This window comes from Lacinutrix sp. C3R15, assembly GCF_018860825.1.
GTDB lineage: Bacteria > Bacteroidota > Bacteroidia > Flavobacteriales > Flavobacteriaceae > Oceanihabitans.
This window is the reverse complement of the sequence record NZ_JAHKPZ010000004.1, coordinates 1-57,671: the sequence shown is the minus strand read 5'-3', so window position 1 is coordinate 57,671 and position 57,671 is coordinate 1. Positions and strand designations below refer to the sequence as shown.

Annotated in this window: 49 protein-coding genes (1 of these 49 running past the window's edge); 27 read left to right on the top strand and 22 right to left on the bottom strand. The window is 32.4% G+C overall.

The window, feature by feature from the left end:
- Nucleotides 1-218, bottom strand: partial view of a thymidine kinase gene (locus tag KO494_RS00285; protein WP_215965584.1) — the 5' portion only. The gene continues 430 nt to the left of window position 1, outside the view; the window shows 218 of its 648 coding nt (coding positions 1-218); the start codon lies at nt 216-218; its stop codon lies off the left edge, out of view.
- A 263-nt stretch (nt 219-481) separates the two neighbouring features.
- On the opposite strand from KO494_RS00285, the gene KO494_RS00280 reads away from it, so the two are divergent.
- Nucleotides 482-1,210, top strand: a complete 729-nt coding sequence (locus tag KO494_RS00280) for a hypothetical protein (RefSeq protein ID WP_215965583.1) — start codon at nt 482-484, stop codon at nt 1,208-1,210.
- A 4-nt stretch (nt 1,211-1,214) separates the two neighbouring features.
- Here KO494_RS00280 and KO494_RS00275 read toward each other — a convergent pair whose 3' ends face one another.
- The gene (locus KO494_RS00275) at nt 1,215-4,265 is read right to left on the bottom strand and encodes a gliding motility-associated C-terminal domain-containing protein (protein WP_215965582.1); all 3,051 of its coding nucleotides are present in this window, start codon (nt 4,263-4,265) and stop codon (nt 1,215-1,217) included.
- Between the two features lie 89 nt (nt 4,266-4,354).
- Here KO494_RS00275 and rsmI point away from each other — a divergent pair, with 89 nt between their 5' ends.
- The 3 genes from rsmI to KO494_RS00260 are packed head-to-tail and all read left to right on the top strand — an operon-like array spanning nt 4,355 to nt 6,000.
- The gene (rsmI, locus tag KO494_RS00270; RefSeq protein WP_215965581.1) at nt 4,355-5,029 is read left to right on the top strand and encodes a 16S rRNA (cytidine(1402)-2'-O)-methyltransferase; all 675 of its coding nucleotides are present in this window, start codon (nt 4,355-4,357) and stop codon (nt 5,027-5,029) included.
- 38 nt (nt 5,030-5,067) lie between these two features.
- Entirely contained in the window at nt 5,068-5,412 is a 345-nt protein-coding gene (locus tag KO494_RS00265; protein ID WP_215965580.1) for a HopJ type III effector protein, read from the top strand.
- Between the two features lie 18 nt (nt 5,413-5,430).
- Entirely contained in the window at nt 5,431-6,000 is a 570-nt protein-coding gene (locus KO494_RS00260; protein WP_215965579.1) for a uracil-DNA glycosylase family protein, read from the top strand.
- 97 nt (nt 6,001-6,097) lie between these two features.
- Here the strand turns inward: KO494_RS00260 and KO494_RS00255 are convergent, their stop codons facing one another.
- Nucleotides 6,098-6,688 (bottom strand): carboxymuconolactone decarboxylase family protein, encoded by a 591-nt coding sequence (locus KO494_RS00255; protein WP_215965578.1) that lies wholly within the window; start codon nt 6,686-6,688, stop codon nt 6,098-6,100.
- Between the two features lie 141 nt (nt 6,689-6,829).
- Here KO494_RS00255 and KO494_RS00250 point away from each other — a divergent pair, with 141 nt between their 5' ends.
- The 4 genes from KO494_RS00250 to nrtS all read left to right on the top strand — a co-directional run bounded on the left by KO494_RS00250 (nt 6,830) and on the right by nrtS (nt 10,596).
- Nucleotides 6,830-7,252, top strand: coding sequence for an OsmC family protein (locus KO494_RS00250; RefSeq protein ID WP_215965577.1), 423 nt, complete (start codon nt 6,830-6,832; stop codon nt 7,250-7,252).
- Between the two features lie 88 nt (nt 7,253-7,340).
- A complete protein-coding gene (gene recJ / locus KO494_RS00245; protein ID WP_215965576.1) occupies nt 7,341-9,032 on the top strand; it encodes a single-stranded-DNA-specific exonuclease RecJ in 1,692 nt (563 codons plus the stop codon).
- Nucleotides 9,033-9,036: 4 nt separating this feature from the next.
- Entirely contained in the window at nt 9,037-10,305 is a 1,269-nt protein-coding gene (locus tag KO494_RS00240) for an MFS transporter (RefSeq protein ID WP_215965575.1), read from the top strand.
- Nucleotides 10,306-10,356: 51 nt separating this feature from the next.
- Nucleotides 10,357-10,596, top strand: coding sequence for a nitrate/nitrite transporter NrtS (nrtS, locus tag KO494_RS00235; RefSeq protein ID WP_252730237.1), 240 nt, complete (start codon nt 10,357-10,359; stop codon nt 10,594-10,596).
- A 35-nt stretch (nt 10,597-10,631) separates the two neighbouring features.
- Here the strand turns inward: nrtS and KO494_RS00230 are convergent, their stop codons facing one another.
- From KO494_RS00230 to KO494_RS00220, 3 genes are all read right to left on the bottom strand, one after another.
- On the bottom strand, nt 10,632-10,934 hold the full coding sequence (locus KO494_RS00230; RefSeq protein ID WP_215965573.1) for a DUF3784 domain-containing protein: 303 nt from the start codon (nt 10,932-10,934) through the stop codon (nt 10,632-10,634).
- A 3-nt stretch (nt 10,935-10,937) separates the two neighbouring features.
- Entirely contained in the window at nt 10,938-11,699 is a 762-nt protein-coding gene (locus KO494_RS00225; protein ID WP_215965572.1) for a UDP-2,3-diacylglucosamine diphosphatase, read from the bottom strand.
- A gap of 126 nt (nt 11,700-11,825) precedes the next feature.
- Entirely contained in the window at nt 11,826-12,278 is a 453-nt protein-coding gene (locus KO494_RS00220) for a 6-carboxytetrahydropterin synthase (RefSeq protein ID WP_215965571.1), read from the bottom strand.
- Between the two features lie 105 nt (nt 12,279-12,383).
- On the opposite strand from KO494_RS00220, the gene KO494_RS00215 reads away from it, so the two are divergent.
- Nucleotides 12,384-13,025 (top strand): 2OG-Fe(II) oxygenase, encoded by a 642-nt coding sequence (locus KO494_RS00215; RefSeq protein ID WP_215965570.1) that lies wholly within the window; start codon nt 12,384-12,386, stop codon nt 13,023-13,025.
- Between the two features lie 100 nt (nt 13,026-13,125).
- Here KO494_RS00215 and KO494_RS00210 read toward each other — a convergent pair whose 3' ends face one another.
- Both KO494_RS00210 and KO494_RS00205 read right to left on the bottom strand, forming a co-directional pair.
- Complete coding sequence (locus tag KO494_RS00210) at nt 13,126-13,290, bottom strand: hypothetical protein (RefSeq protein ID WP_215965569.1); 165 nt, start codon at nt 13,288-13,290, stop codon at nt 13,126-13,128.
- A 28-nt stretch (nt 13,291-13,318) separates the two neighbouring features.
- Nucleotides 13,319-14,653: an MATE family efflux transporter gene (locus KO494_RS00205; protein WP_215965568.1), complete on the bottom strand. Its 1,335-nt coding sequence runs from the start codon at nt 14,651-14,653 to the stop codon at nt 13,319-13,321.
- 83 nt (nt 14,654-14,736) lie between these two features.
- On the opposite strand from KO494_RS00205, the gene KO494_RS00200 reads away from it, so the two are divergent.
- Nucleotides 14,737-15,531: a universal stress protein gene (locus KO494_RS00200; RefSeq protein WP_215965567.1), complete on the top strand. Its 795-nt coding sequence runs from the start codon at nt 14,737-14,739 to the stop codon at nt 15,529-15,531.
- On the opposite strand, the gene KO494_RS00195 is transcribed toward KO494_RS00200, so the two are convergent.
- From KO494_RS00195 to KO494_RS00175, 5 genes are all read right to left on the bottom strand, one after another.
- Nucleotides 15,532-16,368: a S9 family peptidase gene (locus KO494_RS00195; RefSeq protein WP_215965566.1), complete on the bottom strand. Its 837-nt coding sequence runs from the start codon at nt 16,366-16,368 to the stop codon at nt 15,532-15,534.
- The gene (locus KO494_RS00190; RefSeq protein WP_215965565.1) at nt 16,365-19,112 is read right to left on the bottom strand and encodes a PD-(D/E)XK nuclease family protein; all 2,748 of its coding nucleotides are present in this window, start codon (nt 19,110-19,112) and stop codon (nt 16,365-16,367) included. The genes KO494_RS00195 and KO494_RS00190 overlap by 4 nt, the downstream gene beginning before the upstream one ends.
- 70 nt (nt 19,113-19,182) lie before the next feature.
- Nucleotides 19,183-20,568, bottom strand: a complete 1,386-nt coding sequence (locus KO494_RS00185) for an OmpA family protein (RefSeq protein WP_215965564.1) — start codon at nt 20,566-20,568, stop codon at nt 19,183-19,185.
- Nucleotides 20,569-20,690: 122 nt separating this feature from the next.
- Nucleotides 20,691-21,884: a glycine C-acetyltransferase gene (kbl, locus tag KO494_RS00180; RefSeq protein WP_215965563.1), complete on the bottom strand. Its 1,194-nt coding sequence runs from the start codon at nt 21,882-21,884 to the stop codon at nt 20,691-20,693.
- Nucleotides 21,885-22,092: 208 nt separating this feature from the next.
- Nucleotides 22,093-25,242, bottom strand: coding sequence for an exodeoxyribonuclease V subunit beta (locus tag KO494_RS00175; RefSeq protein WP_215965562.1), 3,150 nt, complete (start codon nt 25,240-25,242; stop codon nt 22,093-22,095).
- Nucleotides 25,243-25,364: 122 nt separating this feature from the next.
- Here KO494_RS00175 and KO494_RS00170 point away from each other — a divergent pair, with 122 nt between their 5' ends.
- Entirely contained in the window at nt 25,365-25,973 is a 609-nt protein-coding gene (locus KO494_RS00170) for a superoxide dismutase (RefSeq protein WP_215965561.1), read from the top strand.
- 566 nt (nt 25,974-26,539) lie between these two features.
- Here KO494_RS00170 and KO494_RS00165 read toward each other — a convergent pair.
- The 4 genes from KO494_RS00165 to KO494_RS00150 all read right to left on the bottom strand — a co-directional run bounded on the left by KO494_RS00165 (nt 26,540) and on the right by KO494_RS00150 (nt 31,006).
- The gene (locus KO494_RS00165; RefSeq protein WP_215965560.1) at nt 26,540-28,438 is read right to left on the bottom strand and encodes an amidophosphoribosyltransferase; all 1,899 of its coding nucleotides are present in this window, start codon (nt 28,436-28,438) and stop codon (nt 26,540-26,542) included.
- A 134-nt stretch (nt 28,439-28,572) separates the two neighbouring features.
- Nucleotides 28,573-29,502 (bottom strand): PfkB family carbohydrate kinase, encoded by a 930-nt coding sequence (locus KO494_RS00160; RefSeq protein ID WP_215965559.1) that lies wholly within the window; start codon nt 29,500-29,502, stop codon nt 28,573-28,575.
- A 261-nt stretch (nt 29,503-29,763) separates the two neighbouring features.
- A complete protein-coding gene (locus tag KO494_RS00155) occupies nt 29,764-30,405 on the bottom strand; it encodes a viroplasmin family protein (protein ID WP_215965558.1) in 642 nt (213 codons plus the stop codon).
- Between the two features lie 37 nt (nt 30,406-30,442).
- Entirely contained in the window at nt 30,443-31,006 is a 564-nt protein-coding gene (locus tag KO494_RS00150; protein ID WP_215965557.1) for a phosphoribosylglycinamide formyltransferase, read from the bottom strand.
- Nucleotides 31,007-31,188: 182 nt separating this feature from the next.
- Here KO494_RS00150 and KO494_RS00145 point away from each other — a divergent pair, with 182 nt between their 5' ends.
- From KO494_RS00145 to KO494_RS00120, 6 genes are all read left to right on the top strand, one after another.
- Nucleotides 31,189-31,422 carry an acyl carrier protein gene (locus KO494_RS00145; RefSeq protein ID WP_007647141.1) on the top strand — a complete coding sequence of 78 codons (234 nt, stop codon included), beginning with the start codon at nt 31,189-31,191 and terminating at the stop codon, nt 31,420-31,422.
- 10 nt (nt 31,423-31,432) lie between these two features.
- Nucleotides 31,433-32,683: a beta-ketoacyl-ACP synthase II gene (gene fabF, locus KO494_RS00140; RefSeq protein WP_215965556.1), complete on the top strand. Its 1,251-nt coding sequence runs from the start codon at nt 31,433-31,435 to the stop codon at nt 32,681-32,683.
- A gap of 5 nt (nt 32,684-32,688) precedes the next feature.
- On the top strand, nt 32,689-33,435 hold the full coding sequence (gene rnc, locus KO494_RS00135; RefSeq protein WP_215965555.1) for a ribonuclease III: 747 nt from the start codon (nt 32,689-32,691) through the stop codon (nt 33,433-33,435).
- 119 nt (nt 33,436-33,554) lie between these two features.
- Entirely contained in the window at nt 33,555-34,031 is a 477-nt protein-coding gene (locus KO494_RS00130) for an IPExxxVDY family protein (RefSeq protein WP_252730202.1), read from the top strand.
- Entirely contained in the window at nt 34,031-35,473 is a 1,443-nt protein-coding gene (pyk, locus tag KO494_RS00125; RefSeq protein ID WP_215965554.1) for a pyruvate kinase, read from the top strand. The genes KO494_RS00130 and pyk overlap by 1 nt, the downstream gene beginning before the upstream one ends.
- 232 nt (nt 35,474-35,705) lie before the next feature.
- The gene (locus tag KO494_RS00120; protein WP_215965553.1) at nt 35,706-36,095 is read left to right on the top strand and encodes a hypothetical protein; all 390 of its coding nucleotides are present in this window, start codon (nt 35,706-35,708) and stop codon (nt 36,093-36,095) included.
- Nucleotides 36,096-36,112: 17 nt separating this feature from the next.
- On the opposite strand, the gene dinB is transcribed toward KO494_RS00120, so the two are convergent.
- The gene (dinB, locus tag KO494_RS00115; RefSeq protein ID WP_215965552.1) at nt 36,113-37,216 is read right to left on the bottom strand and encodes a DNA polymerase IV; all 1,104 of its coding nucleotides are present in this window, start codon (nt 37,214-37,216) and stop codon (nt 36,113-36,115) included.
- A gap of 36 nt (nt 37,217-37,252) precedes the next feature.
- Here dinB and KO494_RS00110 point away from each other — a divergent pair, with 36 nt between their 5' ends.
- The 3 genes from KO494_RS00110 to KO494_RS00100 are packed head-to-tail and all read left to right on the top strand — an operon-like array spanning nt 37,253 to nt 38,934.
- Nucleotides 37,253-37,915 carry a lysoplasmalogenase gene (locus KO494_RS00110; RefSeq protein WP_215965551.1) on the top strand — a complete coding sequence of 221 codons (663 nt, stop codon included), beginning with the start codon at nt 37,253-37,255 and terminating at the stop codon, nt 37,913-37,915.
- A complete protein-coding gene (locus KO494_RS00105) occupies nt 37,890-38,393 on the top strand; it encodes a CYTH domain-containing protein (RefSeq protein ID WP_215965550.1) in 504 nt (167 codons plus the stop codon). Before KO494_RS00110 ends, KO494_RS00105 begins: the two co-directional genes overlap by 26 nt.
- Before the next feature lie 7 nt (nt 38,394-38,400).
- A complete protein-coding gene (locus KO494_RS00100; protein ID WP_215965549.1) occupies nt 38,401-38,934 on the top strand; it encodes a YciI family protein in 534 nt (177 codons plus the stop codon).
- Here KO494_RS00100 and pbpC read toward each other — a convergent pair whose 3' ends face one another.
- From pbpC to KO494_RS00085, 3 genes are all read right to left on the bottom strand, one after another.
- On the bottom strand, nt 38,935-41,286 hold the full coding sequence (pbpC, locus tag KO494_RS00095; protein ID WP_215965548.1) for a penicillin-binding protein 1C: 2,352 nt from the start codon (nt 41,284-41,286) through the stop codon (nt 38,935-38,937).
- Between the two features lie 233 nt (nt 41,287-41,519).
- Nucleotides 41,520-41,837 carry an antibiotic biosynthesis monooxygenase gene (locus tag KO494_RS00090; protein ID WP_215965547.1) on the bottom strand — a complete coding sequence of 106 codons (318 nt, stop codon included), beginning with the start codon at nt 41,835-41,837 and terminating at the stop codon, nt 41,520-41,522.
- A gap of 174 nt (nt 41,838-42,011) precedes the next feature.
- A complete protein-coding gene (locus KO494_RS00085) occupies nt 42,012-47,567 on the bottom strand; it encodes an alpha-2-macroglobulin (RefSeq protein WP_215965546.1) in 5,556 nt (1,851 codons plus the stop codon).
- Between the two features lie 234 nt (nt 47,568-47,801).
- On the opposite strand from KO494_RS00085, the gene KO494_RS00080 reads away from it, so the two are divergent.
- From KO494_RS00080 to KO494_RS00060, 5 genes are all read left to right on the top strand, one after another.
- Nucleotides 47,802-49,355, top strand: a complete 1,554-nt coding sequence (locus tag KO494_RS00080; protein WP_215965545.1) for an aldehyde dehydrogenase family protein — start codon at nt 47,802-47,804, stop codon at nt 49,353-49,355.
- Nucleotides 49,356-49,545: 190 nt separating this feature from the next.
- Nucleotides 49,546-50,481 (top strand): OmpA family protein, encoded by a 936-nt coding sequence (locus KO494_RS00075; protein WP_215965544.1) that lies wholly within the window; start codon nt 49,546-49,548, stop codon nt 50,479-50,481.
- A gap of 3 nt (nt 50,482-50,484) precedes the next feature.
- A complete protein-coding gene (locus KO494_RS00070; RefSeq protein WP_215965543.1) occupies nt 50,485-50,667 on the top strand; it encodes a hypothetical protein in 183 nt (60 codons plus the stop codon).
- A gap of 195 nt (nt 50,668-50,862) precedes the next feature.
- Nucleotides 50,863-52,236, top strand: a complete 1,374-nt coding sequence (locus KO494_RS00065) for a DUF1800 family protein (protein ID WP_215965542.1) — start codon at nt 50,863-50,865, stop codon at nt 52,234-52,236.
- Between the two features lie 2 nt (nt 52,237-52,238).
- A complete protein-coding gene (locus KO494_RS00060) occupies nt 52,239-53,432 on the top strand; it encodes a DUF1501 domain-containing protein (protein WP_215965541.1) in 1,194 nt (397 codons plus the stop codon).
- Nucleotides 53,433-53,473: 41 nt separating this feature from the next.
- Here the strand turns inward: KO494_RS00060 and KO494_RS00055 are convergent, their stop codons facing one another.
- Nucleotides 53,474-54,625 (bottom strand): cadherin repeat domain-containing protein, encoded by a 1,152-nt coding sequence (locus tag KO494_RS00055; protein WP_215965540.1) that lies wholly within the window; start codon nt 54,623-54,625, stop codon nt 53,474-53,476.
- A 776-nt stretch (nt 54,626-55,401) separates the two neighbouring features.
- Here KO494_RS00055 and KO494_RS00050 point away from each other — a divergent pair.
- Nucleotides 55,402-55,866: a hypothetical protein gene (locus KO494_RS00050; protein WP_215965539.1), complete on the top strand. Its 465-nt coding sequence runs from the start codon at nt 55,402-55,404 to the stop codon at nt 55,864-55,866.
- A partial coding sequence (locus KO494_RS00045) for a PKD domain-containing protein (RefSeq protein ID WP_215965538.1) occupies nt 55,863-57,671 on the top strand: 1,809 nt, incomplete at its 3' end. The genes KO494_RS00050 and KO494_RS00045, both read left to right, overlap by 4 nt.

The following is a 57,671-nucleotide window of genomic DNA, read 5'->3' as shown; positions in this document are numbered from 1 at the left end:
GGTGTTGAGCGAATTTCATTAGCATCATGAGATACTACCATTTCTTCATCATAACGTACATCTATTGCAGGTTTAAATATTTCTACTTTTTGCCTTGCAAATTGTGCTCGTTTGAGTCTGCGAATTAATTCTTCTGTTTTACCAGAGAACATAGATCCGCAAATTACCTCAATCCACCCAAATTGTTCTTTATGATTTACTGTATTTTCAAGAAACATTTCGTAATTTTAACATGGAACTTTTTTAAACTTTTTTATTGTGTTAAAAATCAGGTGTTTTGTAGCAAATTAAGGGCTTTTTAGGGTTACAAAGCAAAGCTGTGTAAAGAGAAAAAGACAAAAAACAGATGCAAAAAGGCAATTTTTATCCAATAATATTAGTTTTATTTAGTTCATTAAACAAAACCTTTTTTCGTAATGTATAAAGGTGACGCAAATTTATTAAAAATCAAAAGTATAAATTAGATTAAATTTTAAAAGTTATGAAGAGGAAGCTAGAATCTGAATTAATGAGTATTGCTCATAAAATTTTAAAGCTAAAAGGGAAAGAAGATGTTAATAAAATGCATGCTGAGGTTGCAGCACTTTATGAAAAATTAACGGTTTTAAAATTTGCACAAGAAAACTTTGAAGAAAGCTTCCCTACTATAGGAAATGACTCTTCTTTTTTTGGAATGCTTGATACTGCTTTTAATAATAAAGTGAGTGATAACATAGAGATTGAAGACAAGATTTATGTTGATATGGATGAAAATGAAAACGAAGCAATCATGGAGCATGCTACTGAAAAAATTAAAGATATAGTTGCACAAATGCCAGAAGAAACGCAGCATGTAGATGATTTTTTAGAAACCATAATACCAAAAACCCAATACCATAAAAACGACCTAGAAGAAATTACCGCAGACTTTACAGAAATGCCAGTTTTTGAAAAAGTAACGAATACAAACGAAAAAAAATCGTTAAATGAAAAGCTTAAAAATGGCGCTTTAAATATTGGCTTAAATGATAAAATAGCTTTTATAAAAAAGTTGTTTGATGGTAAAAATGAAGATTATGAACGTGTAATATCACAAATAAATACGTTGGAGTCTTTTACTGAGGCACAAAATTTTATTCAAAATATTGTAAAACCAGATTATAACAATTGGGCAGATAATGAAGAAATAGAAGTGCGTTTTATGGAAATTATTGAAAGTAAATACCAATAATTATTTAATAATTTAAGTATACCCAACCAATTTTTTGTTTGGGTAAATCTTTATGTTCTAAAACATAAAAGTATGTACCAACAGGTAAGCGTTTTGCGTCATTATGCAAAACACCATGGTTTGGTCTGCCATCCCAAGAGTTTAGGTAATTATTATTTTTATATACAAGGGCACCATGCCTGTTGTAAATTTGTAGTTTGGCATTAGGGTATTCTTCTATACAAGTAATGCTAAAAACATCATTAGTACCATCGTTATTAGGCGAAAATCCTTGCGGAATTTCTAAACAATTTTCTGTTGTATTTGTACTAGATCCTGCTAAAACCGTAAGCATTGCATTGGTGTTTGAGGTGTCAATATTATTTTGGTTACTAACGTTACTGTTGTTATTGGTATAGTTGCCAGCAGTGTTAGAAGTTACAGGAATAGAAAAAGTACAACTTGCTACACCTTCAGGAAAAGTAAGGTTGGTTACTTGAAAAGCAGTGTCTCCTATTTCTCCAACAAAAGTTGCTGTACAACCATTATCTGTACTCCAATAGGCATCACCAGCAATACTAATAGTTGTTGGTAAATTATCTGTAAAGTTTATATTAGTTTGTGCTGTATTAGATGGTAAATTAAAAACAGTAAAGGATAATATGCTTTCTTCTCCTTCAAAAATTTCTTCTGGATTAAATATTTTTTCAAGCGTTGGTGCCAATACTTGAACACTACTTATAGAAATATTGGTTTCGGGTGTTAGTTCTTCATTATTTATAGCACTTGGTATGGCTTCAGAAGTATTAATAAAGGCACCACCAAAAGCTGGTGCTTCAACAGGAATAAAAATACGGACTGTAGCACCAGCTTCCATACTTGGTATAATTGCAGAAATATGATTTCCTGTAATAGAGAAAGATGTTATACAGCCAGCAGTACCAGAAGTTACTACACATGTTGGTGTACCAACTATATTAAATATGGCATCTAATTCATTTTCAAAAGCAACTTCTACAGCACTAGAACTCATGGTGCTGTTAGTGATATCTACTATCCAATGAAAAGGTTGGTTTACGGTTACTACAGGAAATTCTGGAAAAGTTTGAACTATTAAATCTATACATGGTGCAAAATAAGTTGTAGTACTAGCGTTATTGTTTGTTTGATTAAAATCTGCATAAGGAGCTAAAGCATCTACTTGCACTAAATTAGTAGCAGGAATACTCATTGCAGAACAAACAGGAAACCAGTTTACAATAACATGAAAAGTTATAGAGCTTAAAGCAGGTAGCTGTCTGTTTTCTTCAGGTAAAATTTGCCAAAATAGGTCTGGATTATTTTCATCATCATCATAAATACCATCTAATTCTAAGCCAATATTGGCGTTTTCAATAGGAAAGCAACTTGCGGTTCCTGTAGTAGCAACACAGGTTACAGATTCTAAAGAGGCAGAAATAGTAGAAGAATATCCTGTAGGTATATAGTCTATTAGCTCAAAAATAGTAGCATTTTCACTTAAATTAGAAACCGTAACTTCATAAGTAATACTTCCCCAACTTGTGGTGTTATCGCTAGTTTCTCCTTCTGGTAAAACAGGATTTATTTGTGTTTTTGTTACTTCAATATCTGAAGAATCGCATTCCTCTGCAGTTGGTAGGTTTATATAGTCAAAATCTGTATTGTTAGAAAAATCACTATCTGTAACTTCATCAGATTCAATATTTATAGCAGTTCTTATAATACCATCTAGACTACCAATAATACATTCAGGTTCTAAAAAAACAATAACTGTTTTAATGGTTACTATTTCTCCTACAGGCATATTAAATAGGTTGCTAACCCAATATTGATCTGCATCTGCAAAAGATAGACTGCTACAAGGTATTGTAGTGCTGTTTTGCTCACAAGTTATAGAAATAATATTCCAAAATGCATTATTAGATTGGTTTCTAAAACTCACTAAAACATCTGCATCTAATGGTCCGTTATTGCAAATAGTAGTTTCAAAAGTAATGGGTTCATTCCATGCAATTTCTGTATTAACAGGTAAAGGGTTTATTTGTACTGTTTCTATGCAAACATCTGTTTCTTGACATAATTGTGCTTCTACTAAATTAGTAGTTATGGTGTTAGAACTATTAGCAGATAGATTGCTGTGCATTAGAGAAATTTCACCAGAACTAGTAACATTTATTGTATCTATTATTTCTGCACATTCAGGCTCTAAATATTGATAAACCATCTCAAAAGTTAAAGATCCGCCTGCAGAATATTCATGGCTTTCTTCAAAATCAAATATAGTTACTTCTGCACTTGAGTTAATGATTACAGGAGTTGGTGTTATGTTTACAGTATCTATACAATTAGTGCCACCAGTAGCATTAATACAATTTACAGAAAGTAATTGCGCAAAAGGTTTACCATAACTTTGCGGTGTGTTTAGGGATAAAAAGGTGGTGAAGCCGTTTAATGGATAAGCTATACTACTATGATTAGTAATGGTAAATTCATAAGTTACTGTATCATTCCAGGTACTAATGGCTGTGCCTTCTGGTGGTGAAATTTGCGTTTGTGTAATTGTAAAATCTATGGGCACATCTGTAACATCTATAGAAATTATAGAAGTATTGTTACCAGTATTGGTGTCTGTACTATTTGTAGGAGGAGTAACATTGGCGTTGGTAGCAATTCCTCCAATAATTTCGGGAGCGCGAACAATCACTTTTACCTCAATGCTAGAAGCTGCAGGTAAGCTTGTAATAGTACCTGTAATTACATTTGCATTTTGACTAAAATTAGTAATAAGTGTAGTGCCACCAATTGGGTTTTGGCTAATGTAAGACACAATAGTAGCATTGGTATTTATGGTTTGAGAAAAGGATACGTTAGAAACAGAATTACCAGAATTACTAATAGTTACAAGGTATTGAAATTGCTCAAAAATAGGTATTTGTGAAATGTCATTTCCAGATAAATCTTGTGCTACAACAGCAATAGAAACATCTGTTGTTTGCGAATAACTCGTTATAAAATGAAAGAATAAAAATAAAAAAAAAGGAGTTTTAACTTTCATAGTCTGTTTTATGGTAGATGCCAAAATATAAAAAAGGTTGCGTACAATTACTATAAAAGATTGTAAATTTGAATAGAAATAAAAACAGAATGAAACTATATATTGTACCAACACCAATAGGAAACTTAAAAGACATAACCTTTAGAGCTGTTGAAGTTTTAAAAGATGCTGATTTAATTTTAGCAGAAGACACCAGAACCTCAGGAAAGCTTTTAAAACATTTTGAAATTGGTACACCAATGCAAAGCCATCACATGCATAATGAGCATAAAACGGTAGAAGCATTAATACAAAAGTTAAAGGCAGGAACCACTATTGCTTTAATTAGTGATGCAGGAACTCCTGCAATTTCAGATCCTGGTTTTTTATTAACCAGAGCTTGTGTAGAAAATGGTATTGAAGTAGACTGTTTGCCTGGAGCAACCGCATTTGTGCCTGCATTAGTAAATAGTGGGTTGCCAAATGATAAGTTTGTGTTTGAGGGATTTCTTCCGGTTAAAAAAGGCCGTCAAACCAGATTGTTACTTCTTGCTGAAGAAACAAGAACCATGATTTTTTATGAAAGTCCGCACAAACTTATAAAAACACTTAGTCATTTTTGCGAGTATTTTGGAGAAGACAGACAGGTTTCTGTTTCAAGAGAGCTCACAAAGCTATACGAAGAAACTGTAAGAGGAACAGCAAAAGAAGTGCTGGAACACTATACCAATAAACCACCAAAAGGAGAGATTGTTGTTGTGGTTGCAGGAAACACCAAAAAATAAAATTATTGTTTTGCTACTTAGCATCTAAACATACTAAAATGAACATTACTACTTTTAAAACCAAATTAAAAACAACACCAAAAAACATTGCTTTTTCAGAAACCATGGAAGTTATTGAAGCGAATTATGAATTCACCCCAAAAGCATTTAAAAACGGTGTTTTAGAAAACGGAGAAGGACAAAATTCTGGTTCCTGTAAACTGTTTGCATTTGCACAAGCAGAAGGTTTATCTAAAGAAGAAGCTTTAGCTTGTTTTGGTTCATTTTATTTTGATGAGGTCTTAAATGATCCTAATGGTGAAGGACACCAAAACATCAGAAATTTTATAAAAACAGGTTTTGAAGGCTTGGTTTTTGAAGGCTCTCCTTTAACAAAAAAGTAAAGGTTCATTTCTTATCCTATGGAAGATTTACTGTACAAGATAAGACAATGTGATATCTGTAAAGCACATTTACCACTTGGTCCACGACCAGTAGTTACAGCAAATCCAGCAGCCAAAATAATAATTATCGGACAAGCGCCAGGAACGAGTGTGCATAAAACGGGAATTCCGTGGAATGATCCTAGCGGAAGACAACTCCGTAAATGGTTGGGCGTTAGTGATGAAGATTTTTATGATGAAACCAAATTTGCAGTAATGCCTATGGGTTTTTGCTATCCAGGAAAAGGAAAAACAGGAGACTTACCACCAAGAAAAGAATGTGCACCACAATGGCATGAAGCTCTTTTGCAAGAAATGCCTAACATAGCATTGGTGCTATTAATTGGTCTATACGCTCAAAAATATTATTTACAAGAAGACGCTAAAAGAACACTAACCGAAACGGTTGCCAATTATAAAGAGTATTTACCTGAGTATTTTCCTATTCCGCATCCTTCGCCAAATAATAGATTTTGGAAAGGTAAAAATCCTTGGTTTGAGGAGGATGTTGTTCCGGAGTTGCAGAAAGAAGTTCAAAAGATTTTATAAAATAAAACCTCACTATCTCTAGCAAGGTTTATATATAATTAGGACTAAGACTAAGAGTAAGCAAACTGAAAACTGGTATTGCCTACTGCAAACTATTTTAAACATGTTTCCCAACTTCAAATCCGTGTTTTCCTAAAAATTGGTTTCCGCTTTCAATAGCATCCTCTTCTAAAGTGGTTCCCATACTATCATTCCAACGGTTTAAATAGCCAAACAAGGAGATAACGCCTAACATTTCAACAATTTCGCCTTCATCCCAATGCTCGTGTAAACGCTTTTGTATGGTTGCATCTACGGCATTTGGTACTTGGCTAGCAGCTAAACTAAAATCTAGAGCAGCACGTTCGGCCTCGTTAAAAGCAGGATGTGTTCTGTATTCCCAAATATTATTTAATTGTTCTTGTTCTGCTCCATAACGCTCTGCAGCACGAATAGCATGTGCTTGGCAATATCTACAACCTGTTGCGTTGCTTGAAACCCAAGCAATCATGCGTTTTAAGGCTGAGGTTACCTTGCCTTCATTAGCCATAACCGCTTTATTTAATTGTATAAAAGCTTTACTAATAGCAGGACGACGTTGCATGGTAAGTACAGAGTTTGGGCAGAAACCTAATGTTTCGTTAAAAAATTCTGCTAAGGCTTTGGTTTCTAAATCGTAGTCTGCAGATAATGGTGTAACTAATGGCATAATCTTTTTTTTAGTGGTATTTTTGAAATAACAATGCGCATTTTACCTTCGTATTTTAAGGGGCTTAAAATTAGTTTAGAGCTGTGCGTTTTGTCATAAAAAAATAATCTTATTACACAATAAACAAAAAAATATTATAATATGTCTGATAAAATTACAGCCAATTGGAAAGGGAATATGGTTTTTGAATCTGATAACCCTAGATGGGACTCCATCATGATGGACGCCTCAGAAGAATTTGGAGGTACCAATTCTGGAATGGCACCAAAAGCCATGATGCTATCTTCGTTAGCAGGATGTTCTGGCTTAGATGTAGTTTCCGTTTTAGATAAAATGAAAGCTACAGTAGAAGGTTTCTATATGACTGTGGAAGGAGAGTTAACCGAGGAACACCCAAAATATTACCACACGGTAACGGTAGAATATCATTTTACTGGTAAAGATTTAAACGAGTCAAAAATTAAAAAAGCGGTAGATTTATCTGTAGAAAAATACTGTGGCGTTATGGAGATGTTTCGCAAGTTTGCAAACGTAAAAACCTCTATTCACTACCATAACAAATAATATTTTTTATATTTATTCTTCTTGAAGCATCTTTTTTAAGGTGCTTCACTAGTTTTAAAAAAATAAAGAATCCATTTAAGTAACAAAAATGCGTTGGACACTTAAACCAAAACCAGATACCCATAAATTAAATGCCTTAAAAAAAGCACTTCAAGTAAATGATGTTGTGGCAACATTACTATTGCAAAGAGGAATAGAAACCTATGAAGAAGCTAAAACGTTTTTTAGGCCAAGTTTAAGTGATTTGCATGACCCATTCTTAATGCAGGATATGGATAAAGCGGTTGCTAGAATTGAAAAAGCATTTGCACAAAATGAAAACATATTAGTTTTTGGCGATTATGATGTAGATGGTACTTCTTCTGTTGCACTAATGTCTCAATATTTAAAAACAAGAACAGCTAATGTAGCTACCTATATACCGGATCGTTATGAAGAAGGTTATGGTGTTTCTTATAAAGGAATTGATTTTGCAGAAGATAATGATTTTACGCTAATTATAGCCTTAGATTGTGGAGTAAAAGCTATTGATAAAGTGGCGTATGCAAAAGAAAAAGGGGTAGATTTTATTATTTGTGATCACCACAGACCAGGAGAAAATTTACCCGAAGCTATTGCTGTTTTAGACCCCAAAAGAGAAGATTGTAAGTATCCTTACAAGGAGCTTTGTGGTTGTGGCGTTGGCTTTAAACTCATTCAAGCCTTAGCTTCTAAACAAAATAAAACGGTTGAAGATTTAACCGAATACCTAGACTTGGTTGCAACTGCAATTGGTGCAGATATTGTACCTATAACTGGTGAAAATAGAGTGCTTGCTTATTTTGGTATGCAGGTAATTAATGCCAATCCACGACCAGGAATTCAAGCTATTATCAACCAAGTTAAAAAAACAGAGCTTACTATTACAGATGTTGTTTTTACAGTTGCGCCTAGAATTAATGCAGCAGGAAGAATGAAGCATGGTAATTATGCAGTAACCTTATTAACCGAAATGGATTTTTCTTTAGCTGAAAAATACGCTGCCGAAATAGAAGCATTTAATAGCGATAGAAGAGAAACAGACAAACGTATTACTGAAGAAGCCTTACAACAAATTGAAGAGCGAAAAGAACAAGAAGGTTTTACCACTGTTGTGTATCAAGAAGATTGGCATAAAGGGGTTATTGGTATTGTGGCTTCAAGGCTTATTGAAACCTATTACAGGCCCACTTTGGTGTTTACCAAAAGTGGCGATAAGCTTGCTGCTTCTGCACGTTCGGTTTCTGGTTTTGATGTGTACAATGCCTTGGAGGCTTGCGCAGAACATATTGAACAGTTTGGAGGGCATAAATATGCCGCAGGTTTAACATTAAAAGAAGAAAACTACGAAGCTTTTAAACAGGCTTTTGAAGATGCTGTTTCGCAAACCATAAATAAGAATTTATTGACGCCAGAAATTAAAATAGATCAACAGATTGCTCTGCATGAAGTAGATGCTAAATTAATGCGCATTATGCGTCAATTTGGCCCTTTTGGTCCAGGGAATATGACACCTATTTTTATGACCGAAGATTTACAAGATACAGGTTACGGAAAATGTGTAGGCGAAGACGATAAACATTTACGAATTACCGTAACACAACCACAGGCAGATAAAATTGTTTGTATTGGCTTTGGTTTAGGAGACAAACTAAACCTTATTACAGAAAGAAAATTATTTAAAGCCGTGTATTCTGTAGACGAGAATCATTGGCAAGGTAATGTGTCTTTACAATTGAAGTTGAGAGACATTAAAGCATAATTTTATGAAAAAAAAAGATCCATACGCTGCACTTCGGTATAAAGAATTTAATACATTTTTATTGCTTCGTTTTGCATTAGTTTTTGGTTGGTCTATGCAATTTATTGTTATTGAGTGGCAAGTGTATAGTATTACCAAAGACCCTTTATCATTAGGTGTAATTGGTTTAATGGAAATTATTCCGGCATTATCAATGGCACTATTTGCAGGACATATTGTAGATCAACGTGAAAAACGAAACCTTTTAGCTACCTGTATTGCTTTATTTTCTTTAATAAGCTTAGGTTTGTTTTTACTTACCTGGCCAAGAATAGTACAAGATTGGACCACAAAAACCATTTTATATTCTATTTATGCTTTGGTATTTTTTGGTGGTTTTTTACGTTCGTTTTTTGGTCCTACTATCTTTTCATTAATAGCTTTAATTGTACCCAAAAAAGTATACCCAAATGCTGCAACTTGGAGCAGCTCTACTTGGCAGATGGCAAGTGTTTTAGGTCCTGCAACCGCAGGAATATTAATAAGTGCTATTGGTGTGCATTGGTCTTTATGTGTTGTTTTTGGTTTGGTAATGCTGTCTTTAATTGTGTTGTTTCAAATAAAAAAGAAACCCATTTTAAATCCTAAAATAGGAGAGCCTGTTATGCAAAGTTTAAAAGAAGGTTTGCACTTTGTGTTTAAAACAAAAGCAATTCTTGGAGCGCTAACCTTAGATATGGTAGCTGTGCTTTTTGGAGGAGCCATTGCACTTTTACCTGTTTTTGCACAAGATATTTTAAAAGTAGGTAGTGAAGGTTTTGGTGTATTACGAGCAGCTCCTGCTGTTGGTGCTTTTTTAACCATGTTAGTCACTGCATATATACCTATTAGTAAAAACGCAGGAATGAAATTACTTGCAGCAATCTTTGGTTTTGGTGTGTGTATTATTGTTTTTGGCCTTTCTTCTATTTTCTGGGTAAGTGTTGTTGCCTTATTTTTTAGTGGTGTTACCGATGGGGTTTCTATGGTAATACGTCAAACTATTTTACAAATTAAAACACCAGATAATATGCGTGGTCGTGTATCTTCGGTAAACTCTATGTTTGTTGGTTCTAGTAATGAACTTGGTGCTTTTGAAAGTGGTGTAACTGCAAAATTAATGGGTACAGTAACTGCTGTTGTTTTTGGAGGTACCATGACTTTAATTACAGTGCTAACCACAGGAATTGTTTCGCCTACCTTTAGAAAATTAGATTTAACCAAAGATTTAGAAGCCCATGAAAGAGAAGAATAATTTTTTACATCTGTACTATATATAAAAATATAACTAGTTTATCTTTGCTTGATGGTACGTAAAGTGAATAAGGTAGTAAAAATAGCTTCAGAAAGAGAAATTGTTATATCTTCATTAAAAGTAGCTATAGTTGTAGGTTTAATTTTGAATTTGATAAATCAAGGAGAAAAGTTAATTGCATTAGATTTTAAGCATTTAAATCTTTTGAAGTTTTTTATTACTTTTTCTGTGCCTTATATGGTTTCTACCTATGCTTCTGTAAAGGTTAAGTTAGCAAGTGAGAGAAGCTAAGGGTTATAAGAATATAATCTGCCAGATTATATCTTTTATTTTTTATATTTTTTAGAATTCGATGTTATTAGTAAATAGGGAATTCCTGTTAAAATAGAAATAAACAAAAAGATGTTTTCTAGGTTGGCATTATGAAACCATTTAGAAGCGAAATAACCAATAATTATTAATAAAGCCATGCCAAACATTACATTTTTAAAAAGTGTTGCTAAAGCGGCAATGTTGTACTTTTCTTTTTCTTCTTTACTCATGGTATTGTAGCCTGCAATTAAAAAATAGCATTTGCCATATTTAATTAATGCGCCTAAAAGCATAAAAATAAAAGCAGTGATCAGCAAGGTTTATGGTTTAAAAGTTTTTAAAGTCATGGTTTCTCCGTCAAAAACACCATAGGTGTAATATTGTATCCAATCCCCAAGATTGATGTATTTAGACTTGTTTTGTAAATCTATATCTAAAGGAAGGTGTCTGTGGCCAAATACAAAATAATCTCTGTGTTTGTCTTGTAATTTGCGTTTGCAATATTGTACTAGCCACTCCTTATCATTACCTAAAAACTTGGCATCCTCATCTCCAGAAATAAGTTTGTTTTTTACAGACATATATTGCCCAATGCGCATAGCAAAATCAGGATGTAAAACCTGTTTAAATAGCCATTGGCATAAAGGGTTGGTAAACACTTTTTTCATGCGTTTATAGCCTTTATCATGTGGACCTAAACCGTCTCCATGACCTATAAAAAAGGTTTTATTGTTAAAGGTAAATTCCTTTGGTTTGTGGTATACAGGTATATTTAATTCTTCTTCAAAATAGCCACTCATCCATAAATCATGATTACCAACAAAATAGTATATTGGTATTCCTGAGTCTGCTATTTCGGCAAGTTTACCAAGGGTTCTTGTAAATCCTTTTGGTACTACGTGCTTGTATTCTACCCAGAAATCAAACAGATCACCTAAAAGAAAAATAGCTGCAGCATCTTGTTTAACATGGTCAAGCCAAGCTACAAATTTTTTTTCGCGAGGAAGAGAGGCTTCTTTTGTAGGAGCACCCAAATGATTATCGCTTGCGAAGTATATTTTTTTTCCTTTTGGAATTTGCATACTGTAAATATAAAAAATGTTTGTTAGTTAACTTTTATGCGTTAAGGATGGAGCAATTGTTGGAGCTCATCTGTGATAGCGACTTGCGATAGCCTGACCTTTAGGTAACGCCATTAATTTTTTTAACTAGGCGTTATCACTAGCGTACCACTCTGCATAAGAGCTTGTGGTTTCTGAAAGTTTTAGCGAATGTAATTTTATGTTATCTGGTAAACGTCTTTTTATTTTAGCAGCAAAGTCAATCACCATCATTTCGCTAGTTGGTTGGTAGTCTACCAATAATACATTGTGGTCTCTTGCAGATAATTCTTTTGCTAGTTCAACATGTGGGGTGTTTTTATTAAAAACGGTTGCGTGATCAAAGACTTCAACAATATCTTCTTTTACTATTTTTTTTAAATCGCCAAAATCTATAACCATTCCGTACTTAACATTTGTCGGGTCTGTAATGGGTTTTCCTATAACGGTTACAAATAATCTGTAGCTATGGCCATGTACGTTTTTACATTTACCATCGTAACCATAAAGGGCGTGTCCTGTCTCAAAAGAGAACTGTTTTGTAATTCTAATATTACTCATTGTATTGTGCATTTCACTGCAAAGATATTCATTTTGTAAAAGCAATCGCTTTTTAGATTACATTTGCGCGCTTTTGTTAAAATTAAAAAGGAAGCAAATAGAATTATGAGTCAGATTTTTGAAGCGCTTGAGTTTGTTGAAAACCCTTTGTATGAAAGGGTTATTGCTGATATTTTAGCAAATAAATATAGTGTTGTTGAGGACTTTTTTACAGCCGAAGAAGTTTTAATTTTAAGACAATCTTTACTTGAAAAACATGCTGAAGATGCATTTAAAAAGGCTGCTATTGGTAATCGTGTTAACGAAACCATAGAAAAAGCAATACGTGGGGATGTTATTTTATGGATGGATGAAAGTAAAGCTAATGTTTATGAAATGTTGTTTTTTAATAAGATAAATAGTTTAATTCACTATTTAAACAAAACGTGTTTTTTGGGGATTTTACATAAGGAGTTTCATTATGCGTTATACCCTAAAGATACGTTTTATAAACGCCATATAGATACTTTTCAAAATGATGACAGACGTAAATTATCTTTTGTTTGTTATTTAAACGAAGAGGATTGGTTGCCAGAAAATGGTGGTGAACTGGTATTGTATTTAGATAAAAATGGCCAGGAAAGTGAGAAGGTTATTTATCCTTTTCCTGGACGTGTTGTAATTTTTGAAAGTCAGGTTATAGAACACGAAGTAAAACCTGTACATACTGAGCGTTTTAGTATTACAGGTTGGTTAAAAACAAGGTAATTATCTGCGTTTGTTTCTGTTATAAAAATAGATGATTATTAGAACAACACCTAGTATTAAAAATAAACCATTACCACTTAAAAAACTTAATATATCCATTTTATTGCTTTTTGTTTTTATTGTATTTAAATATAAAATATGCTAGTGCAACCAGAATTATAAAAGGAAGCATAGAGCCAATAAAAACACCAATTTCATAGGCGCTGTTAGGAGCTTGTTTTATTTTTTCTTCTATACTTACATCTTGTAAAAGGGAAAGTAGCATATGTTATTTTCTTGAAATTTAGCCAAAGTTACATCTTTTGTGAAAGGGGTAAAAATTCTTTTCTAAATATTATGATTAAAGGTATGCCTCTAGCTATAATCCAAAGTGTGAAAGCAATAAAAATAGCGTATAGTTTATAGTGTAAAGCATCTAGCCAAAAAAGTATTGGTACAAAAACAATAAAGGTAGCAAAGAGAAGCACGTTTCTTAGGGTTTTCATTTTACCTAATCCTTTAAAAATACCATCAAAAATAAAGGCTAATGCACAAAAGGGTTGCATGAGTAGTACTAACCAAAATATGTTGTAAAAAGCTTTTAATACTTCAGGTTCTTTTGTAAAAATAGTTCCTAAAGGATAGTATAAAAGAGCACCTATTACAGCAATGATAATACCTACAACGATGCCATATTTTATTAATTTATTACTTAATAGTATAAGGTTTTTATATTCTTTTCCTCCTAGCAGTTTTCCTGATAATATATTTCCAGCACTAGCATAACCATCAATAATAAAAGCACCAAGAAACCATAAGTTAATAGCAATAGTATAGGCTGCAATGTATTGTTTGCCATAGCTTGTAGAAAAAGCACTTGCAAAATATAAAGTAACATTTAAGGCAAGCGTACGTACAAACAAATTAAGAATCATGAGTATAAAACGTTTTATTTCTTTGTTAAAAGGAAAGCTAAAACGCAACGGAATATTGGTTTTTGTTAGTAGGTAATATGCTGAAAAAGCAGCCATTAAAATTTGCGCAAATACACTAGCATAAGCAGCACCTTTAATATGCATAGCAGGAATGTAGCCTTCAATGCCATAGACCAAAACAAAATCGAAAACTATATTTGCTGATGCACCAATTATAGCAATAAGCATTGGGTAATAGGTGTTTTGTAGTCCTCTAAAAGTACCAAAAACAGCTATAGTAAATAGCGTAAAAGGAAAACCAAATACACGAATTTTATAATATGCTACACTATAATCTAAAATTAAACCAGAAGCATTATAGAGTTTAAAAATGCTATTAGCAAAAGGATATGTACTAACAATAATAAGGATGCTTAAAGATGTAATGATAAAAATAGCTTGAGCAGGAAGTTTTTTTACCGCTTCTACATTGTCTGCACCAACATATTGAGAAACTATAGATGAAATAGCGCTTCTTGTTTGTCCTAATACCCAAATAAGCATAGAAATAAAAGCACCAACAATACCTACAGCAGCTAAAGATTCTGTAGCATTTATATCGATATTTCCAACAATGGCTGTGTCTGTTAACGATAAAATTGGCTCAGATATACCAGCAATTAAAGCTGGTATGGCAAGTTTGTTTATATGTTTCAGGCTTATGTTGGTACGCAATAGTTTGATGTTAATATTAGAAAAAGCTAAAGGTCGTAACAATTATTATAAAATCTGTACTTTTGCAATCTAAATAATAAGAAATGAAAAATATTTTAGTTCCTATAGGTTCCTCAGCAAACGCAAAAAACACATTACAATACGCCATAGAATTTGCAACGGTTATGCAGGCCAATGTTTATGTATTTAGAGCTTTTAGTCTTACTGCAAAAGCTGGTGCTATGATAAATTTGGATAGTATTGTAGCTAGAGAACAAGTTGCAAGTGTAAAGGCAGTTGTAGATAAGGTTGATACTAAAAATATAAATGTTCAAATTATTTCTGCTAAAGGAGGAGTTATAGATAGCTTAGAAACGATACAAAAGGAACTAGGAATTGATTTAGTAATTGTAGGTCAAAGACCTAATGGTTTACAAGAAGCCTATTTTTTAGGAAGAGTAGCAGGTAGTCTTGTTAAACAGACAGATATACCTGTATTGGTAATACCAAATGGATATGTTTATAAGCCAATAAAAAAGGTTTTAACAGCAATAAAATCTGGAATAGTAAAGAATAAGGTTTCGGTAAAACCTTTAGAAGATATTATAGAAACTTTTAAAGCTAAAATGCACTTGTTACAAGTAAAAACGCAAGATTTTTTACCAGAAGATTTAGAGTTTTATTCCGAGTTGGCCATATTAACATCTTCTTATAATAGCTCTGAAAACGCTACATTATTTCAAGGAGTTTTAGAGCATATAAACAAACATAATCCAGATATTATTTGCGTATTTAGACGCAAAAGAGGGTTCTTTAAAAAGCTATGGGAACAGAATACTATTAAAAAAATAGATTTTGAAAGTCGTGTGCCTCTGTTGGTTTTAAAAGGAGCCGAATAATTATATAAAAGCAATACTTTTAATAACTACCTGTTGCAAAGCATCTGGTAGTTTTTTGTTTTTATAAGGATGTGTACTGTTAAAGACATGGTTGCTGTTTTCTATCTTATACAGTTTACTAGTTGTATTGTATGCATGAAGTTGTTCTGCTTCTGTAAAAAGTACGGTTGGATCTTCTAGAGCATGAATAATTAAAAAGGGAATTTTTATTTTTTTTGCAGCTAAGGCGATATCTAAGCGTTGTTCATTAGCTTTATAATCTAGATAAAATTGGTAGTTATGTGGCATTTTTTGTTTGGTTCTGCCATTTAAAACATACTTAACACCGTCTTTTTTCCATTGTTCAAGATCTCCTGTTGTAGAAAACCTTTTACCAAAGCTACTTACACTTGCCCAGGTGATTAGCTTGGTGATTCTGGAATCTTCAGATGCTTTAATTATGGAAACTCCTCCTCCTCTAGAATGGCCTATTAAAGTAATATTGTTCGTGTCTATTTGGTTTGAATAAGCATGCTCATTAGAAATAAGAAAGTTTAGCATACTATCTATGTCTTCTAATTCTTTAGTGTAGTTATTTTCTGCAAAAGCTTCTAAGTCAGGAAAATCAATAGGTTGGTTTACGGTTCCGCCATTATGTGAAAAATTAAATTTTACAAAAAATAGCTCTGCGTCACTAAATGTTTGTGCTACCAAATCCCAGCTTCCCCAATCTTTAAACCCTTTATAACCATGACAAAAAATAACCAATGGCTTTTTGTTGCCATTGTCTTTGTAAAAGGCGTCCCAAACTATTGGTTTTTTAGCATCTCTGTTTAGTATTTGGTTTTTTTTAATCATACTTCTTTTTCAATAAAATTGATTTCTTGGTTACAGATTTCTAGGATAATTTTTTTGAGTTCTATTTCAAAATTATCTAGTGTTTCTTGAGTAATAAGTTGGTTTTTTTTTCTTCCTTCTTTTACAGCAAATTTTAAAAAACCAGCATTTAAATTTTTAAAGGAAACAATCCCAGCTTCCAAAGGTAGGTTTACTTTGTTTTGTTGATTCATCATATAGGCATACAGGAGTACCTGAAAGCTTTTACTGTACTTTTTATAGTCTGTTGTAATGGCTTCCCATTCTGATATTTCTACGTCAGTATTGCTTACTTTACCTGTTTTGTAATCTATAATTCTGGTAATTCCGTTATAGAGGTCTACACGATCTACTTTTCCGGTAAGGTTTATGTTAAAATCTAATTCGGGAATGCTAACCGATGCTCTATTCTCAGCTTCTAAAGAAAGGATTTTAATTTCGTTTCCTTTTTTTAAATCTTCAATTTCTAGATTTATAAAGTTGCTTACGTAGCGTTTTGCAATTTCAAAGATAATAAGGTTTTTACCTTTGCTAATATCACCTTCTTTATATTCATTTTTAAAATGATGCGTAATTCTTTCGTTGATTTTAGGCTTTTGTTTTTCTAAAGCTTCAACAGTTAAAAAGCTATTTTTAAATTGGGTATATAAATCTTCTAAAGTATTGTGTACAACAGTACCAAGTGTATTAAATGCTACGCTTTCTTCTACGTCTTCTTGTTCTGCAATACCTAGAACTTTTTGGTAATAAAAATCTATAGGATTTCTTATGTAATTGGTAATAGAAGAAGGAGAAAAACCCTTTTCAGCAATTTGTTTTAACCTGTTTAGTATGGCTGGTGTTTTTTCAATTTCAATGCATTCAGAAAAACAGGCTTCTACCTTTGGTGTTATAATTTGATGTTTAATATTATGAATTCCTTCTAATTCTAATTGCGTAATAAATCTACTTTTTTCTCCTCCAGTTAATACATCTGCTTCTGTATTGTATAAAATATATACATTTTTAGCACGTTGTAATAACCTGTAAAAATGATAGGTGTATACTGCATCTTTTTCTTTATACGTAGGTAATTGGTTTTCTATTTTAACATCAAACGGAATAAAAGAATTGTTTGTTTTACCAGAAGGTAGTACTCCTTCATTTACAGAAGCAATAATAACCGTTTCAAAATCTAGTACACGAGATTCTAGCATACCCATTATTTGTAATCCCTGAAGAGGTTCTCCTTGAAAATCTAGAGTAGCTGCACTCAATAGCTCTTTGTAAATGCTATAAAGCGTATTAATATCTGTAATAAAACGGTATTTGGTGTTGTAGTTATTAAGTTCATTAAAAAGCTCGTTAAATCGATATAAATACTCTAAAGAGAGTTTGTTTAAAGATTTGTTTTCGTCTAAATCTTCTTTTATCGTTAATATAAGTTTTGAGCAGTTTTTAAGTATGTTTTCTACGTTATTTTGTTGAACAGCAAAAAGTAAGTCTATTATTTTTGTAGAGGCTATAGCAAGTTCTTTTAATTGCTCTAAAGTTATGTAGACTAAATTATTAGTTAATATCTTGTTTGTGATTTTAGACGCAATATCTACATTATTTGTATTTAATAAAGGTCTTATAAATTGATGCGAAATTATAGCAATAACATCTTTATAATAGAACGTGTTATTTTCTTTTTTATGAATTTGAAATATTTGCTCAAATAAAGAAGCTAAGGGAATGGACTGTAAAGGAAAACCCATTGTAATATTTAAAGCATCTACCGATGGAGGTAGCGCGTTTAATGTAGGTGTAAGTAAGTTTTCATCTGCAAGTACAACAGCTGTTTTTTGTAGGCTTGCATTTTTTTGTTGTAAAGACTGTAGAAGCGTACCTATATATTTTGCTTGGCCTATGTTTTTAGGAACACCAAAAACCTCGATGTTTTTTTCTTGGGTATAATTATTGGTTTTCCATTGAAAAGGATGGTTAGCAAAGTACTTCCAGTTTTTATGATGTTGCCTTGTAAATAGTCCAGCATCATGAAAAGAATTATCAAAAAATTTAGAATCAATATCCCAATATATAGCTGCTAATTCATTTTCAAGTAATTCTTGAATAATTACTTCTTCGGCGGCATTTAAGGCGTTAAAGCCTAGAAAAACATGTTCTTTATTAGAGTTACTCTGTATGTAAGATTCTATGTTTTCTACGGCTTCTCTATATATTAAACCTTGGTAACCTGTTTTGTTTTGTAATAGATCTTTGGTAAATTTTGTATAGTAAAGATTTAATTTGTTCCAGAAGGAAAGGTACTTTTTTATAAAATCAGATTTAGGTTCTTCTAAAGACCAATGTTTTAAATCTTGAATGGCACTTAAATAGTTAAATATTTTTTCTTGAGGAATAAGGTATCTATCTATTTCGTTAAAGTCTTGTAATACTATTTGTGCCCATTTTGAAAAAGCATCAAAACTTTCCTGATCTTCTTTTTTTGTTATTTCTAAATAGGTTTTATAAAATATAAAAAGTAGCTCTGTATTGGATGTTTTTTTTAACTGTGATAAGTCTTCTACAAACTCTTCTATACTAATAATTTTAGGAGATAGAATAGTTTGATTGACTATTTGTGCAATTTGGTTTTTTAAAAAAATACCAGCACGTTTGCTGGGTAAAATAAAGAGAATAGAAGATAGGTCTTTATTCTTATTTTGTAAATCTTTTAATACATCTAGAATGAATGTTGTCATTCTATAAAAATAAAAAACGCTTCGATAAATCGAAGCGTTTTTATTAAATATTTAGATTGTTGTAGTAAACTTATTTTTTAAGTTTTACTTCTACACGTCTGTTGTTTTTCTTACCAGCTCTAGTAGCGTTAGAGTCTATTGGGTATTCTTCTCCAAATCCAGCAGCAACTAATCTGTCAGCAGCAACTCCGTTAGAGATTAAGTAATCTCTTACCGCGTTAGCTCTTCTTTCAGATAATAATTGATTAGAAGCTTTAGGACCATCACTATCAGTATGTCCTTCTATTGTGAAAATAGATGCAGGATATTCTTTTAAGATAGCAGTAATAGCTTGTAATACTGGGAAAGTTTCTTGTTTGAAAGATGATTTAGCGCTATCAAATAAGATAGTTCTAGCATAGTTGTTTAATGTAGCCATAACTTCTGCAGTAGGAGCAATAACTTCAGGACAACCATTATTAGCAACAACACCTGCTTCATTAGGACATTTGTCATCTTTGTCTAACACACCATCACCATCAGCATCTGGCCAAGGGCAACCATTGTTTGCGATAGGACCAACTTCATTAGGACATTTATCATCAACATCAGCAACACCATCAGCATCAGCATCAGGACAACCAGCTAAAGCTTTTAAACCAGCAACTGTAGGACATTTGTCATCTTTATCAGCAATACCATCACCATCAGTATCAGGACATCCGTTTAATTCAGCTAAACCAGCTTCATTAGGACAAGAATCTTTAGAATCTTCGATTCCGTCACCATCAGCATCAGGACAACCGTTGAAAGCTTCTAAACCAGGAACTTCTGGACAAGCATCGTTTTTGTCATAAACACCATCACCATCAGTATCTTTTCCACCAAACTTAACAGTTAAACCTGCAGAGTGTTGGAAATGTTTAGATAAGTAATCTTCGAAAGAATGTTTGTATGTAGTTTGTACGTTAAAACCAATGTTTTCGCTTAACCAAAAGTTTAAACCTAAAGAACCGTTTAAAGTACCAGCTCCAATTTCATCAATCCAAGTGTAACCTCCACCAACACCTAAATAAGGTTCGATAGTTTTACTGTTTAATAATTCAGCAAAGCTGTATTTTACAATACCATCAAGTCCGTAGTAAGACATTTCACTAACTTCTACGCTAGGTACTCCTAAAGTTTGTCCTATTTTTTCAATTTTATTGATAGAACCTGTAACTCCAATAGAAAAACCATTGTTAAGGTATTTAGAAACATTAATAGTCGATAAAGACGGAAGGATGTTCCAATGATCTGTAGCGTTGAAGAACTCATCAAAGTATTCACCTTGTGGAGCATCTTCACCAACTGGATAAAGGTCTACCGCGTTTACCCCGAAACTAATTGCCCAAGGATTGTTTTCATCTTGTGCATACGTGTTGCTAAAACCTAATACAAGCAACATAGCTAACAATAATCTGCTAAGATTTTTCATATTCAAAATTTAATTTTTATGTGTTAATTGATAAGCAAAAGTAAGTTGTTAAATATTATTAACAAAGACAAATATAAAAAAATATTCAAAAAAACCTTCAAAATTAACTGTTTGTATTCAATTTAAATAATTTCTAAAGATTGTCCAACTTTAATAAAGCTAGCGATAGCCTTATCTAAATGCTCTTTTTGGTGAGCAGCAGATAGTTGTACTCTAATTCTTGCTTTTTCTTTAGGTACAACAGGGAAAAAGAAGCCTATTACATAAATACCTTCTTTTAAAAGCATATTTGCCATGGTTTGAGATAGTTTGGCGTCATAAAGCATTACTGGAACAATGGCAGAATCACCATCTATAATGTCAAATCCAGCTTTTTTCATTCCTTTTTTAAAGTAATTGGTATTCCATTCTAGTTTGTCACGTAAGCTGGTGTCGTTTTTAAGCATATCAAAAACTTTAATAGAAGCGCCAACTATTGCAGGAGCTAAAGAGTTTGAAAATAAATAAGGTCTAGATCGTTGACGTAAAATTTCTATAATTTCTTTTTTTGCTGTGGTGTAGCCTCCCATTGCGCCACCTAAAGCTTTACCAAGGGTTCCTGTAATAATATCTACTCTTCCTAATACGCCTTTTTCTTCTAAGGTACCAATTCCTTTTGGTCCTATAAATCCTGTAGCATGACACTCATCAATCATTACCATAGCGTCATATTTGTCTGCTAAATCACAAATTTTATCTAATGGAGCTACTAAGCCATCCATAGAGAAAACACCATCTGTTACTATAATTTTATTTCTAGTACCATTTTTATTGGCTTCAATTAGTTGTTTTTCTAAATCTGCCATGTCATTATTGGCATAACGATAGCGTGCTGCTTTACTTAAACGTACACCATCAATGATAGAAGCATGGTTTAAAGAGTCTGAAATAATGGCGTCTTCTTTTCCTAATAAAGGTTCAAAAACACCACCATTTGCATCAAAAGCTGCTGCGTATAATATGGTGTCTTCTGTGCCATAGAAATCTGCTATTTTTTGTTCTAGCTCTTTATGTATGTCTTGTGTACCACAAATAAAACGAACGGATGACATACCAAATCCGTGCGTATCCATAGTGTCTTTTGCTGCTTGAATTACTTCTGGGTGAGCAGAAAGGCCTAAATAGTTATTAGCACAAAAGTTTAAAACGGTTTCCCCAGTGTTTAAGGTTATTTCTGCTCCTTGAGGAGAAGTGATAATGCGTTCTTCTTTGTAAAGTCCGTTATTTTTTATGTCTTGTATTTCTTGTTGTAGTTGCTGTTTTATGTTTCCGTACATGGTTTTTAATTTTTTACAAATTTATAATGTTTTTTGCGTTAGTGGTAGAAACGGCATCCTTTTTTATGTTACAGGTATTGTCTTTGTTAAGGGTTTGTTTGTGAGTTTGTTAGTTAATTGTATTGTGTAAAGCGTATGAAAAAATAAAAAAGATATAGTGTATGACACGACGCTTTGTAGTCTTTAGCGAAAAAGCGTAACGCCATAATTAAAAAGTTACTACATGAATATCTTCATTGATGTAAACTAAAATTTTATTTGTTACTTGATATGGCATTTCTTCTATAATACGTTGGTAGTTCTCTAATTGTAATTGGTGTTTATTGTTAATAGCTCCTGTTTTGTAATCTATAATAGTGGCTTCGTTTTTTGCATTTATAACTAACCTATCTGGTCTTATAATTTCCTGGTTTGAAATTATATCTCGCTCGTTATAAATCGTGTTTTCTTCTGTAAAGAAATTTTTAAGGGCTTTATGTTCTATTATTTGTGTTACTGTTTTTTGTAATTCTTGTGCCTGATCTGGATTTATAATTGCCTTGTCAAGAAAGTGAGATATGGCAAAAGTAATGTCTTCCTTTGTTTTAATGTGCGCCATAATATTATGAATGAGGTTTCCTTTTTCTATGGCTTTTTCTTGTGTGGTGTTCCATAAATAACCAGAATTGGTAACAATTTTGATATTATGACTTTCTTTGGTAGTGGTAATAAATTCTTGTTGTTCTATTATTTTTTTAGGAGTAACTTTTGGTGTAGATGTTTTTTTAGCGTTACCAAAAGTGTACAGGCTTTCATTTTCATGATATTTTTGTTGTTGTACTAAATAGTTAATAAATAGACCAGCAAAACTTTTTGGTTGTTCTAATTCATTTTTAGAAACATCTCTTTGTGACAGAATAAAAAGCTGCTCTTTTGGTCTGGTTAAGGCAACATATAATAGGTTGATATTGTCTAGTTCTAATTCTGCTTGATGTTTGTTGTGAATTTGCAAACCAACCTCACCATAGTTTTCAAATTCTTTATTGTAGTTTAATAATGTGCTGGAAAAGCCATTAAAGTTTTCTGCTTGAAGCGGAAACCATTCTTTTGGTTCAATTTCTTTATAAATATTTAAGTCTGCATATGGTAATATAACTACAGGAAACTCTAATCCTTTAGATTTATGAATAGTCATAATTTGTACCGCATTTTGTCCTTGCGGAGAAACAATACTTAAATTTTCTTTTTTATTGTTTGCGTGTTCTAAAAAGCCAGAAAGACTAGAGCCTTGTTTTTGAGCGTACTCTAAAACAAAATCTAGATAGTATTGTACATATGCATTAGAGGTTTCTATAAGTTTAAAATTTCTAACAATACTTTCTGCTAATTCATACAATGGCAGTTGTAGTAATTGATTTGGTGTTAGGTATATGTTGTAGGTTTCAAAACTTTTAAAGGTTTGAAAAAGGGACTGCTTTATATGTTTGCTAAAAAAAGCATGTTTATCTTTTATTTTGAATTTTTGTGTTAGATAATTTAGTGCTTTTACTTTAATTTCGTCATTGTCTGATTGTACTAGTAATGTAAGTATATTATGAATAAATTGCACTTCTGGACTATTAAAAATAAGCATGGTTTCAGAAGACATAATAGGTATGTTTTCTGTGTTTAAAAATTCTGCAATTGCAACACCTTCTTTTTTCTTACGTACTAAAATGCAAATATCTTGGTATGTAAACCCATTTTTTAGACAGGTTTTAATGATTTCTAGTGTTTTTTGAGGATAAATTTCATCTCTGTTTTCATTTTTAAGATCTAAAAATTCTAACTGAATATAGCCCTCATTAGTATTAAAGGTATTTTGTTTAGAGCCTTCTATATATAAGTTGTTGTAGTCTGGATTGCTAAAGAATGTTTCTGCAACATATTTAAAAAAGCTATTGTTAAAAAGTATAATTTCTTTGTAGCTTCTGTAGTTGGTTGGCAGGTTGTCTACATGTTGTTCTACTTGAAAAGGAAGAGATTTTTTAGAGTATAAATCTATAAATTGATCAGCTTCTCCACCACGCCATCTATATATAGCTTGTTTAGAATCTCCTACCAACATTGCAGTTCCTTTTTCTTGTTTTAGGTTTTCGCCTGCAAGAGAATTATCTATTAACGGAATTAAATTTTGCCACTGCAGTTTAGAGGTGTCTTGAAACTCATCTATAAAATAGTATCTAAATTTTTCGCCTAATCGTTCATAAATAAATGGTGTTGGTTGGTCTTTTATTTCTTTACTTATTAGGGTGTTAAATTCTGAAATTAATAATTTATTTTGGTCTAGTTTTAAATTTGTTAATTCTTGATTTATGGCACTTAAAACAGATAAAGGTGTGATATTTTTATAAAATGCTTTTAAGAATTTTTGCTGAAAAACTAGATTTTTGGTTGCTTCAAAAGCTTTAATAAATTGTGGTTGCAAACCATCTATAACAGCACCAAGCTCTGGAGTGAGCCGTTTAGGGTAGAGCGTTTCGTTATTAATTAAAGTAATTTGCCATTTAGTATCTAAACTTACAGCAAAGTTTTTATTTGCTAATTTCTCAAAATGTTTTGGTAAATAACTGCTTGAAAAATCATTAAATTGTAAACCAGCTTCACTAATAAGTTGTAATACATTTTTTGAAATTTCTACAATCTCTTCTTCAAGACTTTTAAGGTCTTTTTTTATTTGTGTTTTAAGTGCTTTAAAATCATCTAGAGATTTGTCTTTTAGTTTTTCAATATGCGCGACATCGCTTTCATTAACTAAGAGTTTTGCAATTTTATTAAAGTCAAAAGAAATATCCCAACTTTTATCTTCGTCTGCTTTTTCAATAGCAAAATCTACCAACACCTTTGTTAGCTGTTTGTTGGTTCCAGCTTTAGCAATTAAACTATCTACGGCTTCTTGTAAAAGAGAATCTTGATCTAGTTCTACTTCAAAATTTAAAGGCAGTTTTAAATCATGGGCAAAAGTTCTAATTATTTTGTGTGTAAAGCCATCAATAGTAGAAACATCAAAAGCAGCATAGTTATAAATAATACTGTTTAATATTTTTTTAGATTTTTTTTGAAGTAACTCCGGTTTCATTTGTAACTCTTCGGTAAGAACAGTAAACATGCTATTTGGTTTGTTTAAAATATCTTCTGAAGAAAATTCGGTTAGCATTTCTATAATACGTTCTTTCATTTCACCAACGGCTTTGTTGGTAAATGTAATAGCTAGAATGTACTTGTATTGTTGTGTATTGTTAGATTGCAATAAAATCTTTAAATACTCTTTTACTAGTGTAAATGTTTTTCCGCTCCCAGCAGAAGCATTATAAATAGTAAAAGGATGTTGATTGTTCATGCGTAAAATTTTAGACAAGATAAAAATTATCAATAATTTGATAACTATTTATTATTTTTAATTGAAGGCATTTATGCGTAAATTTGAAAGAAATTAAATATTAACTAATAAAAAGAAATATTATGGCTTTCGAATTACCGAAATTAAAATATGCATATGATGCTTTAGAACCAAACATTGATGCTCGCACAATGGAGATTCACCATACCAAACATCATAATGGTTATACAACAAAATTAAACGCAGCAATTGAAGGAACAGATTTAGAAGGAAAATCTATTGAAGATATTCTTGGTAATCTTGATATGAATAATGCAGCGGTTAGAAATAATGGAGGAGGTTTTTATAACCACTCTTTATTTTGGGAAGTAATGAACCCAGAAGGAAAAGGACGTTTGTCTGGAGAATTAAAAGATGCTATTGAAGCGGCTTATGGTTCTGTAGATGCTTTTAAAGATACTTTTAGTAAAGCGGCAGCAACACAATTTGGTTCTGGTTGGGCTTGGTTATGTGTTCATAAAGGAGGAAAAGTAGAGGTTTGTTCTACACCAAATCAAGATAATCCATTAATGCCAGGAGTTACTTGTGAAGGTACACCAATTTTAGGATTAGATGTTTGGGAACACGCTTATTACTTAAATTACCAAAACAGAAGACCAGATTATATTGAAGCCTTTTTTAATGTAATTAACTGGAATGAAGTTGAAAGACGTTATGCAGAAGCTAAATAAGCTTTTACAATAAATAAAAGAATACCTAAATTATTAGGTATATAAAAAAAGGTGAACTAGCGTTCACCTTTTTTCGTCCCAAATCTACCATAAACTTAACCTACTTATGTTATGGTGATATTTATATAACGTAAAAATATTGTAAATAGTATAACTACTATATGTCTTTTTTTTTGTGAGGATGTAAAATGAAAAAAGCTGAACTAGCGTTCAGCTTTTTTGCCCCAAATCTACCATAAACTTAACCTACTTATGTTATGGTTTTACAAATATAAGCCTGCTTTGGTTAAATATTGAAAATTATTAGATAAACGACTAATATATTAGTCTAAAGGATAAAAAAGTCTGTTTTAGAAAGAAATATCTTATAAAACTGAAAAATAAAAAAGGTGAACTAATGTCCACCTTTTTTGCCCCAAATCTACCATAAACTTAACCTACTTATGTTATGGTATTACTAAAGTAGTTTTATTTCTTTTTGTAGAGAAATCTTTTAGACGAAATGCTTTTAATATAGATTAAGTGACTTAAAATCAAGCAATTATATAATTAAGTAAGAAAAATCTTTAATATGCGCGTTCGTTATTTCCTTCGTAAAAATTAATAAAAGCTCTATTTACTACTCTATTTCCTCCTACAGTAGGATAGTTTCCTGTAAAATACCAATCTCCTAAATTATTAGGACATGCTTTATGTAAATTACTAACTGGTTGAAATAATATTTTTACTTCTGCATTTACTGTTTCGTCACTTAATAGTTCTGAAATTTTATCTGAAATTTCATCATCTGTAAATGGATCATACAATTCTTTTACAAAGTTTTTAACTTCAGAATCGTGTAAGTCTATTTGCTTTTTACACTTATTGTATACTTCTTCTATTAAATGGTATTTGTTGTTTTCTTTTAATAAAGCTAACATTGCTCTAAAAGCAACTAATCCTTCTAGATTAGCCATGTCTATACCATAGCAATCTGGATAGCGAATTTGTGGTGCAGAAGAGACTACAACTATTTTTTTAGGATGTAGTCTATCCATCATTTTAATGATACTCTTTTTTAAAGTGGTACCTCTTACAATACTATCATCTATAATAACTAGGTTGTCGGTTGGTTTAATTACGCCATAGGTAACATCATATACATGTGCAACTAAATCATCTCTACTACTGTCTTCTGTAATAAAAGTTCTTAGCTTAACATCTTTAATAGCTATTTTTTCAATTCTTGTTCTTTCTGATAATATTTCAATAACGCGCTCTTTAGAGAGTTTACCATCTCCTGCAATTATTGCTTTTGTTTTCTTTTGGTTTAGGTGTTCGTCAACGGCTTCAATCATTCCGAAAAAGGAAGTCTCTGCTGTGTTAGGGATGTATGAAAAAACAGAGTTTTCAGTGTCGTTATTAATCGCTTCTAAAACTTTTGGCATTAATAATTTACCCAATTCTTTACGTTCTTGGTAAATTTCTGCATCACTTCCTCGAGAAAAATAGATGCGTTCAAAAGAACATGCTTTTCTTTCTAAAGGTTTTAAAATTTCTTGAATGGAAACCTCACCAGATTTTTTGGTAATGATTGCGTGTCCTGGTTCTAGTTCTTTTACTTGGTCAAAATCTACATTAAAAACAGTTTGTATTACTGGTCTTTCTGAAGCAACAACAACAACTTCATCATCTTGGTAATAATAGGTTGGTCTTATTCCGGCAGGATCACGAAGTACAAAAGAATCTCCATGCCCTAAAAGCCCAGCCATTGCATAACCTCCATCCCAGTTTTTTGCAGCTCTTCGTAAAATCTTGGCAACGTTTAATCTTTCCGCAATTAAAGGAGAACACTCATTTTTATTATAGCCTTCTTTTTTAAGTTTTTTATAAATTTTAGCAACAGCATCGTCTAAAAAGTGTCCAATTTTTTCCATTATTGTAATGGTGTCGGTATACTCTTTTGGGTGTTGGCCAAGATCTAACAGGTTTTTAAATAGCTCCTTAACATTTGTCATGTTAAAGTTTCCTGCAAGAATAAGATTTCTGTGCATCCAGTTATTTTGTCTTAAAAAAGGGTGTACACTTTCTACGCTATTTTTACCAAAGGTACCATAACGAACATGACCTAAAAGTACTTCGCCTATATATGGAATTTTACTTTTTTGTAAGGCAACGTCATTTAAGTATTCTGGATGATCTGTAAGCTCTTTGTTTATTCTAGCATTGATTTGTGCAAAAATATCTTGAATAGGTTGTTGTGCTATAGAGCGTACTCTGCTTATGTATCGTTCTCCTGGTTTAGTGTCTAGTTTAATACTTGCAAAACCAGCTCCATCTTGTCCTCTATTGTGTTGTTTCTCCATCATTAGGTACATTTTATTTACGCCATAAAATGCGGTACCATATTTTTCTTTGTAAAATTCTAATGGTTTTAAGAGTCTAATGTGTGCAATTCCACATTCATGTTTTAAAGCATCGCTCATCTTGTTATGTTGTGTTTGTTGTTCTTTTATTGTGTTTTACTTAACGTGCTAACTCCTTGTATTAAGCTATAATAGTTAAGAGTTTGTTGTTTAGCAGTAATAAAAAAACGCGCTCCATTTTAGAGCGCGTTTTTTTATTTTAATTCAATTTCAAATTGTGTTAAATCTTTAAACTGCTGCAAGCGCTCGTAGATTTCTTTATCTGTTAACGTTAACATGCGTTCGGTTCCAAATTTTTCTACACAAAACGATGCTAGTGCTGATCCGTATATTACAGCTTTCTTCATATTGTCAAAAGAAATGTTACCCGTTTTAGCAATGTATCCTGCAAAGCCACCTGCAAAAGTATCTCCTGCTCCTGTTGGGTCAAAAACTTCGGCTAGAGGTAATGCTGGTGCATAAAACATGTTTTCGTCATTAAATAATAAGGCTCCGTGTTCTCCTTTTTTAATAACTACATATTGAGGACCCATTTCATGTATTTTCTTTGCGGCATTTACTAAAGAATATTCTCCAGATAATTGGCGCGCTTCTTCGTCATTAATGGTAATAACATCTACGTTTTTTAATACTGCTTTTAAATCATCCATTGCAATATCCATCCAGAAGTTCATGGTGTCTAAAATAGCCAGTTTTGGTTTTTTAGACATTTGGTCAAGAACGCTTTGTTGTGTTAATGGATGTAGGTTTCCAAGCATTACAATATCTGCATCTTGGTAGTCTGTAGGTACAACAGGTGTAAAATGTTCTAGTACATTAAGTTCTGTTGCTAAAGTATCGCGAGAGTTCATATCGTTATGATATTTACCACTCCAAAAGAAGGTTTTGCCTTCTTTTACTATTTCTACTCCTTCTATATTTATTTTTCTTTCGGTTAATAGATTTAGATATTCTTCAGGGAAATCTCCACCAACAACAGAAACTGCTGCTGCATCTATATTATCAAAATTGGCTGCAGAAAAACCAATATACGTTGCTGCTCCTCCAAGAATTTTATCTGTTTTACCAAAAGGTGTTTCAATGGCATCAAAGGCTACAGTACCAACAATTACTAATTTGCTCATAAAGCGATATTGTTATTAATTTTTTGCAAATATACGTTTTTTAAAGACCAATAAAACTAAAAAATATTTGAATAAGATAATTTACATTACTTACCTAGTATTTACGTTTATTATAAGGTGTATGATTAATAAAAAATAGTAAACATAAATTAGTTGTTTTAGACGTGTAAATGGTAGAAGTATTACAATAAAAAATAGTAGAAAATTTAAAGTGTTATTTAAAACAGGTTTTTATTAAAAAGGATAGTAATAATAAGTGATTTATTTTCTTCCAAAATCTGCAGGTATTTCTCCCCAGGCTTTGGTTTCCCATTTTACAATGGTTGTAGTGTAGGTGTTTTTGTTTAACCAATCTATAGCACGATCTACTAAATCAAAAACAGGCTTGTTTTTTTCATTTCGTTTTAGTTTGGTGTTACAGGTTTTTTTGCGCACCCAACTCATTGCTGTTTTTGAGTCTGTATATATAATAAAGTTACTGTTGTGTTTTTTTAAAAAGCTTAATCCGTGAACCAAAGCTAAAAATTCACCAATGTTATTTGTTCCTTCGGCAAAAGGCCCTTGAATAAAAAGCTGTTTTTTAGATTTTGTTTCTACACCACGATATTCCATAACGCCAGGATTTCCAGAGGAAGCAGCGTCTACAGCAATAGAGTTGTAATTGGGTTGTCCTATTTTTTTTAATTGGTCTGGAGTAAGTTCGCTTTTAAATTTTTTATTGTTGCCTACATAATCTTTATAGCTGCCATTAAGTGCTTTTTTTGCGGCATCAAAAGTAGGAAAAGACTTGTATTGCGCACCTTGGTAATCCTTTATTTGCGCTTTGCAGTCATTCCAATTATCAAAAACACCAACATGGTGTCCTTTCCAAACCGTGTAATATTTTTTTTTCTTTTTACTCATCTTGTCATTTCTGTAAGAAGGTAGGAATTTTTTAAATTTAACTTAAAAGATCATTAACAACTTCTGGAAAGTGTTTCATTTCTAATGTATGAATCTTTTTAGCAACATCTTCGGCAGAGTCGGTAGGTTTTACTTCGCATTTTGCTTGAAAAATGATAGCTCCTTCATCATAATGTTCATTTACATAATGAATCGTTATTCCAGTTTCTTTTTCTTTATTGTTTACTACAGCTTCATGAACATGCATGCCATACATGCCTTTTCCTCCAAATTTTGGCAGCAAAGCAGGATGAACATTTATTACTTTATTCGTGAATTTTGCTAGAATATTTTCAGGGAATTTCCATAAAAAACCTGCCAGTACAATTAAGTCTGGTTGCTTGCTTATAAGTATGTCCAAGACATCATTGGTTTCAATAAAAGCTGTTTTGTTAAAAGATAATGCGCTAATTTTTAGTTTCTTACACCTGTCTAATACTTTGGCATGAGGATTGTTAGTTAGAACCTGAATAACAGACGCATTTTCTCTGTTGTGAAAAAACTTAATTAAATTTTCAGCATTAGTTCCACTTCCGGAAGCAAAAATTACAATACGTTTCATTTACAGATAATAATGTTAAAATTGTTCGAACAAAAAAAAGAATAATTATTAACAATTAGAGGTTAAAAAAGAATTATTCAGCTTTATTTATTAAATTAGAACCACATTTTTAAACTAAAAGTGTGTTTTAAAATAAAGTTTTTTATTTTTGCCATCTAATAAAACTTAAAATTAAAAAGATTATGTCAGACATTGCATCAAGAGTAAAAGCGATTATCGTAGACAAACTAGGAGTTGATGAAAACGAAGTTGTAACGGAAGCTAGCTTCACAAACGATTTAGGAGCAGACTCATTAGATACTGTAGAATTAATTATGGAGTTCGAAAAAGAATTCGATATTCAAATTCCAGATGATCAAGCTGAAAATATTGCAACAGTTGGTCAAGCTATTTCATACATAGAAGCAGCTAAATAAGAACAGATTTATGGAACTAAAGCGAGTTGTAGTTACAGGGTTAGGAGCATTAACACCAATTGGTAATACCAAAGATCAATATTGGCAAGCCTTAATAGATGGAAAAAGTGGTGCTGCGCCTATAACATATTTTGATACAGAAAAGTTCAAAACCAAGTTCGCTTGTGAAATAAAAAACTTTAATGCCACCGATTTTCTAGATAGAAAAGAGGCGCGTAAAATGGACAGGTTCACTCAGTACGCTATGGTAGCTTCAGACGAAGCTATCATAGATGCTAAGTTAAATCTTGATACCATTAATAAACTACGTGTAGGTGTTATTTGGGGAGCAGGAATTGGAGGATTGGAAACTTTTCAAAACGAAGTTTTAAACTTTGCAGAAGGAGATGGTACACCAAGATTTAATCCTTTCTTTATCCCAAAAATGATTGCAGATATTGCACCTGGAAATATTTCTATTAAAAATGGATTTATGGGTCCTAATTACACAACAGTTTCGGCTTGTGCCTCTTCTGCAAATGCAATGATTGATGCCTTAAACTATATTCGTTTAGGACATTGTGATGTTATTGTTACAGGAGGAAGTGAAGCAGCAGTTACTATTGCTGGAATGGGAGGTTTTAACGCCATGCATGCTTTATCTACTAGAAATGAAAGCCCAGAAACAGCATCTAGACCTTTTGACGCGACCAGAGATGGTTTTGTTTTAGGTGAAGGAGCAGGAGCTATTGTTTTAGAAGAATATGAACATGCAAAAGCTAGAGGAGCAAAAATATATGCTGAGGTATTAGGAGGAGGAATGTCTTCTGATGCATACCACATGACAGCACCACATCCTGATGGAATTGGAGTTATTGCTGTTATGAAAAATTGTTTAGAAAATGCAGGAGTGAAACCAGAAGAAGTAGACCATATAAATACACATGGTACCTCAACACCTCTAGGAGATGTTGCAGAACTTAAAGCTATTTCTGAAGTTTTTGGCGATCATGCAAAAAACATAAACATTAATTCTACAAAATCTATGACTGGTCATCTATTAGGAGCAGCAGGAGCTATAGAATCTATTGCATCTATACTTGCAATAGAACATGGCATTGTGCCTCCTACAATTAACCACAAAACGGTTGATGAAAATATAGATCCAGCATTAAACCTAACGCTTAACCATCCGCAAAAAAGAGAGGTTAAAGTAGCCATGAGCAATACCTTTGGCTTTGGTGGTCATAATGCTTGTGTATTATTTAAGAAGCTAGATTAATTTTAATGAGCTATATTAGTAACATATTTAAATCTCGTTCTAAAAGTAACGAAGATTTTTATATGGCTATTAGTAAAATTTTAAGCTTTAAACCAAAGAAATTAAAATTTTACCATACTGCTTTTACGCATCGCTCTATGAATATAAAAAATAGCAAAGGACATGCTATTAATTATGAACGATTAGAGTTTTTAGGTGACGCTATGTTAAGTGCTGTAATTGCACATCACTTATATATAGAAGTACCAAGTGGAGACGAAGGCTATCTTACCAAAATGCGTTCTAAAATTGTAAGTAGAGAGCACTTAAATGAACTTGGTAGAGACCTTGAGCTAATTAAACTTGTAGAAAGTAAAATACCAAAAGGTCAGTTTGGAGATAATATTCACGGAAACCTATTTGAAGCTTTAGTAGGTGCTATTTATCTAGATAGAGGCTATAAGTATTGTGAAAAATTTATCTACAAACGTATTATTACACCACATGTAGATATTGAAACTCTAGAAGGCAAGGTAATAAGTTATAAAAGCCTGCTTATAGAATGGTGCCAGAAAGAAAAGAAAAACTTTAATTATGATGTCTATGAAGATTCAGGTAATGATAACATCAGACATTTTTCGGTAAAACTTTCTATAGATAAAAAAGTTATATCTAAGGCACGTGCAACTTCAAAAAAGAAAGCAGAAGAAAAAGCCTCTAAACGTGCATTTTTTGCTTTGCAAAAACAAATTCCTAGACCATCTTCAAATTAAATTATATAGTACACAAACTATATCGTTTTCGTTAAAAAATACTGTTAAGATTAGCTATAGCTTAACATAGTTGTTCGTTTTTAATACTATATTTACAATAATTAAAAGGGATTAATATTTTGCGAAAACTAATTCTTGAAGATTTTATAGATGATATTGATTATACTTTAATAGGTATACACTGCTCTATTGAAGACTACAGGTTGACCTATTTAGTTAACCATTATTTAGGTTTAAAACTTAAAAGAAAAGATGTAGATATAGAATATAAAGACACATCTAGCTATTCTATTTTTGAATGGAATGACCAAAAACAGCAAACCATCTGGAATTTAGTTGCTAACATTAGCAAAATAGAAGTAAATGATGCAGTAGATGCTACTTCATTATTTGTAAATCAAGAAAAATTTACCAAAACAAACTATTTAATTCCCGAATACAAGAAAGTAAATTTTATTTTAAAGATAAGTGATGATCCTTATCAACACTTACAAAAGCAAGCTTTAAATAAAATTTTAGAAATACCTCAAGTAATAACTGCTTTTGGTATTGATGCAAACAAATTAAAAACTACAGAACAATTAATATTTAACTAATGTTAAAAAGAAAAAAAACAAAAATAGTAGCAACCTTAGGACCAGCAACAAGTACCAAAAAAGTATTAAAAGGTATGCTTGAAGAAGGTGTAGATGTATTTAGAATCAATTTTTCGCATGCAGATTATGATGATGTAAAAAACCGCATCAAAATGATACGTGAGCTAAATGAAGAATTTGGTTACAATGCAGCTATTTTAGGAGATTTACAAGGTCCAAAACTTCGTGTAGGAGTTATGAAAGGAGATGTTATTGTAAAAGAAGGAGATGAAATTATTTTTGCAACAGGAGAACGTTTTGAAGGAACTAAAAAACGTGTATACATGACGTATGATCGTTTTCCTCAAGATGCAAAACCAGGAGAACGCATTCTTTTAGACGATGGTAAACTTATATTTGAAGTAGTTTCTACAGACAAAAAAACCGAAGTTAAAGCTAAAGTTATTCAAGGAGGACCTCTTAAATCTAAAAAAGGAGTAAACCTACCAAATACCAATATATCACAACCTGCTTTAACCGAAAAAGATATTGAAGACGCCATTTTTGCTATAGAACAAAAGGTAGACTGGATGGCCTTGTCTTTTGTGCGTCATGCAGAAGATTTAATGCAATTAGAAGAACTAATTAAAAAACATAGCGAACATAAAATTCCTATTATAGCAAAAATTGAAAAACCAGAAGCCGTAGAAAATATAGACAAAATAGTTGCCTATTGTGACGGATTAATGGTTGCACGTGGTGATTTAGGAGTAGAAGTTCCTGCAGAACAAGTACCACTAATTCAAAAACAACTAGTACTTCGCGCTAAAAAAGCTAGAATTCCTGTAATTATTGCTACGCAAATGATGGAAACCATGATTTCTAGCCTTACACCAACAAGAGCAGAAGTAAATGATGTTGCTAACTCTGTAATGGATGGAGCAGATGCAGTAATGCTTTCTGGCGAAACCTCTGTTGGGCAATATCCAGTACAGGTAATCAAGCAAATGTCTAACATTATTAAAAGTGTAGAAGACTCTCCGCTTATTCAAGTACCACAATTACCACCACACATTCGTACCAAAAGATATATTACAAAGTCTATTTGTTATCATGCGGCAAATATGGCAAACGAAATTAATGCAAAAGGTATTTCAACACTTACCAATAGTGGGTATACAGCATTTCAAATTTCCGCTTGGCGACCAAAATCACACATCTTAGTATTTACATCTAACAAACGTATTTTAACACAGCTAAACTTGCTTTGGGGAGTTAAAGCATTCTATTACGATAAGTTTGTAAGCACAGACGAAACTATAGAAGACGTAAACGCCATAGCCTGTAAAAAAGGATACCTAGAAGTAGGAGACATGCTAATAAGCCTAGCAGCAATGCCAATTCAAGAAAAAGGAATGGTAAACACACTACGTGTAACCGAAATTACAAGCTGTAGTTTTTAATAAAATTTGGGCGTTACCACAAGGGTCGCGCTTTCACTACTCGCTCTCTGCGAGGAGCTCAAACAAACCGTTCAATCGCTAACGCGAAACCAAGAACAAAACAATAATTTAAACCAGTTACAACCCTGTAACTGGTTTTTTATTTCAGTACCATATAAAACAAACCAGCAATTAATTCAATTATAAACCTTACTTTTGAAGACTCAAAAATGTTTATTATAAACCGTAGTTTATGCCATACCAAGATGAATTTGTCCTTTTCTGGGAACAAGTAAAACAAAGTGTACAAGAAGGAAGATTTGCCAAATTAACTATGGCAAAAACCATTGGTAAGCAAGAATTAAAAAACATATTTGTAAGACCACTAGATACAGAAAGCGATTTTAATGTATTAGTAAAAGTACACTACAGACCTAAAGAAACAGAAGACAAAGAACAAGAACTTACCTTAGATCAAACTTTTGAATTTTTAAAAGGCTATTTATTAAAACCCTTTCTATCTGTTATTTTATTTACCACAACCAAAGATGTTACCTTTAAAGTAAATAAAAAAGGAGCAGGAAGCATTACCGAAAATGCACCAACATTTCGCGATGTTATTCTTGCTAAACGAGACATCTAGCATCTTTTATTAAATTTTTAAAAGCCAAATTGTAACTGTACACTAACCTCTTTTTTTTCAATTACAGGTTTTTTAGCTTTTTCGGTATTTAAATTAGATAAAGAAATACCAAGCAATCGTACCGAATTACTCATCTTTTCTTGATACAATAAGTCTTTAGCTGTTTCTAAAATAATGCTAGTATCACTAATAAAATAAGGCAAAGTTTTACTTCTTGTTTGTAAAGTAAAATCGCTGTATTTTATTTTTAGAGTTACTGTTTTCCCTGCAACTTTACTTTTTTTTAGGCGTCTGGACACTTCTTCAGCAATATGTTTTAATTTTTCAAGCATAAAAATTTCAGAAGAAAGGTTTTCGCTAAATGTGCGTTCTGCAGCAAGTGATTTTCTAGTTCTATTTGGTTTTACTTCGCTATTATGTATTCCGCGAACAATATAATAGTAGTAACGTCCAGATTTTCCAAAGTTTTCGTCAAGGTATTCTAGGGTTTTAGCTTTTAAATCTTTTCCCGTAAAAATTCCTTTTTGGTACATTTTTTCGGCAGTTACCTTACCAACACCATAAAATTTTCGGATATCTAAATCTTCTAAAAAGGTTAAAACCTCTTCCGGATTTACGGTTTTTTGTCCGTTAGGTTTATTATAATCACTAGCTACTTTAGCAATAAATTTATTGATACTAATTCCAGCAGATGCCGTTAAACCTATCTCGTTAAAAATACGATCTCTAATTTCTTTGGCAAGTAATGAAGCACTTGGGTTTCCTTTTTTGTTTTCAGTAACATCTAAATAGGCTTCGTCTAAAGAAAGTGGTTCTACTAAATTGGTATACTCGTAAAAAATTTTTTTTATTTTTTTCGATATTTCGGTATATCTTTCAAATCTGGGTTTTACAAAAATAAGTTCTGGGCAATTTCGTCTTGCTTGTGCGCCACTAATGGCACTTCGTACACCAAATTTTCTTGCTTCATAACTTGCAGCACTAACCACACCACGTGTTCCGCCTCCACCAACAGCAATAGGTTTTCCGCGTAGTTCAGGGTTATCCATTTGCTCTACAGAAGCATAAAATGCATCCATATCTACATGAATAATTTTTCTAATTGGTAAATCGCTTGACATGATGTAAATTTAGAAAATAATAGAATGAAACAATTCATGAAAAAAAGTATTCTTCTAATTTTAATAGTAATTTCTGTACTCTGTACCATTGTTTCGTCTTATATAAACAATAGCACTATGCACTATGTGTTTAAGCCATTATCTACAGTGCTTGTGATGTTATTACCTGTTTTGTATGCTAAAAATGGGTTAAAGCCTTATAAAATTATCCTGTTAATAGGGTTGCTTTTTTGCCTAATCGGCGATGTTTTTTTAATGTTTGATGCTTATTTTGTTTTGGGTTTGGCTTCCTTTTTAATTGGTCATGTGTTTTTTGTATATGCATTTACAAGCATTAATGGGTTTAGTGCTAGAATACAAACGTTGCTTCCGTTAGTAATAATTTCAGGACTCGTTTTTTTGTTTTTAAAAGATCATTTAGGTAATTTATTAATTCCTGTAATGCTTTATATAACTTGTATTGTTCTTATGGCATGGCAAGCTTTAAACCTATATATTTGGAAAAAAGAATATGGTTTTTTATTAATTACCATTGGTGCTTTTTTGTTTTTAGTTTCAGATTCTGTTTTAGCAATAAATAAGTTTGTTACTAATTTCACTATTGCACAATTTTTAATCTCAAGCACCTATTGGTCTGCAATTACATTAATTGCGCTTTCAACAATTTATATTAATGACAAATCAAAAACAGATATCTAATTTAGAAATAGAACGTAAATTTTTAGTAAAATCTACTGCGTTTAAAGACGAAGCTTTTAAACAAACAAGAATTGTACAAGGGTTTTTAAGTACTAATAAAAACAGAACCGTTCGCGTAAGATTAAAAGGAGAACAGGGTTTTTTAACTGTAAAAGGAGCGTCTTCAAAAAACGGATTATCGCGTTTTGAATGGGAAAAAGAAATCACTAAAACAGAAGCAGAATCCCTTTTGCAATTATGTAAAAAAGGAGTTATTGATAAAATACGATATGAAGTTAAAGTAAATAATCATATTTTTGAAGTAGATGAATTTTTTGGCGAAAACCAAGGATTAATCGTAGCTGAAGTAGAGTTGCAAACCGAAACGGAAACCTTTGTAAAACCAGATTGGTTAGGTAAAGAAGTGACCGGAAAAATAAAATATTATAATTCACAATTAAGTAGTAAACCTTTTGCTGCTTGGAAAAGAAATAAATAAAAGAACCATGAAACAATTTATAATTGTAATCCTTGTATGTACAACAATTCTTGCCTGTAAAAAAGAAAGTAAAACAGTTACAGATGAAATTTCAACCGTTCCAAATATGGATGCTGTAGAAGAGGTTGTAGATGAGGTTATAGAAGTAGAACCATCTGTTGCAGAAATTAAAGCAACATTAAAAGCTAAAGGTTTTGAAACGTTTGATTATGTAGACCCAAAAACACAAGATACTATACTCATGCAAAAATATTTCATGGCATTTTTAAAAACAGGACCAGTAAGAAGCCAGAATGAAGAGGTAGATAAAGGCTTGCAAGAAGAACATTTAGAGCATTTAAGTAGGATGTATACCGAAGGCTTTGCAGATTTAATAGGTCCTTTTGATGATGATGGAGATGTACGTGGTATTACTATCTATAACGTGCCAAATAAAAAAATGGCAGATAGCTTGGCTGCACTAGACCCAATGGTACAAGCTGGTCGTTTAGCTGTAGAGATTCGCCCTTGGTGGTGTGCAAAAGGACAATCTTTACGTTAGTTATTTAGATATTTCAATCCAACGTTTAGCTTCGTTACCAAACGCATCTACAACAGTGATTATGTGTTTTCCTACCATAGGTGAAATAGCCATATCATGAATGTCTTTTGTGGTGCCAATAAATTCAGCATCTACATACCAAAATAAAGTAGTTTCTGGTTTAGAATGTGCCATTTTTAAAATGAGTTCGTTTGTCTTTCCGTCAAAATCTTTAGGTAAAAAAACGGTTGTATTATCTTTAGGATAAATAAACTGCATAGAAATAACATTTTCACCTAAACAATCGCTTCTAAAACGAGGTAAAGGTTTATAAAAAGGGTTTTTAGTTTTGTAATAAAACTCCATTAAAGGAGGAAGCACAAACCAAGATTTGTTGGTAATATTACTAATATCCTCACACGAAGAGTTTACTTGGTATTGCTCATTTGCGTCTAAGTGAACCAATATGTGATAAGGACAAGGCTTGGTTTTTAATCCGCTAATTTGTATAAATTCATTCTGTGTTTCTTTACAATTTTCTGTTGCTCTATAACCGCTTTTTTTGCAAATAGTAACTTCTTGCATTTCATCAAAAGGTTTTGCAAACCACTCGCTATTTGGTAACAAATCAAAAACATCAAATAAAACAGGAGCAGCTGTTTGTACACCAACCAAACCAGGTCTACCTTCACCATCTGCATTACCAACCCAAACACCAACTACATAATCTTTGGTAGTACCAATTGCCCAGGCATCACGAAATCCAAAACTGGTTCCTGTTTTCCACGCAATTTGTTTCGAGCCATCAAAAAACTCCCAGCTTTCATCGCTTTCAGGCCTGTTTACTTCTTTTAAACTTTCATAAGTTAAGTAAATTGAAGCTGCGTCAAATAAGGTTTTGTCTAAAGTTTTCTTTCCAAAATCTATTTTCTCTGAAGCTAAAAAAGTAGGTTCACAAAATTCATTAGTAAAATATTGGCTAGAATTTTGGGTGTAATGGTTTATGGTAGAAGATAAAGAAGCATAGCTTTTACATAAATCCCAAAGATTGCTTTCTGCACCACCAAGAACTAAAGTTAAACCATAGTGATTAGCATTGTGTTTTAAATCTTTTAGCTTTAATTCTTTTAAATAATGATGAAATCGATCTAAACCAAACTCCTGTAGCATACGTACAGCAGGAACGTTTAAAGAACGCGATAAGGCAAGGCTTGCAGGAACAGCGCCATCAAATTCTTTATTGAAATTTTCAGGAACATAACTTCCGTATTGGGTTGGTACATCTGCAATTAAAGTGTTTGGTAGCAAATCTCCAGAATCTAACATGGCAGCATATAAAAACGGTTTTAAAATACTGCCTGTACTTCTGGGCTTGTCTATAATATCTACATCTTTTTGGTGTGTTTTGTCTGTTGCAGAGTTGCCAACGTAGGTTAAAATTTGTCGTGTTTTTACATCTATAACCAAAATAGATAAATTATGTATCTCATTTGTTTTTAATAGGTTATAGTGGTTTTTTGCAATGTAATTTGTTTGTTTTTGCAACTTTAAATTAATGGTTGTTTTTATTTTTTTTCCATAATTTGTTTTGGCTATTTTTTGCAATAAATGAGGAGCTGTTTGTGGTAAAGGGTAGGGTTTTTGTGGTAAACCTTCTGCAATAGATAGACTATAGGTAAGTGAGTCTATAATTGCTTTATCTAGCAGTTTTTTAAGTAAACGGTTTCGTTTTACAAGCAATTGTTTCTGGTTTTTTCCTGGGTAAATTAAACTTGGTGCATTTGGTAAAACAGCCAGTGTTGCGCTTTCTGCCCAGGAAAGTTGGTTTGCATTTCTGTTAAAATAACGCCAGGAAGCTGCGTCTATACCAACAACGTTTCCTCCAAAAGGAGCATGACTACTATATAAAGCTAAAATTTGTTCTTTGCTTTCGCGCAATTCTAATCGCGTAGCAAGAATCATTTCTTTTATTTTTTCAAAATAGGTTCTAGGTTGTCCTTTTCTAGAAAGCCTAATTACTTGCTGTGTGATGGTGCTTCCGCCACGTTTTACTTTGCCAGATTGTATGTTTTGTTTTAGTGCTTTAAAAATGGAAATAGGATTAAAACCTGGATGTTTGTAAAAATATTCGTCTTCAAACTGAATAATACAAGTTTTAAATTTTTCGGGCACAACATTGTTTTCTGGAAATCGCCATTGACCATCTTTTGCTATTTGCGCGCCAAGCAATTCGTTATTTGCACTTGTTATAACAGTAGCAGTTGGGTCTTTAAAAAGTGGCTTGGGTAAGCAGAAATAATAAACAAGCAAAAGTGCAGCAAGAATTACTGTTTTTATTTTATGTTGTTTTATGTAGGTTATTGTTTTGTTCATGTTTGCTTTTCGCTAAAGTGGCAATCTTATAAGTTTACCCTTCTGTCTTTGATTTTCTTATTGAAATCAAATCTACCTTCCCTTGAAAAAAGGGAAGGTGTTGTTCTAGGTGCTTTTCAAATTTTACTTTCATTTAAAAAGATAACTCAATTTTAAATTCTCCTTCTTTTCATGTAGGAGTGGATTCCGTTTACAAAAAAAAGAAATGGAAGACGAGGTGGTTTTTTTATAAATTACTGTTGTTGCAAAAACTCATACTCACGTTCTACTTTGCAAACCCTAACATGGTACCAACTATACCAATCTTGCTTTCCTTTGCGTTGTGCTTGTGCATGCTCGCTTTGTTGTTTCCAGTTTTTAATATCTTCTAAAGTTTCCCAATAACTTACAGTAATACCAATATTTTCTCTAGCAGATTCTATACCAATAAAACCCTTTTGTTGTTTGGCAAGCGTTTCCATCTTTTCAGCCATTTGGGCATAGCCTTCTGTATTTTTATTTTGGGTAGAAGTAAAAATAACGGCGTAATAGGCTTTAAATTCATTATTCATAAAGACAATTTTTTAATTTATTTTGGCGTTACCTAAAGGTCAGGCTTTCACTACTCGCTCTCTTCGAGGAGCTCAAACAAGCCGTTCTATCCTTAACGCACCAATCTGCTATGTTTTTTTTAATTTAAAAACCAATGCTTTTTGTTATAGCATTCCTGCCTGCATCAGAATTGGTTACTTCACTACTTCAATCCAGCGTCCTTTATTTCTTACCATAAACTCATTATCATACATAGCTTCAGCTTGTACTCCAGGTAAATAATAGGTTCCTAGGTATGCAGCGTTTAGCATGACGTTAAAGGTTTTAGTGTCGTATTTTCCTTTTTTATTTAAATCGAAATAGAAGTTTACTCTATCATCACGAATATCTATAAATCTTGCTTGGCTTGTGGTGCTGCTTCCAAAATCTGTAAAACGTGTGTTTACAATTTCCCAACCAGAAGGAAATATTTGTGTCAGTGCCACATCATTCACCTTTTCATTTTTAAGATTAGTCACTTTAACAGTTGCTACAAAATCTTGGCCTTGTTGTAACTTAGAAATGTCTATAGTGTTTCCTTGTACATCTTTATACACCACAGCAACACTTAAACCACGTTGTTCTGTAAGCTCATTTCCTAAAGGCAGTTTTCCAGAGTTTAACACACGAACATAAACCAAATTACTCTGGTTATTTTTAAAGGAAAGCGAATTACTTCCTTCTTTAACGATTAAGTCTCGTTGTGCAATGGCGCTTTTGGTGTTTATTTCTTCTGTTTTACCATTTAAAGTGTATTGTATTTTTAATGATTTTCCGCCATTTGCTTCTACCATTTTTGCCATTGCTAACAAGCTGTATGCTGTAGTTTGTGTACTCATCCATCTATCTTCAGATAATTCTTTAGCAATGGTTTTGGCTAAGTCTCTAGCGCGCTTATCTTTAGTAATTACCATAGTTTCTAGAGCCATAGCACGATTTCTGTTTACAGAACCATAGGTGTAATAATTATATTTAGGAGCTAAGAATTCAATATTAGCAGTTTTAGAAATTTGTGCACTTGCTTCTTCTTGTCCAGCTAAAGCATATGCTGCTGCCAAACGCCATTTTGCTTCGTTAGAAATTTCGGTAAACTCACGAAGTCTATTCATTGCTGCTAAATCTGGGCTTCCAGCTAATGCTAAAGTGTACAATCTGTAGGCCTGTGCAAGATCAGAATTGTAGGTTTTATAGCTTGGTCTCCAATCTCGAGAAGCTTGTTTTTGGTAGGCAATCCAATTGTTTTTAAAGGTAAGCGGAAGTACAAATCCTTTCTTTTCTGCTTCTATCATAAAATGTCCAGCATAACTGGTTCCCCAATCACTGGCTGTGTTTTCTCCCATCCAATAACTCATTCCTCCATTTGGTCTTTGAAAATGACCTAAACGTTTGATACCGTTTTCAATATTTAATTGTATTTCTTGTTTTTTCTTAAAAGTCAGATCAAAAATATCTTGTAAATATAACTGCGGAAAAACGCTAGAAGTAGTTTGCTCTACACAACCATGAGGATATTGCACAAGGTATTGTAGTCTTCTAGAGAAATCCATTGGAGGCATGGTAGAAAACTCTACGGTTGCACTATTGGTTCCTGCCACACCAAAGGTTGTAAAGTCTAAGTCTTTTGAAGCATTTGCTTCTAAATCTGCGTCTAATGCAATAGATGAAATAGGATTGGTGTTTACTACATCTAATTCTACTTTGTAAGTAGATGTTTCTCCGTTTCCAGTAGCAAGTACTTCTACAGTATTTATGCCTTTTGCTTTACTAGCATCCAGTTCAAAATACACCATTTTCTCATCTGGTTTTGCAAAAGTTAGTGCTTGTGTTTTACTGCCAATAACTTCCATTCCATCACTTAGTTTTAAGCTAATATTTACATTCTTAATGGTAGGTTCCATAGCAAAAACAGTTACAGGTAGCGTTACTTTTTCACCTGGACTTAATTTTCGTGGTAGCGTAGCCAATACCATTAAAGGTTTTTTAACAGGAACCGTTTGTTCGGTGCTTCCGTATGCTTCGTTGATGATGTCTCCAGCAACAACCATAGTTCTAACCGAGCCAATATAATTTGGCATTTTTATTTTGTGTGCTTTGTTGTCTCCTGCGTTTAATTGAAAAGGACCTAAAAAGGTAACTACAGGTTTAAAACGGTTTGCTTTTTTGTTTTTTCCATCTGCAGCAGCGCCATCGCCACCAATGGAGAAAACTTGATCTACGCTTCCGGAATATGCACCAATGACATCATCAAAAACATCCCAGGTTTTTACGCCTAAAGCTTCTCGTTTGTAAAATTCGCTCCAGGCATTTGGGGTTTTAAATCTTGTTAAATCCAGTAAGCCTTCTTCTACCATTGCAATGGTATAGGTCATTGCTTTGTTGTTTTTTTCGGATACAAAAACTTCAAATTCTTGTTCCGGTTTTAAAGCGTTAGGCATTTTTAATTCTGGCTCTAGTTTAGTATTTGGGTTTTCTACCATAATTGGGATAACGCCATACAAACGAATAGGTAAATCGTTAGCAGTAATTGCGTGTGGTTGCAATAACGAAATATTTACAAATACATTAGGAGCCATTTTAGCAGTAATAGGAAGGTTTACTGTAGTTTCTCCTTTAGTGGTTTTCACCCATTTATACTCTAATACCTCTGTGCCATTTTCAATACTAACTAGTGCGCGACCTTCACTACCAGAAGGAAAAGTAATAGTTGCAGTTTCGCCAACATTATAATTTTCTTTATCAGCAGCAAAAGCTAGCATTTTTGCGGCTTCTTTGTCTCCTGATGGTGTATACCAATTTTTATAAAAGTATGCGGTTCGCCCTGTTGCATGCCCACTTTTAGGATCGAATACACGAATAAGGAAACGGCCTTTATCGCTTTCTGGAATATTTAAAGTGAAACTGGTTTTACCATTAGCATCTGTATTTAGCTTCATGTTTTTGTAGGCTTGATGATAGGTGTTTGAGGTGTAGGAGGATAGATTGTCATAAGAAGAATTCCACCACCAACGCCAGTTTATTTTATATACTTTTACTTCTAAGCCATTGCGTTTTATGGGCTTTCCTTGAGTATCTACAACTACAATATCAAAAGTTTGATTTTTATTGGTTGTAAATGATCCGTAGCCTTTTTCTTTGGGTGATTTTAAACCAACAAAAGATTTATAAGGTGCATATTGTTTGGTAAAAGCATCCATAGAGAAATCCCCTCCGTTCTCAAAAGCACGAACTAAAAATTGTGCGTTTAACATGCCTGGAGCATTGTTACCAACATTTAGTTTGTTGGTGATATCTGCTAAACCTTCTTCGTTTACTTTACCATCAAAAATGACAATTTCTTCTGTAGCAAAAGAACGAGATGGATCTTTAAATGTATAGTCGGAGTAATTTTTAAAGCTTGTATACGCGTTACTAAACTTCGCTTTAATTTCGGTTCTAACATTTTTTGCAGGAGCACCATGTAGCCATTTTACATCTAATTTTCCGTTTAACGGATTTTCACCAGAAAGCACTTCGTCTTCAAAATCGACTTTTATTTTTAATCGATTAGGTTTCACGGTTTCTATTTTTAATCCTTTGTAAAAAGTAGCGCCACCAACCGAAACTTTAGCATTCCAGTTTCCTGTTTTGTCTTCGGTAGAGGTAGGAATTGTAAAGGTGTATAGGTTGTTGAGATTGTTTGTTGTAATATTTCTGTAAGCAAGTTTGCCATTAGCGTCTGTAATTTCCATTTTTACAGGATGCGCTTTTGGTAGTTTGTTACCAGCATCGTTTAACATAAAAGATAAATGCAAGGTGTCTCCTGGTCGCCAAACGCCACGTTCGCCATAAATGTATCCTTTTAGTCCGCGTTGTATGTGGTTTCCAGAGACATCAAATTTGCTTAAAGATAGAGAGTTTCCGTCGTTTAGTTTAATGTAACTTGTGTTATTTCCTTTAGAAACAATGGCAAAAGCAGCATGGTTTTCTACATCTATTGTGGCTAACCCTTCTGTGTCTGTTTTGGTTTTTACAATTTCTTGTTGCTGAAAATTATAGATAGCAACGGTTGCTCCTGCTTCTGGATTGGTGTTTAAAATATTAGTAACTGCAAAGTAGTAATTGTTGTTTGCTCCTTTTTTTGCAATCACACCAATATTAGATGCTAATAAGTTTTGAGTAATTGTTTTGCTGTTGTAATAGGCGTCTTTACAAGGGTTTTTTCTATCGTTCCAGTTATAGTAATTGTTTCTGTAGCTGTAGGTTACATTATCCCAATATTCTTCTTCACGAAGGTCTTCGTCTTCGGTTGTGGTTTCTCTGTAATCCTCATAGTAATAGTCTTCTTCGTAATAATCTTCATTATCTTCAGTGTTGGTTATGTTTTGATTGCCTTCACAGTTGTAGAGGGAGTATTCTTTTTTCATTTCTAATTCTACTCTGTAAACGGCTCCAGGATCAGCTTTCATGTATTTCGATAAATCGATACTATACGTTTTCCATTTTCCTGTGTTTTCGGCTTCGTCTTGTAGTTGTATGGTTTGCTTTGCAATACGTCTTCCAACGCGACGTACATCATTTCTGTTTGTGTTGTTGAGGTTGTTGTCTTGTAAAAACTGTAGCACATTATCTTCAAAAATCTTGATGATTCTAACATCTACAGCTTTTAAATTAACCGCTTCAAAATTAAATTTTAATTCTTGCGAGGTTGGTAGAATCACACCATTACTTATTAATCTTACCTGTGGTTTTTCGTCTTCAAAAGCGATAGTTTCAGAAAAAGGTTTCTTTAATTTATAGCCATCTGTGTTTGCTATTCCTTGAAAGACATCGACTTGAATATTGCCTACTACTTTTGTGTTTGGATATGCTTTTAATACGTTGCCATCGACAATATATTTAGGGTTTTTTACATTTTGAATAGTTACTAATCCATCAAAATTTTGTTGCTTTTTTAAAGGGTCAGAAAAATTGATAGATAAATATTGTTCTGGGCTTTGTATGACGTCTACTTTGGTAATGGTAAAGTTGTTTTTGCCAGGAATGTTTACTGTGTTTTCTCCAGAATTATCTGCATTGATACTTTTTCCGTTCCATGTTATAAGTATCTGGCTGTCTTCTTCTAAACGATGGATGCTGTCTATTTTAAATTCAAAAAGTTTTTCTTTTTTATACGATGTACTCCAAACAATTGCTAGTTTTTTTTCTCCTTGAAATGCTTCAACCAATTGCTTGGCATCTTCTAAAGAAATAATATCTGCTGCGCGAATAAGGCCTTCTACATATTGCCATTCTTTACTGTATGATTGTAAATTATTGGTAACAATATTAAAGTTTGGTGTAATGGTTTTAAACTTAAAGGTATAGGTTTTGTAATCTGAAGGTATATTATTAAATAGCTTATCTAGCTTTACATTAACCGTGTATTCTGTGTCTGGATCTAGAATTTCATCTGGAACAAAATGCAGGGAATGTTTGTTGTTTACTAGTAGTTTTCCTTCTACATGTGGTTTTATAGAGACAATATTTTCTGTTATTTCTTGGTTTATTTCCCAGCCCTCTACATCATTAGCTAAATTTATTACAATGGTATTTGTAACAGAAACTCTGCCAGCAGTAGTGTAGCTTATATAGTCTTTAAATTGGAACAGGTTATCTGTTTTTTCAACCTTTTTTTTACATGAAAAAGTAAGGGTTATAAGGAAGACTAAAGCAAGAAGTTTCTTGATGTGCATAATTGAGGGTTTTTTTGTTGAAGATGAATGTTATAGAGATGTAATATAATTCTTATTAATATAAATACTCTATTAAGAAACACTTTGGATTTTCTGTTGTTGTTAAATTGTTCCTAAAGTTAAAAAAAGACGCAAAATTTAATCCTTTTAAAATGGAATATTTTTAAGAATAAAAACGGATAAATTATTAGTATCTTAGCAAGAAATTAAATAATTCATAAAAAACAAGCATATATGGAAGCTATTTCTACAGATTTCGGAATGGATAAAGCGTTAAAGGCATTAGGTGTTTCAGCTGTTAATAATGGAACATCAACGGGTTCTAATAATTTTTCTAAAGGTGAAATCATTGAGTCATTTTCACCAGTAGATGGAGAACTAATAGGAAAAGTAAAAGCAACTACCAGAGAGGATTATGATAAAGTGATGGATGCTGCAACTAAAGCGTTTTTAACGTGGAGAGATGTTCCTGCGCCACAACGTGGAGAAATAGTACGTCAGTTTGGTAATAAATTAAGAGAATTAAAAGAACCTTTAGGGAAATTAGTTTCTTATGAAATGGGAAAATCTTTGCAAGAAGGTTATGGTGAGGTTCAGGAAATGATTGATATCTGCGATTTTGCAGTAGGATTGTCTAGACAATTAAACGGACAGACTATTCCGTCTGAACGTCCAGGACATGTAATGCGTGAACAATGGCATCCAATAGGTGTTGTTGGTATTATTTCTGCATTTAATTTTCCTGTAGCTGTTTGGGCATGGAACACTGCTCTGGCTTGGATTTGTGGTGATGTTTGTGTTTGGAAAGCTTCAGAAAAAGCACCATTATGTTCTGTTGCTTGTCAAAATATAATTGCAAGTATCTTAAAAGAAAATAATTTACCAGAAGGTATTTCTTGTATTATAAATGGAGATTATAAAGTAGGAGAAATGATGACAACAGATGCTAGAATTCCACTTGTTTCTGCTACAGGATCTACAAGAATGGGAAGAATTGTAGGTGCTACTGTTGCGCAGCGTTTTGGAAAATCTTTATTAGAGTTAGGAGGAAACAATGCCATTATTATTACGCCAACGGCAGATTTAAAAGTGGTAGTTCCTGGTGCTGTATTTGGTGCTGTTGGTACTTGTGGGCAACGTTGTACTTCTACAAGAAGACTAATTATTCATGAATCTGTTTATGATAAAGTGCGCGACGCTATAGTTGGTGCTTACAAGCAATTAACTATTGGTAATCCTTTAGATGAAAAAAATCATATAGGACCATTAATTGATAAAGATTCTGTAAACACATATTTAGAAGCAATTGAAAAAGCAAAAGCAGAAGGCGGAAATGTTTTAGTAGAAGGTGGTGTTTTAGAAGGAGAAGGATACGAGTCTGGTTGCTACGTAAAACCCGCAATTATAGAAGCTGAAAATCATTTTGAAATTGTACAGCATGAAACTTTTGCGCCAATTTTATATTTAATGAAATATTCTGGAGAAGTGGAGAATGCGATTGCAAAACAAAATGGCGTTGTACAAGGATTGTCTTCGGCAATCATGACTAATGAAATGAAAGAAGCAGAGAAATTCTTATCGTATGCAGGTTCTGATTGTGGGATTGCAAATGTAAATATAGGTACTTCGGGAGCAGAAATTGGTGGTGCTTTTGGTGGTGAAAAAGAAACAGGTGGAGGACGAGAGTCTGGATCTGATGCTTGGAAAGTATATATGAGAAGACAAACTAATACTATAAACTACTCAGACGAGTTGCCTTTAGCGCAAGGAATTAAGTTTGATCTATAGTAGAAGTTTAATTATTAAATAAAAGTCCCATCGAAAGATGTGGCTTTTTTTTTGCTTAAAACACCATAATTAATGGTGTTATTTGTCGGTTTTTAGTAAAAAATCGTATAATTTAGATGTAAATATAGATTGTTAACTATAATAAGTTAAATGTATTGATAGTAAAAAGTATGTTAACAGAGATAAACAAATGAGTAAAAGAACATCTTACCTATTTGGTATTTTGCTTACCATTGGTGTTGGAACCTTTTTGAATTGGAGGTTTTGTTGCAATAATGCAAGTTGCGAGCAAAATAAAGTAGATGAAAATATAGAAGTTTTAAAGGAAAAGGAAGTAACGTTAAACCCTTTAACTATTGAAGATGGTGATTATACTATAAAAAGCAGCAGTAATTTTAATTTTAAAGCTTCTACTTTTAAAATAGAAGAACCAATTTCAGAAGAATTAAAAAATGCTGTTTTAGGTTTAAAAACGTATTTAGATGAAAATCTTTTAAAAAGAGTAGCTATAACAGGGTGTTATATTGGTCAAGAAACAAACAATTCAGCATATCCTAATTTAGGATTAGCGAGAGCTAATGCAGTAAAAAACTACTTTGTATCTCAAGGTATTTCTTCTAAAAACATTGATACAAGTAGTGAGTTAAAAGATACTCTAGTTGCTGATGAGAATACTGTTTTATTTGGCCCAATTAGCTGTAAATTAGTTACGGTTTCTAAAGAAACAACAACAGTAAATGAAGCTTTGCTAGCAGCTTGTGAAGACTTAAAAACAAATCCGTTAGTTTTATATTTTAGTCCAGGAAAAGCACAAATAAAGCTAACCGAAGAACAGCGTCAAAAAATTGCAAATATATCTAGATGTGTTGATAAATTAGGAGTAAAAGCACTAGTTGTTGGTTTTACAGATAATACAGGAAACGCTGCTAATAATATGGTTCTTGGTCAGCAAAGGTCAGATTTCGTAAAAAAATATTTAATACAAAACGGTATTTTAAGTACCAATATAGAGGCTACTTCTAAAGGGTCGAGTGAACCAATTGCAGATAATGCAACCAAAGAAGGTAGAGCTAAAAACAGAAGAACTATTGTAACTATTAACTCTGTAAAAATTAATAAAAATTAGAATATGAATTGGTGTATGTTAATTCCGTTATTAGTTGGTGTAATTTGTGCCTTATTAGGTTATTTAATAGGGAAGCTTTCAGGAAGAGGAAACAGGCAATCTTTTAATATTGATGCTTATAAAAATAGAATAGCAAAACTAGAAGCAGATTTAGAAACATGTATATCTAAAAAAACTTCAGACTAGTTATGGTGCTTGATTAATAAGTAGAAGAGATAACATTAGTTAGTAGATAGTGGTCACTCCTTTTTAAAATAAATAAAAAACCGTTTTATGTTAATAAAACGATTTTTTTGTTAAATAAATAAAGTTTTACGCTTAAAATGGTTAGGTTTTTGATAGTTTATGTAAATTAAGTAGCTTTCTTTAAGTTTTATTAAAATGAATAAAAAACATATACTGCATTTATATTGGCGAGCAGGTTTTGGTTTGTTACCAAAACAATTAGATAATCTTTCTGGTAAAAGTAAAGAGGAGGTTGTTGAAGAGTTGTTTTTAAAGTCTGCTAAAATAACACCACTACATATTAGCACTTCAAGTATAGATATTTTTAGTAAAGATGCTTTAGATGAGTCTAGAGATTTAAGACTAGAGTATAATAAATTAAACGCCAGCTTAATGAAAAATTACAGCCATAGGTGGATGGATAGGTTGGTAAATACTAATGAAACCTTAAGGGAAAAAATGACTCTGTTTTGGGCCAATCATTTTTCGGCAAAAAACGGAAGAATAAAATACGTTAAAAACTTTAATAATACATTAAGAAAGCATGCGTTAGGAGATTTTAGGAAGTTTGTAAAAGCAATCTCAAAAGATGCAGTAATGATTCAGTTTTTAAATTTACATCAAAATAATAAGTCTAAGCCAAATGAAAACTTTGCAAGAGAACTTATGGAGCTGTTTACCCTTGGTGTTGGGCATTATTCTGAATTAGATGTTAAAGAATGTGCAAGAGCATTTTCAGGATATAAAAATAATTTTGAAGGAGAGTTTGTTTTTAGTACATACCAACACGATAAAGGAATGAAGACCTTTTTAGGAGAAAAAGGTGCTTTTGAAGGAGATCAAATTATAGACATTATTTTAAAACAAAAACAGTGTGCTCGTTTTATTTGTGAAAAAATATATGGCTATTTTGTAAATGAAAACATAAATAATAGCCATATACATTTAATGACAGAAGTCTTTTATAAAGACTATAATATAGAAAACTTGATGCGTTATGTTTTTAAATCGGATTGGTTTTATAATAAAGAGAATATTGGTGTTAAAATAAAATCGCCAATAGAGTTGCTGGTTGGTATGTGTAGAGTGATTCCTTTAAGGTTTAATAAAACAGAAGAGTTAATAAAAATACAAACCATTTTAAATCAAAGGCTATTGTATCCACCAGATGTTGCTGGCTGGAAAGGAGGGAAAAATTGGATAAACACGAATAGTATTTTGGTGCGTGTAAAATTACCTTCTATGATTTTAGAAAGAGAATCTTTTACTATACAGCCTAAAGGTAATTTTACAGACCAATTTAAATTGGTTTATGTAAAAAACAAATATCAAGAAAAATTAAACGTTTCCGTTGATTGGAAAACCTATAAAAAGCAGGTAAAAAAAATAGCATCCAATGATTTATTGTTTGCATTGGTGTTGTGTGAAATTAATTTAGGAACACAAAATTATTTAAAGACACTTGGTAAATTAACTAAAAAGAAAAATTTAGCAAAAATAATGAGTCTTCCAGAATATCAAATGTGTTAATTATGGATAGAAGAAAATTTTTAAAAAACTCTGCACTAGCAAGTAGTGTGTTTTTTGTTCCAAGCTTTTTAAAGGCATTTGAAAATGTAGATTTAAGTAGCTATGGTTATAATAAATTAGTTGTTATACAGCTTTCAGGTGGTAATGATGGTTTAAATACTATTGTGCCGTACAGAAATGATCTTTATTATAAAGCAAGACCAAAAATTGCAATAGCTAAAAATGAGGTTATAAAGTTAAATGATGAAGTAGGATTGCATAAAAAACTTTTACCGTTAAAACGATTATATGACCAAGGAGATTTAAGTATTATAAACAATGTTGGTTATCCAAGCCCAAATAGGTCACATTCCAGATCTTCAGCTATTTGGCATACAGCAAGTGATTCTAATAAACATCTTCAATCTGGTTGGATTGGTCGATATCTTGATGTTTATGGTAAGTATGCGCACCAGGCAATAGAAATAGATGACAACCTTTCTATTATGTTAAAAGGAGAGGTGCATAATGGTATTGCTACAAGAAACCCCTCGTTTTTATACAAAGGATTGCATGAGTCTAACTTTAATAAAATACTAGCTTATCAAAACAGCAGGCATTTAAATGAACATAATTTAGGGTATCTATATAAAACAATGATAGATGCAAAATCATCTGCTACTTATTTACATGAAAAAACACAAAACTACACTTCTACACAAAATTACCCTACAAAAAACCCATTAGCAAACCAATTAAAAACGATAGCGCAGTTTATTAATTCCGGAATAAACACTAAAGTATATTATGCTAACCTTGTAGGTTTTGATACGCATGCAGGGCAAGTAAATACACAAGATCGTTTGTTAGATATATATGCAAATAGTGTAGCTGCTTTTGTAAAAGATTTAAAAAGAAACAATTCTTTTAAAAATACATTAATTCTTACTTTTTCAGAATTTGGTAGACGTGTAAAGCAAAATGCGGGTAATGGTACAGATCATGGTACTGCAAATAATGTTTTTGTTATTGGCAAAAATTTAAAAAAACAAGGTCTTTATAATGATTTAGCAAGCTTAAGTGATTTAGATGCAAATGGAGATATAAAATATGAAATTGATTTTAGAACCATATATGCAACTATATTAAATAAGTGGCTAAAAGTAGACGATAAAAAAATATTGAATACATCTTTTAAGCATTTAGATTTTATTTAAAAAAAAGCCTTGTTTCCAGTAAGAAAACAAGGCTTTTGATTTTAATTATCTGTAACTACAATATCAAAAGAAATATCTTCAGGTATTACTGATAAGTCTTCGGTGTAAATAGACCAATTTGTTCCTGTGTACCATAAAGAGAGTGTTTTGTCAAGTACGACATTGCGAGAGTCGCCCTCTGCTCCCCAATTATGTGTAAATACAAATTTTGCATCTGGATTGTTGTTTAAGGAAGCATGATCAATTATAGTATAATTTCCAGAAATATTAGCAGCGGTTGCTTGATGAGAAAATTCTTCGGCTGCATCTCCTTTAATTAAAACATTAAAAGCTGCGTTGTTAGGTATATCGCTTGCACCTTCAGTGTAAATATTCCAATTTGTCCCATCATACCATACACCATAGTTTTTGGGATTGTAAACAGAATTTGGATCCCATGTAGTAGTTACTATAAGTTTTTGATTGGGATTACCATTAGCTAAGGGATGATCAATTATCGTGTAGGAGCTATTAGTCCCTTGGTTTGCCTCTGTGGCTATATGTGTAATAAGTTCCCCATCCATAGCAATATAAACATTAAAGGTGCTGCCTTCCAGCATAGGAGTGGTGTCTTCGTTAAATATTGCCCATTTCATTTCTACAGGATTGTACCAAACACCAGTGGTTTTATTGTTATAAGTTCCATCATTCCAGTTGTGTGATATAGCAATTTTAGCATTTGGATTAGCGTTTAAATAAGGATGGTCAATAAACGTGTCTTCACCTTCGGTATTTCCAACCGAAGCGGTGTGCTTATAAATAACATCTTTAACATCACTAACATTAACGGTTACGGAAGAGGTTGCACTGGAAAGATCATCGGAAACAGTAACACTTGCAGTAATACTAGGGTTTGTTTCAAAATCAAATAAAGTACTGTTTGCTACAGAGAGTTCTCCTGTAGAAGGGTTTATGCTTAGCGCTCCATTTGGTGTTTGTGTACTTATTACATAATTTAAATCGCCTTGTCCTGCAGTGGCTTGCACGTTACCAATAATGGTTCCGTTTTCTGAATTTTCTGCAATAGAATTAGTAAAATCGGAAGCGCTTACGTTTGCTGGAGGACTTGTGTCTCCATCATCATCACTACTACATGAAAAAGTTAATAAAAAGATTAAGATAAAACAGCAGGAAATTTTTAGTGTTGTTTTCATAATTAAAATGGTTAAGGATTAATAGTTATATATAAATCACGCAGAAAAAAAGTTCTTCTGTGTATTAAATTCATACACTAATCATTTTTAGGGATTTTAATTACTAAACAAATAAATACAAAACAACCTTGTTTCAATACCTAATAACGGGAGAAACAAGGTTGAAATATTTTGTTGATTAATAGCTTTGTAAATATATAAAAATCAGGCAGATAAAACGGTGTAAAAGTATGAATAGTAAGAAAACACATGTGTTTGGTATTGTTTTTTGTATAGTTGGTATTTCTACCCTTTTTAAAACTTGTCTAATACTTCTTGATGGCTAAAAAGAAGGGTTGTTAATATTGTCAATTTATTAATCTGATTTATTTTTATTTAAGTGTAGTTTGTTGTGAATCCTGTTTATACTCTAAATAAGTGTCTTTTTAGAAAAGTAAGTTAAATTTATTCTAAAAAAAAAGAATAGTCATGCTTATGTGTTGATTTTGTGGTGTTTGCTGTGTAGTATCGTTTTGTTTTTGTTATTAAAAGTCTGACAATGAGTGTTTTTGTTGTTTTGAATGTGGTTTCTCGCAAGATTTGGTTTTATTTTATAGCGCTTATTTTTTTTGAATAATATTCAATAAATTAACAGTTTTGTAGGAATTTTTTTGTTTTTTTTAACATTTTTACTTTAATTTATGCAGTTTATTATGCGAAACAAGTTTGATTGTTTCGTTTTTTTTTAATGAAATCTAAAAGATTTTAGTTGTTTTTATCAATTCTAAACCTAAACCATGAAAAGAAAACTACTTATGCTTTTCCTATTTATATTTATAGGAAGTTCCATTATTTATGGACAAAAAAAAAATCATCTTAAAAAAATTCAACCAAACTATTCTAACGAGTTTATAACAAAATGCATTGTAGAGGTTTATCAAGACCAAGCAACTAAATTAGTTTTTAATAATCCAAGACGTTATCAATTTATTAAAGATTTTTTTGCAAGAATACGTTACATAAATTATACACAAAATAAAAAGGAGCTGTTAAAACACAAAGAAGTACATGAATTATTCAAAATTCCTTTAAATAATAAACTAAATTCTTCTTTGAAACGAGAGGAGTTTTTAAATATAAATAATTTCAACCCGCTTAAATACAAAGTTAATTTTGCAAGTCCAGATCCAACATGGTATATAATTGATAATTCAAATTATATTTTAGTAATAGAATCGTCACAAAAAATTAACAGAAAATGAGAAAATATCTATTTATAGTAGTAATACTTATTGGTTTTTGTGGTTTTTCGCAAACATATAATATGCAAAATGGAACATATTATACTTGTTCTGGTACATTCTATGACTCAGGTGGCTCGGGAGGTTATTATTCTTATTGGGAAGCTGAAACTATTACTTTTTGTCCAGATACTCCAGGATCATTTATTCAATTAGATTTCACGCAGTTTGATATTGAAGGAGGTGGGTATGATTTTATGATGGTATATAATGGGCCTGATGATACATATCCACTTATGGGTACATATGAAACAAACCCAGGAACACTTGTTTCTAGCGATCCAGGGGGTTGTTTAACAATCTATTTTGAAAGTGATTATTTGGTTAACTATTCGGGTTGGGCTGCAGATATATCTTGTGTGGTACAATGTGATCAAACAATTGTAGCGAATTTAGATTCTACTTTGCCAGCAGCTAATGGAGCTGGAGTAGTTGAGATTTGTCAAGGAGATAGTGTTACATTTAATGGAAGTGGTACATTTTCTGGTTCAAGTGCTGGAGCTGTTTATACATGGGATTTTGGAGACGGAACAACTGGAGTAGGACAAAGTGTATCTCATACTTATCCTGATCAAGGAATATATACAGCAAATTTAACAATTACAACAGATATTTGTACAAGTAATAATTTTATAAAACAATACATTCATGTTTCACCAACACCAGATTTTACTGGTACTGTTGCTACAGATGTTACAATATGTCAGGGTGATACCACAACTATAACTGGCGTGGTAGCACCACAAAGTGAAGCTAATGTTTGTGCAGTTCCTGTTACAGGAACTACTTTTTTACCAGATAGTTCTTCGGGTGTTTATAGTACTTGTGTTACAGTAGATTGTTATTCAGCAGCCGATACTGTGCAGTCTATTTCAGATATTCAAAATATTTTTATGAATATTGAGCATTCTTATTTAGGAGATTTAACAATTTCTATAACAGCTCCAAATGGAGTTGTTGTTGATCTTCATGAATATATTGGTTTCGGTGCTGGTGCTACCAATAGATTGGGAACTCCTGACGAAGCGGATGGAACGGGGCCTGGAGTTGGTTGGGATTATGCTTTTGTTCAACCAGGGACAATAGGTGTCGATTTAGCAAATGCACCAACTATGGCAAACGGAAATGGTGATCTTGCAAAGCAACCCGGCTCTTGGGATAGTGACAATTCTTTTGCTGCATTTATAGGTTCCCCTTTAAATGGAAATTGGTGCTTAACAATAAATGATGATTTAGGTTCAGATGATGGTTATATTTTTAGTTGGGGAATAACAATAGATCCAGCAATTTTGCCTTTTGAGCCAAATGATTCATTTACACAAGCATTTACTTCTGAAACATGGACAGCAAACGATAGTAATGGTAATATTATTAATACTAGTGGAAACACCATAACAGTTCAACCTACAAGTACAGGAAGTGTTTGTTATACGTTTACAGTTATTGATGATTTTGGTTGTTCATATGATGAAGAGGTATGTATTAATGTAACACCTACAGATGCTAATGCAGGAGTTGATGGATCTATAAGCGTATGTGATATAGGAGCATCAATTGATTTATTAGATTATCTTGGAGGAAGCCCAGACACAGGAGGTAGTTGGTCTGGACCTAGTGTATTAGCTGGAGGTGATTCAGGGACTTTTGATCCAAGTACAAATACAGCAGGAACTTATACTTATGAGGTTGCTGGAGCAACTTGTGGAGCAGACTTTTCTGAAGTTGAAGTGACTATAGATACTTCTGTAACGCCAACGTTTACGCAA

Coding starts and splice junctions, on each gene's coding strand:
- KO494_RS00195 (WP_215965566.1), bottom strand. CDS start 16,368: ATGATTAAAAAAAACCAAATACTAAACAGAGATGCTAAAAAACCAATA.
- KO494_RS00220 (WP_215965571.1), bottom strand. CDS start 12,278: ATGAGTAATATTAGAATTACAAAACAGTTCTCTTTTGAGACAGGACAC.
- KO494_RS00215 (WP_215965570.1), top strand. CDS start 12,384: ATGAGTCAGATTTTTGAAGCGCTTGAGTTTGTTGAAAACCCTTTGTAT.
- KO494_RS00090 (WP_215965547.1), bottom strand. CDS start 41,837: ATGAATAATGAATTTAAAGCCTATTACGCCGTTATTTTTACTTCTACC.
- KO494_RS00225 (WP_215965572.1), bottom strand. CDS start 11,699: ATGCAAATTCCAAAAGGAAAAAAAATATACTTCGCAAGCGATAATCAT.
- KO494_RS00250 (WP_215965577.1), top strand. CDS start 6,830: ATGTCTGATAAAATTACAGCCAATTGGAAAGGGAATATGGTTTTTGAA.
- nrtS (WP_252730237.1), top strand. CDS start 10,357: ATGGTACGTAAAGTGAATAAGGTAGTAAAAATAGCTTCAGAAAGAGAA.
- pyk (WP_215965554.1), top strand. CDS start 34,031: ATGTTAAAAAGAAAAAAAACAAAAATAGTAGCAACCTTAGGACCAGCA.
- KO494_RS00110 (WP_215965551.1), top strand. CDS start 37,253: ATGAAAAAAAGTATTCTTCTAATTTTAATAGTAATTTCTGTACTCTGT.
- rsmI (WP_215965581.1), top strand. CDS start 4,355: ATGAAACTATATATTGTACCAACACCAATAGGAAACTTAAAAGACATA.
- KO494_RS00160 (WP_215965559.1), bottom strand. CDS start 29,502: ATGAGCAAATTAGTAATTGTTGGTACTGTAGCCTTTGATGCCATTGAA.
- KO494_RS00050 (WP_215965539.1), top strand. CDS start 55,402: ATGAAAAGAAAACTACTTATGCTTTTCCTATTTATATTTATAGGAAGT.
- KO494_RS00080 (WP_215965545.1), top strand. CDS start 47,802: ATGGAAGCTATTTCTACAGATTTCGGAATGGATAAAGCGTTAAAGGCA.
- KO494_RS00155 (WP_215965558.1), bottom strand. CDS start 30,405: ATGAGTAAAAAGAAAAAAAAATATTACACGGTTTGGAAAGGACACCAT.
- KO494_RS00070 (WP_215965543.1), top strand. CDS start 50,485: ATGAATTGGTGTATGTTAATTCCGTTATTAGTTGGTGTAATTTGTGCC.
- KO494_RS00120 (WP_215965553.1), top strand. CDS start 35,706: ATGCCATACCAAGATGAATTTGTCCTTTTCTGGGAACAAGTAAAACAA.
- KO494_RS00100 (WP_215965549.1), top strand. CDS start 38,401: ATGAAACAATTTATAATTGTAATCCTTGTATGTACAACAATTCTTGCC.
- KO494_RS00105 (WP_215965550.1), top strand. CDS start 37,890: ATGACAAATCAAAAACAGATATCTAATTTAGAAATAGAACGTAAATTT.
- KO494_RS00280 (WP_215965583.1), top strand. CDS start 482: ATGAAGAGGAAGCTAGAATCTGAATTAATGAGTATTGCTCATAAAATT.
- KO494_RS00175 (WP_215965562.1), bottom strand. CDS start 25,242: ATGAACAATCAACATCCTTTTACTATTTATAATGCTTCTGCTGGGAGC.
- KO494_RS00055 (WP_215965540.1), bottom strand. CDS start 54,625: ATGAAAACAACACTAAAAATTTCCTGCTGTTTTATCTTAATCTTTTTA.
- KO494_RS00060 (WP_215965541.1), top strand. CDS start 52,239: ATGGATAGAAGAAAATTTTTAAAAAACTCTGCACTAGCAAGTAGTGTG.
- pbpC (WP_215965548.1), bottom strand. CDS start 41,286: ATGAACAAAACAATAACCTACATAAAACAACATAAAATAAAAACAGTA.
- KO494_RS00240 (WP_215965575.1), top strand. CDS start 9,037: ATGAAAAAAAAAGATCCATACGCTGCACTTCGGTATAAAGAATTTAAT.
- recJ (WP_215965576.1), top strand. CDS start 7,341: ATGCGTTGGACACTTAAACCAAAACCAGATACCCATAAATTAAATGCC.
- rnc (WP_215965555.1), top strand. CDS start 32,689: ATGAGCTATATTAGTAACATATTTAAATCTCGTTCTAAAAGTAACGAA.
- KO494_RS00085 (WP_215965546.1), bottom strand. CDS start 47,567: ATGCACATCAAGAAACTTCTTGCTTTAGTCTTCCTTATAACCCTTACT.
- KO494_RS00210 (WP_215965569.1), bottom strand. CDS start 13,290: ATGCTACTTTCCCTTTTACAAGATGTAAGTATAGAAGAAAAAATAAAA.
- KO494_RS00255 (WP_215965578.1), bottom strand. CDS start 6,688: ATGCCATTAGTTACACCATTATCTGCAGACTACGATTTAGAAACCAAA.
- KO494_RS00165 (WP_215965560.1), bottom strand. CDS start 28,438: ATGAGCGATGCTTTAAAACATGAATGTGGAATTGCACACATTAGACTC.
- KO494_RS00170 (WP_215965561.1), top strand. CDS start 25,365: ATGGCTTTCGAATTACCGAAATTAAAATATGCATATGATGCTTTAGAA.
- KO494_RS00150 (WP_215965557.1), bottom strand. CDS start 31,006: ATGAAACGTATTGTAATTTTTGCTTCCGGAAGTGGAACTAATGCTGAA.
- kbl (WP_215965563.1), bottom strand. CDS start 21,884: ATGTACGGAAACATAAAACAGCAACTACAACAAGAAATACAAGACATA.
- KO494_RS00265 (WP_215965580.1), top strand. CDS start 5,068: ATGAACATTACTACTTTTAAAACCAAATTAAAAACAACACCAAAAAAC.
- KO494_RS00065 (WP_215965542.1), top strand. CDS start 50,863: ATGAATAAAAAACATATACTGCATTTATATTGGCGAGCAGGTTTTGGT.
- KO494_RS00190 (WP_215965565.1), bottom strand. CDS start 19,112: ATGACAACATTCATTCTAGATGTATTAAAAGATTTACAAAATAAGAAT.
- KO494_RS00200 (WP_215965567.1), top strand. CDS start 14,737: ATGAAAAATATTTTAGTTCCTATAGGTTCCTCAGCAAACGCAAAAAAC.
- KO494_RS00260 (WP_215965579.1), top strand. CDS start 5,431: ATGGAAGATTTACTGTACAAGATAAGACAATGTGATATCTGTAAAGCA.
- KO494_RS00075 (WP_215965544.1), top strand. CDS start 49,546: ATGAGTAAAAGAACATCTTACCTATTTGGTATTTTGCTTACCATTGGT.
- KO494_RS00185 (WP_215965564.1), bottom strand. CDS start 20,568: ATGAAAAATCTTAGCAGATTATTGTTAGCTATGTTGCTTGTATTAGGT.
- KO494_RS00275 (WP_215965582.1), bottom strand. CDS start 4,265: ATGAAAGTTAAAACTCCTTTTTTTTTATTTTTATTCTTTCATTTTATA.
- KO494_RS00145 (WP_007647141.1), top strand. CDS start 31,189: ATGTCAGACATTGCATCAAGAGTAAAAGCGATTATCGTAGACAAACTA.
- fabF (WP_215965556.1), top strand. CDS start 31,433: ATGGAACTAAAGCGAGTTGTAGTTACAGGGTTAGGAGCATTAACACCA.
- dinB (WP_215965552.1), bottom strand. CDS start 37,216: ATGTCAAGCGATTTACCAATTAGAAAAATTATTCATGTAGATATGGAT.